Source organism: Bradyrhizobium sp. 1, assembly GCF_023073315.1.
Lineage (GTDB): Bacteria > Pseudomonadota > Alphaproteobacteria > Rhizobiales > Xanthobacteraceae > Bradyrhizobium.
Window position 1 is genome coordinate 297,688 of sequence record NZ_JADPJH010000018.1, and the last position, 55,969, is coordinate 353,656.

Genomic DNA, 55,969 nt, shown 5'->3' on the forward strand with positions numbered 1-55,969 from the left:
ACCATCCCGTGGTGCTGTCAGGTTGCCGCACCCTTTTCGCATCCGACCATTCGATCCGCATCGACGAGGCGACGGACGCCAAATCCGGACATCGCGCCTATATCAGCAAGCGGCCCGACGTCACCGTGATCGACATCAGCCTGCCCGATGTCTCCGGCTTCGAGCTGATGCGGAGGATCCGCAAGGACGATCCCGATGCCAAGATCATCATGTTCAGCATGAACGACGATCCGGCCTTCGTGGTGCGGGCGGTCGAACTCGGGGCGCAGGGTTACGTCTCCAAGGGTGACGATCCCAGGATCCTGCTGAAAGCGGTGCGCAAGGTGGTCGCAGGTGACAATTTTATCTCGCCGCAGCTCGCGGAAGCCGTGACGTTCTCCGGCGCTGCGATCAAGGCCAATCCGGCCTCGCAAATGACGCCGCGGGAGCTTGAAATTCTCCGCCTGCTCGGCCGGGGCGACAAGATCGTCGAGGTCGCCGAGGCGCTTGGCATCTCCTACAAGACCGTGGCTAACACCACCTCCCTGCTCAAGCAGAAGCTAGGGGCCAAGAACCACTCCGATCTGATCCGGATTGCGGTGGAAATCGGCATGAATTGACACCCCGGACGCCCAGGCACTGGCGGCCTGAGCACCGAACCGGCTGCTCCAGGATGCTGCCGGTTCGGTGGGGGCGGAGTGGTCTCGGCGTGCAGCCGGGCAATGCATGGACACCGCCGATACCATCCGCCGACACAATCGGCCGAGGCGGCAAACGTTCCTGAAACGGCTCAAGATGTCGGGAAAAAGTAGCATCGCAGGCGTGTTCCTCGCCCCGCTGCGTTGGCGAAAGCTGAAACGCATCGGGAAAAACAGGAACATCTTCCCCCCATCGTCGTTTTCGCCCTTGACGATTTCGTGACAGGCGACGAAAGCTTGGCTCGACAGTTTTAGCGGGCAAGCGCCCCGGACAAGCCAAACTGGTCTGCACACATCAACGACAGACCTTCCAAGAGAGGGCTGCGGCATCGCCGCAGCCTTTTTCGTTGGAGAGCTCCGGCCGCGAAGCGGTTTCCCGATGCCGCAAAACGCTTTATGGTGGCTGAAAGCCTCTGGCTGTTGACAAGTAGTTTCATAAAATCAAAGGCTTATGGGTCGAGCTTCGGCGCGGCCGGCCTTTGGAGGGCAGTTTGACTCGTTATATCTCGACCCGGGGCGAGGCCCCCGAACTTGGCTTCTGCGACGTGATGCTGACCGGGCTCGCCCGCGACGGCGGCCTGTATGTGCCGGCGACGTGGCCGCAGCTTTCGACTGAAGCCATCGCCGGCTTCTTCGGCCGCCCCTATTGGGAGGTCGCGGTCGACGTGATCCGTCCCTTCACCGGCGGCGAGATTTCGGACGCCGAGCTCGGCCGCATGGCCAACGAGGCCTATGCCACGTTCCGCCATCCGGCCGTGGTGCCGCTGCGCCAGTTGTCTCCGCACCAGTTCGTGCTGGAGCTGTTCCACGGCCCGACGCTCGCCTTCAAGGACGTGGCGATGCAGCTGATCTCCCGGCTGATGGACCATGTGCTGGCCAAGCGCGGCCAGCGCACCACCATCGTGGTCGCGACGTCAGGCGACACCGGCGGCGCCGCGGTCGATGCCTTTGCAGGGCTCGAGAACGTCGATCTCATCGTGCTGTTTCCGCACGGCCGCATCTCCGAAGTGCAGCGGCGAATGATGACGACGACGGGCGCGGCGAACGTTCATGCGCTCGCCATCGAAGGCAATTTCGACGACTGCCAGGCGCTCGTGAAGGGCATGTTCAACAACCATCGCTTCCGCGATGCGACCTCGCTGTCCGGCGTCAATTCCATCAACTGGGCCCGGATCGTCGCCCAGGTGGTCTACTATTTCACCTCCGCCGTTGCCGTCGGCGCGCCGGCGCGCGCCGTCGACTTCGTCGTGCCGACCGGCAATTTCGGCGATATCTTTGCCGGCTATGTCGCCAAGCGCATGGGTCTTCCGGTGCGGACGCTGCGTATCGCCGCCAACGTCAACGACATCCTCGCCCGCACGCTCAAGACCGGCATTTACGAGGTGCGCGAGGTGCATGCCACTGCGTCGCCGTCGATGGACATCCAGATTTCCTCGAATTTCGAGCGGCTGATGTTCGAGGCCGGCCGGCGCGATGCCGCCGGCGTGCGCCGTCTGATGGAGCAGCTCAAGCAGTCCGGGCGCTTCGTGCTGCCCGACGCAACGCTCGCCGCGATCCGCGAGGAGTTCGACGCAGGCCGTGCCGACGAGACCGAGACTGCGGCTGCGATCCGCGCCGCCTGGCGCGAGGCGGGCGAACTGGTCGATCCCCATACTGCGGTGGCGCTCGCTGTCGCCGACCGCGACACCACCGACACCACCGTGCCCAGCATCGTGCTCTCCACCGCCCATCCGGCCAAATTTCCCGATGCCGTCGACGCGGCCTGCGGCCAGCGGCCGCAACTGCCGGCCTGGCTCGATGGTCTCATGACCAAATCCGAACACATGAAGGTGATGAAGAACGATCAGGCCGAGGTCGAGCGGTTCGTGCTGTCGGTCAGCCGCGCCGCAAAACAGGGAGTTACCGGATGAGCGTCGAGATTTCCAAACTTGCCTCCGGCCTGACCGTCGTCACCGACAAGATGCCACATCTCGAGACCGCGTCGCTCGGCGTCTGGGCGGGCGTCGGCGGACGCGACGAGAAGCCGAACGAGCACGGCATTTCGCATCTGCTTGAACATATGGCGTTCAAGGGCACGACCAAGCGCACCTCGCGCGAGATCGTCGAGGAGATCGAGGCGGTCGGCGGCGATCTCAATGCCGGCACCTCGACCGAGACCACGTCCTATTACGCGCGGGTGCTGAAGGCCGACGTGCCGCTCGCGCTCGACGTGCTTGCCGATATCCTGGCCAATCCCGCTTTCGAGCCCGACGAGCTCGAGCGCGAGAAAAACGTCATCGTGCAGGAGATCGGTGCCGCGCAGGACACGCCCGACGACGTCGTGTTCGAGCATCTCAACGAGCTCTGCTATCCCGACCAGCCGATGGGCCGTTCGCTGCTCGGCACCGCCAAGACCTTGCGCGCTTTCAACCGCGACTCGCTGCGCGATTATCTGTCGACGCATTATCGCGGCCCCGACATGGTGGTGGCTGCGGCCGGCGCGGTCGATCACAAGCAGGTGGTCGCCGAGGTCGAGAATCGCTTTTCGAGTTTCGAGGGGACGCCGGGCCCGAAGCCGCAAGCCGCCATGTTCGGTAAGGGCGGTACCAAGGTGGTGCATCGCGAGCTCGAGCAGGCGCATCTGACGCTGGCGCTGGAGGGCGTGCCTCAGGGCGACCTGTCGCTGTTCTCGCTCCAGGTCTTCACCAACATCCTCGGCGGCGGAATGTCGTCGCGGCTGTTCCAGGAGGTCCGCGAGAAACGCGGCCTCTGCTACTCCATCTACTCGTTCCACGCGCCCTATACCGACACCGGTTTCTTCGGCCTCTACACCGGCACCGATCCGGCCGACGCGCCGGAGATGATGGAAGTCGTGGTCGACATCATGAATGACTCGGTGGAGACCCTGACCGAGGGTGAGATCGCGCGGGCCAAGGCGCAGATGAAGGCAGGCCTCCTGATGGCGCTGGAGAGCTGCTCGTCCCGCGCCGAGCAACTCGCCCGGCACGTGCTGGCCTATGGCCGGCCGCAGACGGTGGAGGAACTGGTGGCCCGGATCGACGCCGTCAGCGTCGAATCGACCCGGGATGCCGCGCGTGCACTGCTTTCGCGCAGCCGGCCTGCGGTTGTCGCATTAGGCAGTGGCAGGGGTCTGGACACGGCGGTGTCTTTTGCGGAAGGATTGACGCGGGCACGTGCCAAGGCGCGGCTGCATTAGGAGCCGCGCACGGGCTGATCTGCCCCGGGAAGCATCACCATGGCCCTCTTTCGCCTGCCATCCAGTGGACCTGCCGCCCTCGCGCCGCGCGGCAACGGGCTGTTGCTGCGCGCGCCGCAGATGTCGGACTTTCTGCAATGGGCGCATTTGCGCGAGGCCAGCCGCGATTATTTGACGCCCTGGGAGCCGATCTGGCCGTCGGACGACCTCACCCGGTCCGGCTTCCGCCGCCGGCTGCGCCGCTATTCCGAGGACATCGCCGCGGACCGCTCCTATCCCTTCCTGGTCTTCCGCGAGCTCGATGGCGCCATGGTCGGCGGCATCACGCTGGCCAATGTCCGCCGCGGCATCGTCCAGGCCGGCACCATCGGCTATTGGGTTGGCAAGCCCCATGCCCAGCGCGGCTACATGACGGCGGCGCTCCGGGTGCTGCTGCCGACGCTGTTCGGCGAGCTCAACCTGCACCGGGTCGAGGCCGCCTGCATCCCCACCAATGCGCCTTCGATCCGGGTGCTGGAGAAGTGCGGCTTCTCCCGCGAGGGGCTCGCGCGCCGCTATCTCTGCATCAACGGGGTCTGGCAGGACCATTTGCTGTTCGGCCTGCTGCACGAGGATTTCCGCGGCTGAGCCCGTTCATTCATGTGGCCAAAGTCTCGTCGTGCCGCCTTGCTTGCTGCCTTGGGTTCGCCGATTTTGACGATATAACGCGCATGCCCCGGCGATCGGCCGGACAATTGTCATGGAGTACGGGCGTTGAGAGTGCAGGAGCTTCGGTCATCGCGGAATGCGTTGTGGCGTGGGACGGGGATCGCGCTGGCGGCGTCACTTGCGCTCGCCTCCGTCTCGCCGGTGGCGGCCCAGTCGTTGACCGACCGCTTCAAGGGCCTGTTCGGCGGCAAGTCCGACGAACCGGCCCAGCCCAAGCCGCCGCCTGCGCCCGGGCAGCCGGCCGAGGACGACCTCGACTGCCCACAGGTCACGGTGCGCGCGGGGGCCTCGACCTACGCGGTTGGCGCCACCGGCAAGCCGGCCGTCGGCAATGAGATCCGCTTCCAGGCCTCGATCACCAAGATGGCGCGTGAATGCGCCCGCAGCGCCGAGGGCATCACGGCCCGGGTCGGCATCCAGGGTCGCGTCATCGCCGGTCCCGCCGGTGCGCCTGCCACCGTCGAGGTGCCCTTGCGTATCGCCGTGGTGCACGGCGGTGTCGGCGAGAAGGTGATCGCCTCGAAGGCCTACCGGACCACGGTCGAGATGTCGGAGGGCGGCAGCGTTCCCTTCACCTTCGTCGCCGAGGATCTGTCCTATCCGGTGCCCTCGGCCAAGGATGCCGATTCCTACGTCTTCTATGTCGGCTTCGACCCGCAGGCGCTCGCGCCGGAGCCGAAGGCAAAGCCGAAGAAGAAGTAACGGCGGTCTCGTGCCCCGGACGCGGCGCAGCGCGTAGCGGTGCGACGCAGAGCCGGGGCCCAGACACTGCGAGCGGCATGGGTCCCGGCTCTGCGGAGCAGCGTTGCACGCTGCGCCGCGTCCGGGACAAGAGAGTTCTTCAGGTCAAACAAAATAGCCGGCGCTCATCGCGCCGGCTTTTTGATGGGTGAAGGCGAAATCCCTCAGTTCAGCTTCTGCCGGACCTCGGTGATGCCCTTGGCGAGCAGATCGTCGGCGACCTGGCCCCTGACCGACTGCGACAGGATCGTGGAGGCGGCCTGGACGGCGGCTTCCGCGGCTGCGGCGCGGACATCGGCGAGTGCCTGGGCCTCGGCGAGCGCGATCTTGCCCTCCGCGGTCTTGGTGCGGCGGGCGACGAAGTCTTCCATCTTCGCCTTGGCTTCGGTCGCGATGCGCTCGGCTTCGGACTTGGCGTTGGCGATGATGTCGGCAGCCTCGCGCTCGGCGGTGGCACTGCGCGCCTTGTAGTCGGCAAGCACCTTGGCCGCTTCCTGCTTGAGGCGCGTCGCGTCGTCGAGCTCGGCCTTGATGCGGTCGGCGCGATGGTCGAGCGCAACCATCACCTTCTTGAAGACCCCGAGATAGCCGAACACGACCATCAGGATCACGAAGGCGATGGCGACCCAGGTTTCAGGATCAAAGAACATATCGACTAACCCTTCAAGGACGCATCAACGGCGGCGCTGACCGACGTCGCATCCGGAACGACGCCCGTGAGTTGCTGCACGATTGAGCCGGCTGCATCGGCCGCGATACCGCGGACGTTGCTCATGGCGGTCGCGCGCGTCGCGGCGATGGTCTTCTCCGCTTCGGCGAGCTTGGCCGCCAGCTGCTCTTCCAGAGTCTTGCGCTCGGCGTCCGTCTGCGCGTTCGCCTTGTCGCGGGATTCGTTGCCGATCGCCTGCGCCCGCGAGCGCGCCGAAGCGAGCTCGCCTTCATAAGCCTTCAGCGCCGCGTCGGACTGGTCCCTCAGCGTCTGCGCCTCGGTGAGGTCGCCCTCGATCTTGTTCTGACGCGCCTCGATCGCACCGCCGACCTTCGGCAGAGCGAGCTTGGACACGATCACATAAAGCACGACGAAGAAGATCGCGAGCGACACCAGCTGCGAAGCATAGGTGCTGCTCTCGAACGGCGGAAAACCGCCACCGTGACCGCCTTCGGCCTCGGTGTGGGCGCCCGCCGCCGGACCTTTCGCCCCGCCATGACTCTCAGCCATGGAGTTCTCCTGTTGCTGTCATGCGCGCCGCTTCGGTTGAAGCGGCGCGAAAAGTCGTCCTCAGAGCGGAACGAACAGCAGCAGCAGCGCGATCAGCAGCGAGAAAATGCCGAGCGCTTCGGTCACGGCGAAGCCGAAAATCAGGTTGCCGAACTGGCCCTGAGCAGCCGACGGGTTGCGAACGGCTGCGGCGAGGTAGTTACCGAAGATCACGCCCACGCCGACGCCCGCGCCGCCCATGCCGATGCATGCGATGCCCGCGCCGATAAGTTTTGCTGCTGCCGGATCCATTTTAGACTCCTTGGAAGAAAGATTGGGTTTTGGGTGGAAATTCCCCGGACCGCTTAGTGTCCCGGATGAATGGCGTCGTTGAGGTAGATGCAGGTCAGGATCGCGAACACATAGGCCTGCAGGAACGCGACCAGAATCTCGAGCGCGTACAGCGCGACCGTGAGCGCCAGCGGCAGCACGCCGCCGACCCAGCCAAGGGCGCCGAGCGAGAAGCCGAGCATGGCGACGAAGCCCGCGAACACCTTCAGCGCGATGTGGCCGGCCAGCATGTTGGCGAACAGACGGACGCTGTGGGAGACCGGCCGCAGGAAGAACGACAGGATTTCGATGAACATCACCAGCGGCAGGATGTAGCCGGGGACGCCGTGGGGCACGAAGATCGAGAAGAACTTCGTGCCGTTCTTGGCAACGCCGTAGATCAGGACGGTGAAGAAGACCAGGAGCGCAAGCGCCGCCGTCACGATCAGATGGCTCGAGATCGTGAAGGTGTAGGGAATAATGCCGACCAGGTTCGAGACGCAGATGAACATGAACAGCGAGAAGATCAGCGGGAAGAACTTCATGCCTTCCGAGCCGGCCGTCGAACGGATGGTCGAGGCCACGAACTCGTAGGAGATCTCGGCGACCGACTGAAGGCGCCCTGGAACCAGCTGTGTACCGCTGGCAAGCATCAGGAGCGAGATGATCGCCACCGCCACCAGCATGTAGAGCGATGAATTGGTGAAAGCGATCGTGTGATTGCCGATATGGCCGATCGTGAAGAGAGGCTCGATGTTGAACTGGTGGATCGGATCGATTTTCATCAGCGCGGCATCTCTTGGTCTGCCGGCTAGCCGGCGTGTCTCGGTCTTCCGGCCGGGCCGGCTCGCACCGGCGAAGCCTGTGCGAAAATTCCTCTCCTGTTCGGATCGGCTTTAAGAACCACCGCGCCTGTTCTGACCCGCACCCGCCGTTCTCACCACATTCACCACGCCGGCCACGAAGCCAAGCAGCAGGAACACGATAAACCCGAAAGGCGACGTCGACAGCAAGCGGTCGAAACCCCAGCCAATCCCCGCCCCGACAACGACCCCGGCGACCAACTCGGAGGATAACCGGAATCCAAGCGCCATCGCCGAAGCTCTGGCCGCTCTGTCTTCACCGTCACCTGCGGGTTGCTCGGTCTTGATGTGGCGGCCGCGAAGTTCGGACAACCGCTGATCAAGACTTCCGAGCCGTTCGGAAAGCGCAGCTTCCTCGGGCGATCTATCGCGATCTCCATTCCCGCCGTGTCCCGTGTCTTGAGCCATGCCACGAAGACCAGAAACGCCGCGGTTGAATGGAAATTACGCCCGCCACCCTCAAAAGCCGCGCGGACCATACTGATGGCCTATAATCAAGTCAAGCCAAGTCACGATTGCGTCTCTTTCTGTTATCTATCTGATTTATTTGACGATATTGGCGTGTGCGGCAACGCTGCTCACAGCGTGACGCCGCACCGCAGCAGCTGTGCTCATGATCGGCGGATGCGGCCGCCATTTCGCCGCGCTGCCGGGATCAAACGGGCCGCCGGGATCGTTGGTTTCAGGGCCGTGTTTTTGGCGGCGGCTGGCTTTGCCGAGGTGTAGAATTACGGATGTGCCACCGGCGCGTCGTGGCGGAGAGTGTGATGAGACCAGCGAATTCATCCACAGCATCGTGGTTTGCGGCAGCGGCGCTTGCCGCGGTGATGGCTGTCGGTGGCGGCCTCGTCGCCGCGCAATCCGCGCCCGACAGTGAAAACGGCCGCTACAGCATGACGCCCATCCCCGAGGGCGTGCTGCGGCTCGACACCCGCACCGGCACGGTATCGACCTGCAGCAGGAACGGCACCGGCTGGGCCTGCTACGCGGTGCCCGACGAACGCACCGCGCTCGATGCCGAGATCGGCCGGCTCCAGGCTGAAGTCGAGAAACTGAAGGGACAGCTCGCGGCAGGGCCGACAGTGTCGGGCAAGATCGACGACGCGCTGCCGAAATCCGACCCGCTGAAGAAGGCGGAGCCGCAAGCACGAGAACCAAAGGTCGCCGAGGGCGACCGCAAGCTCGAGATACCGCTGCCCAGCGACCAGGACATGGACCGTGTGATGTCGTTCCTGGAGAAAGCCTGGCGTCGGCTGATCGACATGGCCAACCGCGTGCAGAAGGACGTGTCGGGGAAGATTTGAGGATCCCGCCGCGCTATCCAGGCTGCGACCAATCGAGGCCTTTCATGACATCAGCGAAATCCGTCACCCGCTCGGCACCGTCGTCAGTGCAGGCCACCACGATCGCATCGTCGCTGCTGACTGTGCAGACGCCGGGCCGCGGCTTCACCGATCTCACCAGCGAAGCCGCAAAGTTCATTGCCGAGGTTCACGCCCGCGACGGCGCGTTGACGTTGTTCATCCGTCACACCTCGGCGTCGCTGACGATCCAGGAAAACGCCGACCCTTCCGTTTTAGTCGATCTCACCACCGCGCTCGCACGACTCGCGCCTGAGAATGCCGGGTGGACGCATGATACCGAAGGACCGGACGACATGCCCGCGCACATCAAGTCGATGCTGACGCAGACCTCGCTGCAGGTCCCGGTCCTGAACGGCAGGCTCGCGCTCGGCACCTGGCAGGCGATCTATCTGATCGAGCATCGCGCGCGCCCGCACCGGCGCGAGTTGGTGTTGCAATTCATCGGCAGCAATCAGTAAGGCGCCAAAAGCAAAACCGGCCGCGGAGTGATCCGCGGCCGGTTGCAGAGACGCGTTGCGAAGCGATCAGGTCTTGGTGATGTCGACGTCCTTGGTCTCGGGAACGAAGATCAGGCCGACGATGAAGGTCATCGACGCGATCGCAATCGGGTACCAGAGACCTGCGTAGATGTTGCCCGTGGCGGCCACCAGCGCGACCGCAATCGGCGGCAGCAGACCACCGAACCAGCCGTTGCCGATGTGGTAGGGCAGCGACATCGAGGTGTAACGGATCCGCGTCGGGAACAGCTCCACGAGAGCCGCCGCGATCGGGCCGTACACCATGGTCACGAGGATCGCGAGGTAGGTCAGGACGAGGATCAGCAGCGGCATGTTGATCGCTGCCGGATCGGCGCCCTTGATCGGGTAGCCTGCTTCACCGACCGCCGCCGTCACGGCGCCGGTGAATGCGGTGCGCGCGGCCGCGAAGGCCTTGGGATCGGCGCCGGAGCCGTTCACGGAATCGAACGACTTGTTGCCGACGACGACCTTGGCCAGGCTGCCCGGCGCGCCGGGCTCCAGCTTGAAGTTCACCGACGATGCGATCAGCGCGTTGCGGGCGACGTCGCAGGAGCTGGTGAACACCCGGCCACCGACCGGGTCGAACAGCACGTTGCAGTCCTTCGGGTCGGCGACGACCGACACCGGCGCATTGGCCAGTGCCTTTTCGAGCGCCGGGTTGGCGGCCGTCGTCAGCATGCTGAAGGCGAAATGATAGGTCAGGGCGCCGAGCAAGCAGCCGGCCAGGATGATCGGCTTGCGGCCGATCTTGTCCGAGAGCCAGCCGAAGAACAGAAAGCCGACGGTCGCAATCGCAAGCGCGATGATGAGCGCGATGTCAGCCGAGTTCGCCGGAACCTTGAGCGTATTGACGAGGAAGACGCGTGCGTAGAACTGCCCGCCGTACCAGATCACGGCCTGACCCGCGGTGAGGCCGAACAGGGCGATCAGCGCGTATTTTCCGTTCTGCCAGTTGCCGAAGGATTCCGACAGAGGGGCCTTGGAGCCCTTGCCTTCGTCCTTCATCTTCTGGAACAGCGGCGATTCGGACAGCTGCATGCGGATCCAGATCGAGATGCCGAGCAGCACGATCGAGAGCAGATAGGGATAGCGCCAGCCGCCCGAGAGGCCCGAATCGGCGAATGCTTCGGGGCTCATGCTGTTGCGGACGATGTAGACCACGAGCAGCGACATGAACAAGCCGATCGTCGCGGTGGTCTGAATCCAGGCCGTGTAGAAGCCGCGACGCCCCTGCGGTGCATGCTCGGCCACATAGGTTGCCGCGCCACCGTACTCGCCGCCGAGGGCGAGACCTTGCAGAAGACGCAGGCCGATGAGGATGGTCGGGGCCAGCCAGCCGATCGTCTGGTAGCCCGGCGTCAAGCCGACCAGGAAGGTCGACATGCCCATGATGGTGATGGTGACGAGGAAGGTGTATTTGCGGCCGACGAGATCGCCGACCCGGCCGAACACCAGCGCGCCGAGGGGGCGAACCAGGAAGCCCGCCGAGAACGTCAGCAGCGCGAAGATGAACTGCGTGTTGGCGTCGAATGCGGAGTAGAACGCCTTGCCGATCTGGGCTGCGGTCCATCCGTACAGATAGAAATCATACCATTCGAACACGGTACCGAGTGAAGATGCGAAGATGACCTTCTTCTCTTCGCCGGTCATCCCCCGCGCCCCGACGCCGCCGGCGGCCGCTGCCATTGTCATAGTTCTCACTCCCCGAATATCGTTTCCTCGCGTCCCGGATGTCCGGAGCGTCCGGATCAACCTGGGTCTTGCCCGCAAGGTAACATCGGCGTGAAACTGGCCCCAATACGACTTTCGGCCTTGCGCACTGACGCGCAGCTGACGGCCCGGGGATCAGGCGCCGGTGCATGGCCGCGAAGGTTGCGGATTAACCCCTTTCCCGCAAAGGAATAATGTGCCTTGCATGCCACGGCCGCTCGGGGAAGAATTGACCCGCCGCGGATCGACTCGCCGGCCGGTCGCGAACGACAGCAAGAGAACGATGAGCGCTCCTTCGACCCATCTCGTCATTGCCGATGATCATCCCTTGTTCCGCGATGCGCTGCGGCAGGCGGTGGCGGGCGTCCTGCCTTCGGCGAGGATCGACGAGGCCGGATCGTTCGAGGATCTGACCAAGCTGCTGGAACAGACCTCCGACGTCGATCTGGTCCTGCTCGACCTCTCGATGCCCGGGATCTCCGGCTTTTCCGGCCTCATCTATCTGCGCGCGCAATATCCGGCGATCCCAGTGGTGATCGTTTCGGCCTCCGACGACAGCGCCACGATCCGCCGCTCGCTCGATTTCGGTGCTTCCGGTTTCATCCCAAAGCGATTCGGCGTCGAGACCTTGCGCGACGCCATCCTCAAGGTGATGGAGGGCGACGTCTGGGTTCCCGCCGACACCGACCTGTCGGCCGCCGCCGACCCCGACATGACCAAGCTGCGCGACCGCCTGGTGACGCTGACGCCGCAGCAGGTCCGGGTGCTGATGATGCTGTCGGAAGGGCTGCTCAACAAGCAGATCGCCTATGAGCTCGGTGTCTCCGAAGCAACCATCAAGGCGCACGTCTCGGCGATCCTGCAAAAGCTCGGCGTCGAGAGCCGGACGCAAGCCGTGATCGCCGCGGCGAAGATCGCCGGCGGCCAGTGGAAGCAGGGCACCCCGACGGGGTGAGCCAACCACCAGCGCTTGCGCTGCCCGCCGGGCAAAACACCCAAGCGACGGGTCAATCGGCGCGGCGTAAAATATTCCACTTTACCGAAATTCGGTTTTGGCGTATGTATCGCCCATCCCGGCTCATCCTTGAGGGGCGATCTCGTTGTCGTCTTGATTGCGAGCCGGGCTTGCGGTGGACGCGGCAGCGTCGGCACGAAACGGTGCGGGTAGGGCGGGTAGTCCCTGTGAGCTCGAAACCGCGTGCGGACGAGCGGCGCTGCTAGGCTTCGTCTCGTCTGTAAGTTTCCGGCCTCCGTCGACGGGGCTGGGAATACTGCGGCGACATGGCGGGCCGTGCGTACGGCAAAACCGTGTGGTCCTGGCCGTCGTTGCTACGGTCAAGCCTTCGCGAAGATGCGCGCGAGCCCAACCGGGCAGACGGCATCGTCAATTCGCGGGGCGAGGGAGGCCAAAGGGAAAGTTCGGCTCCCGGGAGAGCACGGCATAAGCCGTCCAACCATCGCGCAGGGAAGGCCGAGTGATTGGCGCCACCTGTATGCTGCTGTGCGGTTCTTTTGCGCTACATCTTCGCGCAGCGGACCGCGGGTGCGAGGTCAGCACCCGGCCTTCCCTGCGCCCTCTCGGCTTGAGAGGGTGAAGCGACCAGGCAAAGCTCGGGCGAATTGCGCCGCGAGAACGCAAAGGCGTGTCTGCAAGTTGAAGTGCGAATTGGAAGAGCGACGCTGCCGCTTACTCCGTCATTGCGAGCGCAGCGAAGCAATCCAGAATCCCTCCGCGGAAAGACTCTGGATTGCTTCGTCGCAAGGGCTCCTCGCAATGACGGCGTTGAGCGAACGCGCGCCCCACTCCGCTCTCGTGCCCCGGACGCAGCGCAGCGCTCCCCGGGCACGAGAGGCGCCGAGTCCGCGTTACAATGTCTGCAACAAAGCGATGGCGGTCCTGATATCCGCCGTCTCCGAACCCTCGACGAAGCCTTCGAGCGCCGACTGGAGCAATTGCGTCGCCTCCCCGCGATCGGCAATCAGCGTTGCGAGATCGATCGCGGCGCGAAGCTCCCAGGCTTTCGCGCCCGTGCGGCGGCTCAGCTCCAGCGCCTCCCTGAAGCAGCTCTCCGCTTCCTCGCTGTTCGGCTGCGGTTGCGACAGCAGCACCTTGCCCTTCATCCGCAGCAGCTCGGGCATGTACAAGCGGTCGCCACCCTGTTCGACCAGCCGGATCGCATCCGAGATCAGGTGTCTGCTCTGCTCGATTTGCCCGAGCGTGAGATGGCCTTGGACCAGCGCGAGGTGGAACGTGGTGGTGAGCAGTTCGTAGCCGGACTCGTGCAGCTCTTGCAGGCAGCTCCCGATGGTCTCGACGCCGCTCGCCGCGTCGCCGCGACGGATTGCGATCTCGCCTTTGACGCCCCTGCCCGCGGCGAGATAAGGCCCCATCGAGCGCGACCCGGCGTGAGCGATGAAGCGGTCGATGTTTGCGTCGGCGCTCGCGAGGTCCCCGCTCCAGAGGTCGATCGAAACCGCCCAGATCAGGGCGATGCAGAGCGTGATCGGATGATCCATCTGCGCAGCCTCAGCGACCGTCTGCTGCGCCAGCTGCCGTGCCTGCGCCGGCTGGCCTTGCAACCACAATTCGCGGGCCAGCGAGATGCCGGCGCGGTTGCGATGGTCGAAGCCATAGACCGTGCTGATGCGTTCCGTGCCGGGTCCGCGCCAGGCGGCCTCCAGCATCCGCATGGCATCGCGATGTTCGCCGCTGAGATGCAGCGAGACGCCGAGCAGCGACTGCGCCAGAGCGAGCGAAGCGGCATCGCCGAGCGTCCCGGCGACGACAAGACCCCGTTGCGCATAACCTAGCGCAGCCTCGAACTGACCGATCCGCTCGTGGAAGATGTGCATCCGGCCGAGCAGCTGGAGCTGGTTCGGTGCATCGCCAAGCCTGTCTGCAATTGCAAGGGACCGGGTCAGCGCACTGCGCGCCGCTTCGCTGCCGCCGCGCGTGAACATCAGCGTCAATCCGAGCGCGGCTTGCAGATGCATCTCTTCAGCGCTGCCGAGCGAGGCGGAATCGATCGCCAGCAGCGCCCGCTCGGACCAGCGCCGGCATTCGGTCAGCAGGGACATCGCCAGGAAAATGGGTGCGGCCGCAGCGGCAAGCGCGATGCCGCCGCCGACGTCACCGCCGCCGCCGAAACACCAGTCGAGGGCGGCGCGCACGTTGTGAAGCGCCGAGAAATGGATGGCCCGCTCGTCGGCGCTCGGCACCGTCGCCCATTTGGTTCCGGCCTGTTGCAGCCATCGCCGGTAGTAGGTGGCGTGACGCGCGGCGAGGGCCGATACGTCGTCCGCGATCCCGAGCAGATAGGCACGCGTGGTGTCGAGCAGACGGTAGCGCATCATCGCGCCAATGGGGCGCGGCGCGACCATCGACTTGGCGACGAGGCTGTCGATGGCCTCGAACAGAAGCGCGCGATCGACCTGTCCGTCGGGCACGACCTCGAGCGCGGCATCAATGGTGAAGTGGCCGACGAAAACCGAAAGCCTGCGCAGCACGAGGCGTTCGAGTTCGGACAGCAGGCCGTAGCTCCAATCCAGCGTGGCCTGCAACGTCTTCTGCCGCGGCGGCGCGGTCCGCTGCCCGTGCCAGAGCAGATTGAGCCGCTCGTCGAGCAGCGTTGCGGTCTGCTCCAGGCCATAGGCTTCGACGCGACCTGCGGCGAGCTCGATCGCAAGCGCCATGCCGTCGAGCTTGCGGCAGATTCTCGCGGCGATGGCGGCATTGAAATCATCGAGCGCGATCTGGGCGCCACCCGCGTTCGCGCGTTCGAGGAAGAGTTCGATGGCGGGGTAAGTCCGGGCGACCGCAGCTGTCAGTCCGGAATCATCGGGCGGAACGCCAAGCGGAGACAGGCGGTAGACCTGCTCGCCCTCGACACGCAGGGCTTCGCGGCTCGTCGCGAGGATGTGGACGTGTGGCGCGGCCTGAAAGATCTCCGCCGCGAGCGGGGCAGCCGCCGCAATCACATGCTCGCAATTATCCAGGATCAGCAGCATGCGCTTGGCTTGCAGATGCGCAAGCAGCGCAGGCATCGGATTGTCGGTCTGGGCCGGCAGCCCGAGCATCAGGAGCAGCGAGGTGATCACGAGATCGGGATCGCTGAGTGCGGCAAGATCAACGAAGTGCGCGGCCTCCGCAAACGTCGCCAGCAGGTCATGCGCAATCGCCACCGCCACGGCCGTCTTGCCGACGCCGCCCGGGCCGACGATCGTGACGAAGCGGGAGGTGATGAGCTTGTCCGATACGGTGGTGACCGCGTCGGCGCGTCCGACCATCCTCTGCAACCGGTTGGGGAGTTTGACGGGCGGCAACTCGGCCACCGCCGCGCGGTGCCGTTCTGGCTGAACCCCCGCTTGCGAGATCGGCGCCACGAAGCAATAGCCACGGCCCGACAGCGTCGTGATGTAGCGGGCGCCATCCTTGCCATCGCCGAGCGCCTTGCGCAGCGCTGCAATATGGAAGCGCAGATTGGCTTCCTCGACGGCCATGCCCGGCCAGACCAGCCCCATCAAATCCCATTTGCTGACGACCTGGTTCGGTCGCGACATCAGCGCGATCAGCGTATCGAAACTCTTGGCGCCCAGCGGCAGCACAATGCCGTCGCGCGTCACCAGCCGCTGATGCGGCGTCACGGTGAATGGTCCGAACGAAAGTGTCATTGCGGCAGGCCCGGCCGGCTCGGTCATCGCGCGAAATCTTTGCTCATTTCCAGAACCGGATAGCCAGCGCGCAGCGATCCTACAAGGCTTGCCTTGCAGCGGAATCAGGCCGCCCTTGCAGGCCACCCAACACGGTTCCCGGCGAGCTCACAACTTCTCACAACACCAAACGGGTATTCCGGCAAGGTCGCTGATAGTCAGTTGCGTGACCGCAAGGAGACTCTCATGAGCCAGACGGAAAAGCTGCTCTACACGGCCCGGACCCACACCTCCGGCGGGCGTCAGGATGGTATGTCGCGCAGCTCGGATGGCCGCCTCGACGTGCGGCTGTCGCCGCCCGGCAGCGCCGGCATCGGCACCAATCCCGAGCAATTGTTCGCGGCCGGTTGGTCCGCATGCTTCGAAGGCGCCATGGAGATCGCGGCCCGGAAACGAAAAATCGTGCTTCCGAGCAAAAGCGCGATCGAGGCGGAAATCGATCTCGTGCTCGACCAGGGCGCTTACGCGCTCAGGGCGCGCCTCAATGTCAGCCTGCCGGGCCTCGCGCGTGAGGTCGCCCGCGACATCGTCGATGAGGCGCACCAGACCTGCCCCTATTCCAACGCCGTTCGCGGCAACATCGACGTCACCGTCGATCTGATCTGACAACTTCGCCAACTATCAAGAAGGTATCCGACCATGACCCATATTATCGACCAGCATCGCCGCAAGTTTTTTGGGGTTGCCGCAGGAACCGTCGCCGTCGGCCTTGGCGTGTTCGCCCGCGCCGAAACGCAAGCGCCGCGATCCCAAGCCTCGAATGCGTCCTTCGGTCCGATCAAGCAGATCGACGCCGGCGTCCTCAATGTCGGCTACGCGGAAGCAGGTCCGTCGAACGGCCCCGTGGCGATCCTGCTGCACGGCTGGCCCTACGACATTCACGCCTTCGTCGACGTCGCGCCGATCCTGGCCAAGGCCGGCTATCGCGTGATCATCCCTCATCTGCGCGGCTACGGCACCACGCAGTTTCTCTCCAGCGAGACGCCGCGCAACGGCGAGCCCGCCGCAATGGCCGTCGACATCATCGCGCTGATGGACAAGCTCGAGATCAAGAAGGCGGTCGTTGCCGGCTTCGACTGGGGCGCGCGCACCGCCGACATCATCGCCGCGCTGTGGCCGGATCGTTGCCGCGCGCTGGTGTCGGTCAGCGGCTATCTGATCTCCAGCCAGGCTGCGGGCAACGCGCCGCTGCCACCGTCGGCCGAATTGCAATGGTGGTATCAGTTCTATTTTGCGACCGAGCGCGGCCGTGCCGGATACGAGAAGTACACGCACGATTTCGCAAAACTGATCTGGAAGCTGGCCTCGCCGCAATGGAAGTTCGATGACGCGACCTTTAACCGGAGCGCGGCCGCGCTGGACAACAAGGATCATGTCGCGATCACGATCCACAATTACCGCTGGCGGCTTGGGCTCGCGCAGGGCGAAGCGAAGTACGAGGAGATCGAAAGGAAGCTCGCGGCTGCTCCTGTCATCAGCGTCCCCTCGATCACGATGGAAGGCGACGCCAACGGTGCGCCGCATCCCGACCCCAGCGCCTATGCCAAGAGGTTCTCCGGCCGGTACGACTTTCGCCTGATCACCGGCGGCATCGGCCACAATCTGCCGCAGGAAGCACCGCAAGCCTTTGCCAAGGCCGTCATCGACGCCGACGGTGCGTGAGCGTTTATTCGATGCCTCGGTCCAGCGCGGCTGGACCGAGGATATATGCCTGGTCCCAGCATGAAGAAATTCCATGACGCCCATCGAACCTGAAATGAAAAAGAGCTCCTATGCCGCGGCCATCACGCTGACGGTGCTCCTTCTTGTCGTTCTCCTGACTTGCGTGCCCTATTTAGTCCCGATCGCTCTTGCCGAAGGACCGGCGCAAGGCAACACGGCAGACGACTCGCCGATCTTCGGCGTCACGATTCCGGCGGGCTACAAGCAGTGGGAGCTGATCGCGCCGGCCGAAGAGGCGACACCGCTTAACGAGCTTCGCGCGGTCGTCGGCAACCAGACGGCAATCGAAGCCTATCAGGCCGAAAAACTTCCGTTCCCCGACGGTACCATTCTGGTCAAGCGCGCCTGGAAGCGGAAACCCTCGCCGGACTTCGCATCCGCGACGATTCCCGGCGCCGCCACAACGGTCCAGGTGATGGTCAAGGATTCCAAAAAATACGCCTCCACCGGCGGCTGGGGCTTTGGCCGCTTCGTCGACGGCAAGCCGGTCGACGAGGCCCAGCACCGCACCTGCTTCGCCTGCCATGACGCCCACGCCAAGGGACACGATTACGTTTTCACCCGGCTCGCGCCCTGAGCCGCGCGAGCGTCCTACTCCGCCGCAACCATCTGCTGCGTGCGCCATTGTCCGAGCAGGGCGCGCAGCGAAGCCGGCTTCACTGGCTTGTTGAGGACTGCGATCTTCTCGTCGCGCGCAGCGACCTGTACGGCTGGGCTGCGATCGGCGGTGATGAGGATCGCAGGGATCGCGTCGCCGAAACGGCGGCGGATGTCGCGGATGGCGGCGATGCCGTTGCCGCGGTCGAGATGATAGTCCACCAAAAGTCCGGTGACGCGCTTGCCGGCGACCTCGATCGCGGCGATCGCGCCTTCGGGATCGGCGACCGCGATGACCTCGGCGCCCCAGGCCTTCAGGAGCGTGCGCATGCCGTCGAGGATCGCGGCATCGTTCTCGATACAGACGATCAGCGCGCCCGCGATCGGCGTGCGCGCCAGCGGCGTCGCGCTGGTGACGGCGGCGGTGAGCGTGATCGCCTTCGCCGTCGGCACCGTGACCGAGAAGACCGAGCCGCGGCTCGCATTGGCGTCGATGGCGATGCCGTGGTTGAGCACGCGCGCGAGACGCTCGACGATGGAGAGGCCGAGGCCGAGGCCGCGCGCGATGCGTGCGCCCTGCTCGAGACGGTGGAACTCCTTGAAGATCTCGCCGCGCTTGGCCGCCGGGATGCCGACGCCGGTGTCGTAGACGCAGATCTTGAGCGAGGGGCCTTGACGGCGGCAGCCGACCAGCACGCGGCCGCGCGGGGTGTATTTGATCGCGTTCGAGATCAGGTTCTGGAGCAGGCGTCGCAGCAGCAGGCGATCGGACTCGACCGGCAGCGAGCAGGGCACGAAGGCGAGCTCGAGGCCCTTGGCACGCGCGATCGGCGCGAACTCGATCTCCAGCGACCGCATCAGATCGGCCATCTTGAAGCTTGAGATGGAGGTCGTCATTGCGCCTGCATCGAGCCGTGAAATGTCGAGTAGCGCGCCGAGGATCTCCTCGATCGCCTGGAGCGATTCGTCGATGTTCTCGACCAGCCGGGTCTCCTCGCCGCTGTGCTGGCGCTCGACCAGGCTCGTGACATAGAGCCGCGCCGCGTTCAGCGGCTGGAGAATGTCGTGGCTCGCCGCTGCGAGGAACCGCGTCTTGGAGATGCTGGCGTCTTCCGCGGCGCTCTTGGCCAGCGCCAGCTCCGAGTTCAGCCGGGTCAGTTCCTCGGTGCGGTCGCGCACGCGCTTTTCCAGCGTCGCGTTGGCGCGCTCCAGCGCCTCCGCGGCCTCGAAGCTGGGCGTGACGTCGGTGAAGGTGATGACGAAGCCACCGCCGGGCATCCGGTTGGTCAAGGTCTCGATCACCATATGGCGTTCCGGCAGGCGCTCGAGATAAGGCTCGCTGTCGGTGGTGTAGGCGGCAAGCCGCCGCTCCAGCATGGCCTCGCGCTCGACCGGATCGGCGGGGTTGCTGACGTCCATGAATTCCAGGATTTCGCGAAGCGGCGTACCGAACTGGATGAAGTGCGGAGGAACGTTGAGGAGATCGCCGAACACCCGATTGGAACAGATCAGCTGCAGGTCGGCGTCGAACACCGCGATGCCCTGGCGCACATGATTGAGCGCGGTCTGGAGGATCTCGCGGTTGAAATGCAGCGCCGCGTGGGAATCGTCGAGCAGTTTCAGCGCGGCTTTCGCCGACACGGTCCGCTTGCGCAGCAGCAGCGACATCACGAGGCGTGAGGACGCCGCGCCGATCGAGGAGGCGATCAGGTGCTCGGCATGCTGCAACAGCTCGAAATCGGCAGGCGCTGCCGGCTCGATCCGCACATTGCGCCGGGCCGAGAAGGCCTCGAACGAATGACGGGCGCGGTCGGGCCCGAGATATTGCGCGACGGTAGTCTGGATGTCCTGCACCGTGACGGTGGTGCGCCAGCGGCGGAAGCTCGGGGAGATCGGCGCCAGTGTGTTGGGCACGAACAGATCGGCCTGCACCAGCTCGATGGACGATGGCTGCCGGGCCAGCGAGAGCAGCACATAGGTGAGGATGTTGAGCGACAGCGACCAGACCACGCCATGCATCAGCGGCGGCAAATCGGCGCCGAACAGCGCCTGCGGCCGCAGCGCTTCGATCCCGAGCGGACCGTGCTGGAGCAGCAGGATGCCCGCCGTCGACGAATCCATGAAGCTCGGAATGAACAGCGTGTAGAGCCACACCGCGAAGCCGACCAGCATGCCGCCGATCGCGCCGCGCGCGGTCGCGCGCCGCCACAGCAGCCCGCCGAAGAAGCTCGGCGCGAGCTGGGCGATCGCGGCAAAGGAGAGCAGGCCGATCGCCGCAAGCTGGGTGTTGCCGAGCGCGCGGTAGTAGAAATAGGCCATCACCATGATGGCGAAGATCGCGAGCCGGCGCGAGCGCAGCAGGAAGTCGCTGAAATCGGCGCCGCCGGTGCGTCCCTCCGGTCGTCGTTGCAGCACCAGCGGCACCACGAGGTCGTTCGACACCATGATGGAGAGCGCGACGCATTCGACGATCACCATCGCGGTCGCCGCCGACAGGCCGCCGACGAAGATGGCGACGCTGAGCAGGTCCGCGCCGCCCTCCATCGGCAGCGCCAGCACGTACATGTCAGGGTCGGCTGCGCCGAACGGGAAGCTGACGAGGCCGGCGAGCGCGATCGGAATCACGAACACATTGATGGCGACGAGATAGAGCGGGAACAGCCAGCGCGCGCGTCCGACCTCCGCATCGCTGGAATTTTCGACCACGCTGACGTGGAACTGGCGCGGCAGCAGCATGAACGCGCACAGCGACAGCAGCGTCATGGTGAGGAAATTGCCGATCGACGGCGAATAGTTGATGGCGCGCACCGCCTCCGGCGTCTTCATCGCGCGCTCGATCAATTCGTGCGGCGAGAACATCCAGAAGGTGACGAAGATGCCGGCGGCGAGGAAGGCAACCAGCTTGATGATGGATTCTGTCGCCACCGCCAGCATCAGGCCGTGCTGGTGCTCGGTGGCATCGGTCTGCCGCGTGCCGAACAGCACGGCGAAGGCGGCCATCGCCAGCGTCACCATTAGCGCCATGTCGCCCAGGATCGGGATGTGGGAGAACGCCTGGTCCTCGCTCAGGATGGTCGCGAGCGAGGAGGCGACCGCCTTGAGCTGGAGCGCGATGTAGGGCACCGAGCCGATGATCGCGATCAGCGCCACGGTAGCCGCCACCGCCTGGCTCTTGCCGTAGCGCGCGCCGATGAAGTCGGCGATCGAGGTGATGTTGTGGGCCTTGGCGAGCTGGATCACGCGGCGAAGCACGCCGGCGCCGAGCCCGATCATCAGGATCGGGCCGACATAGATCGCGAGGAAGTCGGTCGAGGTGCGGGTCGCAAAGCCGACCGAGCCGAAGAAGGTCCAGGACGTGCAGTAGATCGCCAGCGACAGCGGATAGATCAGCCCGGACGCGCGGCCGGCCTTGGCCTGCGAGCGGCGGTCGCCATGGCTCGCCACCAGGAACAGGAAGCCGATATAGCCGAAGGCGGCGGCGATCACGCCCCAGTCGTGCAGCATTGCGAGCGCGCTTCTCCCAGGGCGCCGGCAGCGCCCAGTCTCATTTTCCCGGCAAATCTAGCGCGTCGGGCGGGTATAGGCGACAGCGAAATGCCGTGCCAGGGGAGGAACCGGGGTTGTCGTTAAGCCGCAGGATGAGCTGCCCGCTCTCCCTCGCCCCGCTTGCGGCGAGAGGCGAAAACCCTACTCCGCCGCGAGCGACTTCTCGCGCAGCGGCAGACCGAGGCGGTCCCACACCTGCAACAGCGCCTCGGCGAGCTGATCGATCAGGCCGTCGTCGTGATAGGGCGAGGGCGTGATGCGTAGCCGTTCGGTGCCCTTGGCCACCGTCGGATAGTTGATCGGCTGGATGTAGATGCCGTGCTCTTCGAGCAGCATATCCGAGGCCTGCTTGCACTTCTCGGCATTGCCGATGAACAGCGGCACGATGTGGGTCTCGTTCGACATCACCGGCAGACCGGCGGCGTTGAGGATCGCCTTGACGCGGGCGGCGCGGTCCTGGTGACGCTCGCGCTCCCAGCTCGACGTCTTCAGATGCTTGATGGCGGCGGTCGCGGCCGAGCAGATCGCCGGCGGCAGCGCGGTGGTGAAGATGAAGCCCGGCGCGTAGGAGCGCACGGCGTCGATGATCTGGCCGTTGGCGGCGATGTAGCCGCCGAGGCAGCCGAACGCTTTCGCCAGCGTGCCTTCGAGAATGTCAATGCGATGCATGACGCCGTCACGCTCGGCGATGCCGCCGCCGCGCGGGCCGTACATGCCGACGGCGTGGACCTCGTCGACATAAGTCATTGCGCCGTACTTCTCGGCGAGATCGCAGATTTTTGCGAGCGGCGCGACGTCGCCGTCCATGGAATAGAGGCTCTCGCAGGCGATCAGCTTCGGCCGGTTCGGACCCGCCGCCTTCAGCAGCGCTTCGAGATCGGCGAGATCGTTGTGGCGGAACACTTGCCGCTCGCAGCCGGACTGGCGGATGCCCTCGATCATCGAATTGTGGTTGAGCTCGTCCGACAGGATCAGGCAGTTCGGAATGAGCTTTGCGATGGTTGCGATGCCGGTCTGGTTCGAGACATAGCCCGAGGTGAACAGCAGCGAGGCTTCCTTGCCATGGAGGTCGGCGAGCTCGGCTTCGAGCTGCACCAGCGGATGATGCGTGCCGGCGATGTTGCGGGTGCCGCCTGCGCCGGTGCCGACGCGCGTTGCGGTCTCGACCATCGCGCCGACCACCTTCGGGTGCTGGCCCATGCCGAGATAATCGTTGGAGCACCAGATCACGACGTCGCGCTTGCCGTTGGGCGAGTGCCAGAGCGCGTGCGGGAACCGGCCGGCAATGCGTTCGAGATCGGCGAACACGCGATAGCGCCGCTCGGTATGGAGACGATCGAGGGCGGAATTGAAAAACTGGCTGTAATCCATCGTCAAACCTGCAACGGAACTGACCAAAGGGCCGCATCTTCTTAGAGCTATTCCAGCTCTAATGTCTATGCGCTATCCCACATTTGGACCTGCGGGGCATTTGGGCAAAATGCCCTATCGTGCGATTTGAAACTTGATCCCGATCAAGTTCGCGCGAGATGCAATGTTGCTCTGCACCATCCGCTATCGGGGCGCGTCGGCATCACCCCGTAAGCGGGACGAGGCGAAGACAGAGCTCAACTCGTCCGGAACTGCAGCACGCCGTCCTTGGTCTCGGCCGTCAGCCGGCCCTCGACGATCATGTAGTTGACGTGGGCGACGAGCTCGCCGGCGGCAAAGCCCATCTGGTGCTCGTCCAGCACGTGCTTGTTGAACACGACCGGCACCAGGGCGCGCGAGGTCTGCGGCACCTCGCGGCAGGCTTCCGCGATCAGGCGGCAACGCTCCTCGTGGTGGTCGGCGAGCTGCTTGATACGGGTCTTGAGCCCGTAGAACGGCACGCCGTGGCCGGGCAGCACCAGCAGATCATAGGGCAGGGTGGTGGTGAGGCTCGCAAGCGAGGCCAGATATTCGCCGAGCGAGTTCTGGTCGGGCTCGACCGCCCACACGCTGACGTTCGGCGAGATCTTGCTCAGCACCTGATCGGCGGAGAGGAACAGCTTGTCGTCGGCGCAATACAGCATCACTTGGTCGAGCGCGTGGCCGCCGCCGGTGATCACCTTGAAGCGGCGCGCGCCGATCACGACCTCGTCGCCATGCGAGATGCGGTGGTAGGACGGCGGCAGCACCGACACCTGCTTGAGATAATCCTGGCCGCGGCCGAGCAGTTTTTCGGTGAGCGACTCGTCCATGCCGTGGCGGCGGAAGAACAGCCGCTGCGCGTTGCGACGCTCCTCAGTGCCGCGGTTCTGATGATAGACCGATTGCAGATATTCGACCTGCGACATCACCAGCGGGCAGTTGAACCGCTCGACGATCCACCCGGCGAGACCGACATGGTCGGGATGCGAGTGCGTGACGATCAGGCGCGTGATGTTGACGCCCTTCAGCGGCCCCTCGAACAGTTTTGTCCAGGCCTCGATCGTCTCCTCATTGCCGAAGCCGGCATCGACCATCGCATAGCCGTCGCCGTCGGCGAGCAGGTAGATGTTCACGTGGTTGAGGCGAAACGGCAATTTCAGCCGCGCCCACAACACGCCGGGGCGCACCTCGACGACCTCTTCGGGGCCGGGATGCTGTTCCCAGGGGTAGCGCAGCGCCTCGGCGGAGGACGGCACAGTGTCGGTTTTTGCGTTCATGCTATCGGCTTAAACCCAGCGCGGGCGGGGCGCCAGCCGAAAAAGGACGGGCCGTGGTCTCCGCATGGCCGTCATACCGGAGCGCTTTTTCCGTGGCCGAGCCCAAGGGGCGGCGTCCTTACGCCGCCCGCATGTTGTTGAGGAACGCATCGATCTCCCCGCGCAGCATGTCGGCCTCGCGGCGCAGCGCATCGGAGGCGCCCAGTACTTCGCTGGCTGCGGCGCCGGCTTCGGCGGAAGCCGTGGAGACGCCGACGATGTTGCTGGAGACCTCGCTGGTGCCGCCGGCCGCGTGCTGGATGTTGCGGGCGATCTCGCGGGTCGCCGCGCCCTGTTCCTCGACCGCGGCCGCGATCGTCGTGGTGACGTTGTCGATCTCGCCGATGATCCGCCCGATGCCCTGGATGGCGCCGACCGCCGAGGTCGTGACCGATTGCATGCTGGCGATCTGGGTACGGATCTCTTCCGTTGCTTTCGCAGTCTGGCTCGCGAGGCTCTTCACCTCGGACGCGACCACGGCGAAGCCGCGGCCGGCCTCGCCGGCGCGCGCCGCTTCGATGGTTGCGTTGAGCGCGAGCAGATTGGTCTGCGACGCAATCGTCTGGATCAGGTCGACGACGACGCTGATGCGGCTCGCGCTGTCGGCGAGGCTCTGCACCGTGGTGTCGGTGGCACCGGCCTCCTCGACAGCCTTCTTTGCGATTGCGGCCGAGGTGACGACCTGCTTGCTGATCTCCTCGATCGAGGACGACAGCTGCTCGGTGCCTGATGACACGGTCTGCACGTTGACCGAGGTCTCCTCGGCGGCGGAGGCGACCGCGTTCACCAGCGCGTTGGATTGGTCTGCGGTGGTCGACATGCTCTGCGCCGTCGACTGCATCGAATTGGCGGACTGCGCGAGATTGTCGAGTGCGTTGCGCACCGTGCCCTCGAACTCTGCAATCTTCGACTCCATGCGCGCGGCACGCTCGGCCTTGGCGGCGCGGTCCTTGTCCTGCTCGCTCGACATCGCGCGGGACTCGATCATGCTCTCGCGGAACACTTGCAGCGTGTTCGCCATCACCGAGATCTCGTCATTATGGTTCTTGGAGCGGTAGATCTCGGTTTCGAGATCGCCGTTCGCGAGCAGCTGCATCGATCCTTGCAGCGCGCCGATCCGGCGCAGGATGTTGCGGCCGACATAGAGCCAGACGAACAGCGCCGAGCCGACCAGCATCAGCGCGCCCAGCGCCAGCATCGCGGTCGTCGCGAGCGAAATCTCCTGACGCGCCTGGAAGGTCGACGCATTGGTCTCCTTCTGCACACCGTCGACGAGTTGCTGCACGCTGATGCCGAGGCCGACATTGAGCTTGCGCGTCTCGTCCAGGATGGTCTGGCCGTAGTCGAGGGCGTCGAGCTCCTTCTGGCGGATCTTGAACACGCCAGTCTTGCCCTCGCCGAAGGCGAACAGCTTTTGCACGGCGTCGCGCATCGCTTGCATCGAGGGAACCTTCGGCAGGTCCTCGAGATTCGACTTGACGCGGTCGCGCGTCGCCTTGAATTCCTTCTCGATCACCTCCAGCGTGTCGCTGTTGTTGGCCGAAAGCGCCGCCATCATGTCGGCGGCCATCAGATTGCCGTTGGCGGAGACCATCGAGATCTGGGCGACGGTGCGGGCAGCTTCAGTGGCATCGTCAGCGGACACGTCCGCTGCGCCCAGGATCGCGTTCAGGCGTGTCTGCGCATCCAGCATCGCGGGGCCCGCGGCGCCTACGAAGGCGAGCTGGGCCTTGCGCAACGCTTCATATTGCTTGTCGTGCAGCGCGCCGGTTTCGAGCCGTTCGCGAGCCGCCGAGACCAGGCTCTGCGTGGCTTCGTCGATGCTCTTGGCGGTGTCGCGCAGCGCGGTCGCGATCTGCTTGTCGGCGCCGAGCTCGATGATCTCGCCGAGCTTCGCCATGGCGAGCTGCTGGATGTCCTTCACGCTCTTGGTGCGTTCGTTCAGCGCCTCTTCGGACGGCGATGCGAGGAGGCCCGGGCCCTGCGCTGCGAGTGTTGCGCTCTGCGAAGCGAGCTGAAGGCTGGCGGAGAGGCGCGGAATGTCGCGCCCGCTCAGATCCATCATGGTCGCGCCGAGGTGGTTGAACACGAAGCCGGCGCCTGCCGCGATGACAAGGCCCATACCGGCGATCAATGCGAAGGCGGCGAACAGGCTGCCGCGCACGCCCCATTTCGGCATCTTGAAACGAGGCATGAAACGGCCAAGAAGACCACCAAGACGGATCGCCATCGAAATTCCCCCACGCATGATCTTTATGTTTTCGCGACGGAGTATCCTTGGTCCCGGTTAAAAAATCGCAAGTTGCACAATTGCTTGGTTGGTTCCGCAGAGCGAAAAATGAAAGGGCCGGCAGAGGTGCCGGCCCTTGATGGCGAAAGGGAATTTGGACGCGCGATCAGTAGCGCGCGACCGTCGAGTTGGCCCAGTTGAAGCGGTAGTTGACGCCCGCCTTGATGGTGTGGTCGTCGGTGGTGAAGTTGCCCGTGCCTGCCAGCGGACCGCCGGTGAAGTGCGCGTCGCCGAAATTGTAGTACTGGTACTCGGCCTTGGCCGACCAGTTCGGGGCGAACATGTACTCGACGCCGGCGCCGACGGTGTAGCCGTTGCGGTGATCGCCGGTGATGACGAAGGCGGTCGGCACGCCGCCGACAGTGACCTTCTCGTTGTTATCCGAATAGGCGTAGCCGCCCTTTACGTAGAGCAGGCCCGGACCCCAGGTGTAGCCAACGCGGCCGGTGATAGAGCCGAGGCCACGCTGGTCGTTGGTGTAGGCGATGCCGCCCGGAAACACCGCACCGACGCTGCCCGAGAGCCAGGAGTACTGGGCTTCGGCGCCGACCAGGAAATTCGGGTGGAACTGCCAGTCCGCACCGGCCTGCAAGCCGCCGAGGAAACGGCCGTTGCCGTTATTGCCGGTGGAGAGGCCGCTGAAATTGTTGTCGCTGGAGAACGCGCCACCGAGATGCGCACCGATGTAGAAGCCGGTCCAGTTGTAGATCGGCGCGGCGTAGGCCGGCGCGGGCGCCTTGTAGTAATTGCGGTTACCGAGATCGGCACCGATCGCCGGCACAGCCGTGCCCGCCATGAGCAGCGCAACAGTCGCAAACAGGATCTTCTTCATCGTCTTGAACTCCAACACTTAGGTCCCCGGCAGGCGCGCTTTCCGCGCCGCGCTGGTTTTGCAGATAGCTCGCTTTTGACGAAAATGCTGTCACATCCATGGCACAGCGGCAGCCAACCTAACTTATTGGGCTGTAAATGATTTTCGTGCTTAATGGCGGCTTAAGAAGTGGTGAAGGAAGGCTTAACTTCGCGAGCTTCGAGTAACTTGTGCGCGCGTCTCATTAACCAAGACGCCGCCGCGCTTCATCGCGCATCTGCTCGCGGAAGGCCGCACGCTTTGCCGGACGATCTTCCTCGCGCACGTCGTGACGGTCGAAGACGTCGAACTTCTCCATGATCGGATAGCGTTCGCTCGCCATCGCGAGCACGCATAGCACCTTGGTCGCAGATGGAGACGGACCGCTCACCTCCCAGCGCCGGATCGTGTCGGCGCCGCCCTTCTCCGGCAATCCGCACAGCCTCGCCATGTCGGCCGCTGTGAGCTTGCGCCCGAGGGCATCGGAGAGGTCGTTGCGGAGCTGCTTCAGTTCGGGGCCGGTCATGCTGCTTGTGTCCAGGGAAGTCACGGAAGGCGATGCCCTAGCGCTGATTCGGGTCCATCCGAAGGCAGGCTGTCCGCGGCAAATCTCACCCGTCGTGCCCCGCCAGAGCGACGCAATCAATCTCGACGTCGAACGGTCCTGGCCAAGACGGGACATGCACGAAGATACGTGCGGGTGTTTCGTCCCGGAAATAGCGGGCGTACACTTCGTTGAACACGGCGAAATGCGCGGGATCCGGCGTGCAATAGACATTGCACTTGATCACCTCCGCCAGCGACGAGCCCGCCGCCTCCAGGCAGCGCTGCATCTGGTCAAGCACGATCGCGGCCTGCCGCTCGAACGGCATTGGCCTGACGTCGCCCGTTTCAGGGTCGAACGGCGGCAGGCCGGACAGATAGACGAGGCCTTTAGCGACGACGACCGGATAGATCGGGCCTTTGCGGCGACGCTCCAGATAGGTCGATATCGGCTCCACGCGAATTCGTTTCATCCGGGTCCTCCTGGTTTGCGGAAGCCATGGTAGAGCGCCTGCGGTGTCCAATGGTTCGGCCGCCGCCAAACCATTGCCGTTGTCGCGCCAATGCGGTCGCGCTACGCTTTCTCCATGGTCGCAGCAGCAAATATGGTCGAGGTGGCGGCGCTGGTCGGCGATACCGCGCGGGCCACGATGCTGGCTGCGTTGATGGGCGGACAGGCGCTGACCGCAAGCGAGCTCGCCTCGCGCGCGCGAATATCGCGATCGACGGCAAGCGGACATCTCGGCAAGCTGGTCGGCGCGCGATTGCTCGCCGTGACGCAGAAGCGCCGTAACCGCTATTACCGTATCGCCTCACCTCTGGTTGCCAGGATGCTGGAAGGCATCAAAGCCGTCGCCGCGATCGAGGTTCCGCAGCGCCACCAGCCACGCTCGATCACCGATACCCGGCTTCGCTTCGCGCGCACCTGCTACGACCATCTGGCCGGCTATCTCGGCGTCGCCATTGCCGACGCCCTCGTTGGCAAAGGCCACATCGTCCTCACCGATGACGGCGGCGAGGTGACAGCTTCCGGGATGGACTTCCTCTCTGCGTTCGGCGCCGTGCCGGTGCCAAAATCCGGAAGCAGGCGAATCTTCTGCCGCCCCTGCCTCGACTGGAGCGAGCGCCGCTATCACATCGCCGGTCACGTCGGCGCGGAGATCCACCGGTGCTGTCTGGAGCGCGGCTGGCTGCGGCGGGACCGCGACACACGGATCGTGCGCATCACGCCGGCCGGACAAATCGGCCTCTGCAAGACATTCGGCGTCGACCTGAGCGGCAGTCGCGCTCCGGCACATTTGGGTCTGCACGGAGTTATGAACAGGAGGCCTATGGAAATCTGCTGACGAAGCAACAGATGGCACGACGGGACCCGTGAACTAAGGGATCAGCCATGACGACCTTCAAACTCGCGATTGCCGCACTCATCACTGCCGGGCTGTTCGCTGCGCCCTTCGCGGCTGAAGCGAAGAAGCACCGGTCGAGCCGCCATTATTACAGCACCAGCGTGATGGCACCGGCCTATGGCGGTGCCGGATCGCCGATAGTGCAGCCGAGGGCGTCTTACGGGTCGTCCGGGCAGACAGTCGGGACGGTCACCGCGCCATCGATCGGAACGTACAACTGGCCGTCGGTCGGCGTGACCAACTCGGTCCCGACCTGGAGCAATACCAACCCGCGGTGAGTAGCGGTTGCGCCGGCGATCAGCCTTCCGCGCGGCCCTTCTCGATCCCGAACACCAAGCAGGTCGTCGTCGCATGCGCGATCAGCCGGCCTTTCGCATCGATGATGCGCGCTTCAGGGATGCGGAAGAGCCAAAAGGCGGCCTCAGGCGCCCCTGCCGGTCTGTTGACCGAACACACAGCGCCATCCTGCCAGGCGCTCGGCTGGATGCTGGTTCATCCATTCGGCGAGCTGCGGCGCGCCCATCAGGCAGGACTGCATCGAAACGTTGGCAAAGTCCGAGGTGGTGACGATCTGCTCGTGGCAATTCCCCGGGGAGGCGAGGCTACAGAGCACTGCGATGATCTTGATCACGCCAGATTTCCCACGTCGCTGCCGGCAGCGCGACCGATCGTCGCCTTGTCCTGCTGCTCGTCGGCCGGATCAGACGGGAAAATGCTGTCATAGATCGCGCGCGCTTCCTGAATGAGGCGAAGACGCTCGCGCTCCGATTTCGAGACAAACTGAATAACCTGGCCCATGTCGGCCTCCAATGGATCGATGAACCCATCATGAGATGATGGTAATCATTCCATCAGGAGGTGGGGCGCCGACCTGTGTTTTTCAGCTGCGCGGATGGTCACGACGGATAAAAAGCCCGTGACTGCTGTTGCCGGAGGCGGAACGGAATACCGGAGCAGATGCGTCATCCTTAATACCGTCAGCCCGCGCTCGTTGTATCCCGGAACAAACGCGAACAGCTCGTCAAGGGCAGCGTAACGGAGTGTTGAGACACGCAGTATGGCCTTGCTGCGGCACATCTTCGTGCACGTGGCGTTGTCAGGTTGCTCAGTGCGTGAGCGGTTCGATAGGTGAACGGCCGAAGCAACTGAGGATCGCCCGAAAGGATGAGCCATGACAACAACGAGACGCCTCATTGCTGCACTTATCGCCGTGGGATTTGCGGCATCACCGCTCGCTGCAAACGCGCAGACGTCAACAACTGGTGCACAAACCAGCACGCACAGCACCCCGGGAGCGCCGGTACAGCAAGGCACGATTGGAAGTTCCGGCCAACGAGTCGGGACGACGACGGCACCGTCGATCGGGACGTCCACTCAGCCCTCGGTTGGCGTGACCAACTCGGTGCCCACCTGGAATAACACCAACCCGTCTTCCAAGTAGCAGTCCCGATTGCAGGTTTACGCTGCCGGAGCGCGTCCTTTGCGCCCCGGCACCGCGGCCAGCAGTTCGCGCGTGTAGGCATGCTCGGGCGCGGCGAACAGCTGGGCGGTCGGCTTGAGCTCGACGATGGCGCCGCGCTGCATCACCGCGATGCGGTCGCAGATTTGGGCGGCGACGCGCAGATCGTGGGTGATGAACAGCATCGAGAGGCCGAGGCGCGCCTTGAGGTCTTCGAGCAGCCTCAACACCTGCGCCTGCACGGAGACGTCGAGCGCGGAGACGGCTTCGTCGGCGACGATGATCTCCGGCTCGAGCGCGAGCGCGCGCGCAATGCCGATGCGCTGGCGTTGGCCGCCCGAGAATTCATGCGGATAGCGCTCCAGCGCGCCGGCATCGAGGCCGACCATCTTGAGGAGATCACGGGCGCGGTCGAATGCGACCTTCGGTGTGGTGCCGGCCGCGATCGGGCCATCGGCGATGATGTGGCCGACCTTGCGCCGCGGATTGAGCGAGGCGAACGGATCCTGAAAGATCATCTGGATGCGATGGCGCTCGGCGCGCAGCGCCCTGCCCGACAGAGAAGTGAGATCGGTTTCGCCGATCCGCACCGTGCCCCGGTCGGCTTCGATCAACCGCATCACGAGCCGTGCCACCGACGATTTGCCGGAGCCGGATTCGCCGACGAGCCCAAGCGTCTCGCCCTTGAGAATATTGAAATTGACCGCGCGTGCGGCATCGACGCGGCGGTCCTCGCGAAACCAGCCGCCCGAGGTGATGTAGGTCTTGTCCAGCCCGATCACCTCGACGGCCCTGGCCTGATCGTCGAGCGGCTCGCGCGCCGGCGGGTCCATCGACGGCACGGCGGCGAGCAGCGCCTTGGTGTAGTCGTGCTGCGGCGTGTTGAAGACGGCAGCAGAGGGGCCTTCCTCCACGACCTTGCCGTGCCGGAGCACCACGACCTGGTCGGCGATATCAGCGACCACGCCGAAATCATGGGTGATGAACATCACCGCCATGTTGCGGTTGCGCTGGAGGTTGCGGATCAGTTTGAGGATCTGTGCCTGCGTGGTGACGTCGAGCGCGGTGGTCGGCTCGTCCGCAACCAGGACCGCCGGTTCGAGCGCGAGCGCCATCGCGATCATGGCGCGCTGGCGCTGACCGCCGGACAGCTGATGCGGATAGGCGCGCACGATGCGCTCGGGGTCGGGCAGGCCGACCTCGCGCGCCAGCGCCAACGCTCTCGCGCGCCGCTCCTTCGGCGTGAGCAGGCCGTGGGCCTCGAACATCTCCGCCATCTGGTCGCCGATCCGCATCAACGGATTGAGCGCGGTCATCGGCTCCTGAAAAATCATCGCGAGCCGGCGCCCGCGCAGATCGCGCCAGGCATCGTCATCGAGCTTGAGCAGGTCGCGGCCTTCGAACTGGATCTCGCCGGAGGTGACGGAAACCGTATCGGGCAGAAGTCCCATCAGCGCATGCGCGCACATCGACTTGCCGGAGCCGGACTCGCCGACGACGCAGACGATCTTGCCGGGCCGCAAGTCCAGCGAAACGCCGTCCACAGCGAAGGGACGCTCGGCACCCTTGGGCAGCGCGATCCGCAGATTCTTGATCGAGACGGCGGGCGGGGCGGTCATCGTCAGCGGCCCTCCCGCGACAGGCGCGGATTGAGGGCGTCGTTGAGGCCTTCCCCGATCAGGTTGAGGCCGAGCACCGAGATCAGGATGGCGACGCCGGGAAACACCGTGATCCACCAAGCCTGGCGGATTACGGTGCGGCCGGCGCCGACCATGTAGCCCCAGGAAATCAAATTGGGATCGCCGAGGCCGAGGAAGGCCAGCGAGGATTCCAGCAGGATCGCGGTCGCGACCATCAGCGAAGCCAGCACGATCACCGGCGACAGTGCGTTGGGCAAAATCTCGCGCAGGATGATCCAGGTGTTGCTCTGGCCGGTCACGACGGCGGCCTGGACATATTCGCGCGTGCGCAGCGACAGCACCTCGCCGCGCACGAGGCGGGCGACCGGCGGCCAGCTCACCACCGCGATCGAGGCCACAATCGAATAGATCGAGGGCTGCAGGATCGCGACCAGCACGATCGCAAGCGCGAAGCTCGGAATGGTCTGGAAGAACTCGGTGAAGCGCATCAAGGCGTCGTCGACCCTGCCGCCGAAATAGCCGGCCATGGCGCCGATGGGAACGCCGACGACCAGCGCAACCAGCGTCGAGACGAGGCCGACCAGCAGCGAGACGCGTGCGCCAAAGATCATGCCGGCAAACACGTCGCGGCCGAGCGCGTCGGTGCCCAGTGGCACGGTCGAAAGCGTGAAGGGCGGCAGGAATGGCCGCTGCACCATGCGCCAGGGCGAATTCGGGAACAGCATCGGACCGAACACCGCGATCCCGATCGCGAAAACCAGGATCACGAGCCCGATGACGCCGCTCGGGCTGCGCAGCATCGATTTCCAGAACTGTTTCATGAGGCGAATTCGATGCGCGGGTCGACCAGGCGATAGACCAGGTCGGTGATGAGGTTGAAGATCAGGACCATGATCGAACAGGTCACGAAGACGCCGAGGAGCAGATTGTAGTCGCGCTGGAGCAGCGCGTCGTACATCAGACGCCCGATGCCGGGCCAGGCGAACACGGTCTCGGTGATGACCGCGCCGCCAATCAGCGTGCCGGCATGCACGCCGGCGAGTGTCACCACGGGTAGCAGCGCGTTGCGCAGCACGTGGCGGCGCTGGATCACGGCGTCGGAGAGACCTTTCGCCCGCGCCGTCTTGACGAAGTCGAGCCGCTTCACCTCCAGCATCGAGGCGCGCGTCATGCGGGTGTAGGTCGCCATGAAGAACAGGCCGAGCGTCATCGCCGGCATGATCAGGTGCGCGCCGACATCGGCCGCGTGGGCAAGACCGGTGAGGTTGGCGCCGACTGTCTCGTAGCCGAAGCTCGGCAGCCAATCCATGGTGACCGAGAACAGCAGGATGCCCATCAGTGCCACCCAGAAGATTGGCATGGCATAGAAGATCAGCGCGAAGACGGTGATGGCGGTGTCGAGAAACGTTCCGGCAAAGCGCGCGGCAAAGGTGCCGAAGAGAACGCCTGCTATCAGCGAGATCGCGAAGGCCGTCAGCGTCAGCAGCAATGTTGCCGGCAGCCGTTCGCCAATCAGCTTCGCGACCGGCGCCTGCTGGCGGAACGAGAAGCCGAGATCGAGGGTGACGACGCCCTTGACGTAGATGAAGAGCTGCTCGGGCAGCGGCTTGTCGAGGCCGAACTTTTCCCGGAGCTGCTTGACAAAGATCTGGTCACTGGCGCCGGCCTCGCCCGCCATCACAGCCGCGGGGTCGCCGGGCGCAAGCCGGATCAGGAAGAAGTTGAGGACGACGATCGCGAGCAGGACGATCACGCCCTTCACGACACGCTGGGCAACGAAGGAGAGCATCTAAAGAGTCATATCTTGTAGCGTGACCTCGAGCCACGGTGACGGTGCGCTCCCTCGCTCCGCTCTTGCGGGGAGAGGGTTGGGGTGAGGGGCCTCTCTCCAGGCGTGAGGTGGCCGTGAGACCTGTACCCCCTCACCCGGATCGCATCTGCGATGCGATCCGACCTCTCCCCGCACGCGGGGAGAGGTGAAGAGGGCGGGGCTCACTTGTCGAGCCATGCGTCCTTGAAGCCGTCATTGACCCCGATCCCCGTGGTGATCAGGTTCTTGACCTTGCAGCGCATAATGGTCGGGAATTGCAGCTCGAGCATCCAGGCCACCGGCACGTCCTCGACCAGGATCTTCTGCGCCTTCTCGTAGATCTCCTTGCGCTTGGAATCCGGGGTCGCAACCGCGCCATCGGCGAACAGCTTGTCGATCTCGGGATTGGAGTAACCCTCGACGTTGTTGAACACCTGGCCCTTGGCGATGGCGCTGGAGACGTAGTTGCGGCCGACGCCGAGCGCGGGATCGCCGTATTGGTAGAGATAGGTGAAGGCGATGTCGTAGTCCCAGTCACCGATCTTCTGGTTACCGCCGGCAACGTCGGTGGCGATGGTCTCGATGTTCATGCCGACGTCCATGAGGTTCTGCTTCACCGCTTCACCCCAGCGCTGCCAGGTCTCGCCGTAGGCGAGCGGCAGCAGGCGGATCTTCTCGCCCTTGTAGCCGGCTTCCTTCAGCAGTGCCTTGGCCTTGGCCGGATCGTACGGGTATTTCGGCACGTCGGCGGTGTAGTACTTGATGGTCGAGGCGGACGGGCCAGTCGCGACCTTGCCGAGCCCGTTCCAGATCACGTCCTTGGCGAAGTCGCGGTCGATCGCAAACATGATCGCCTGCCGCACCCGCTTGTCGGCGAGCGGACCCTGGCGGTTGTTGAGCCACAGCCAGGCCAGCGGCGAGAAGAACTCCCAGCCGGCGCCGGTGACGCAGGTGTCCTTGAGCTTGGACAGGCGCGGCACGTCAAAGTTCTCGACCGAGCCGCCGGGCAGCACATCGACCTTGCCGGTCTCATACGCCACCGAGCGTGCGGCGGCGTCGGGAATGATCTGCCAGTAGATTTCGTCGATATAGGGCTTGCCCTTCTCGTAATAGTTCGGGTTCTTGACCAGGCGGATGAACGAGCCCTTCTGCCATTCCTTGAACATGAAGGGGCCGGTGCCGACAGGCGCGTTGTTGTAGGCGTTGGTCTTCCAGTCGGTGCCTTCATAGAGATGCTTCGGCACCATCGGCATCGAGCCGACCTCGAAGATGCCGAGGAACGGGCCGAACGGCTGCTTCAGCGTGAACACCACGGTGTAGTCGTCGGGTGCCTCGACCTTGTCGACCTGCGCGAGGTTGTTACGTGCACGCGCGTGGGTCTGCTTCAGCATCTCGATCGAGAACAGCACGTCCGCGGCCGTGAAGGGCTTGCCGTCATGCCAGGTGACGCCCTTCCGGAGCTTGAAAGTGTAGGTCTTGGCGTCCTCGCTGACGCTCCAGCTCTCGGCGAGCTCCGGAAGCGGCTCGAGCTTGGGGCTGTAGCGCAGCAGGCCCTCGAAGATGTTGCCCGACACCATCTGGGTCGGACCATTCTGGATCTGCGCGAGCATCAGGCCGGGCGGCTCGGGCTGGATCACGGCGTTGATCACGCCCCCCATTTTCGGCTCTTGCGCCAGTGCCGAGGCCGTGAGGCCGCAAGCCAGGAGGAGTCCAAGCAACACTCGTTTTGACATGTCGTATCTTTCTCAAGCGAGACCAGCCGCAAACGCTTCGCACGTCATGGCGCGCGAAGCTACGGCCGTCCCATCCCAGTCCCCATCCGATATCGAGGCTCACATAGTCTCATTCGACGCCGCAAGATGAAAGTCTCGACAGTGTTCGCACAAAAAATGTACAGCGCGTCCTTTATCGGCTCTGTCATAAATGATCGGTCGGCCATTGACCGACTGGGGGCGACAGCGACACGACGTCGCGGCTCAGAAGCGATTCAGATGATGTCTCCGAACACCCCTCCACAATCTCGTCGGTCCGAACACTGGGTAGGGGAAAGTGGCCGCACGCCCTACCGCAATCCCGCCCGGCGGAATCCTTCCAGATAATGCGCGCGGTCTGCGTCGTTCGCCCACGGCAACTGCGTCGCAATCCAGTGCAGCGAGATGTTTGGCTGGGTGCGACGGAGCTCGGCCAGCGCCATCTCCGCCAGCGCGCCGTCACCGGTCATGCCGGCGGACACCGCGAGCACGCGGTAGGCGCCGGTGAGATCGCCGCGGTGACGGATCGCCTCGCGTGCGAGCGTGATGGCCTCGTCATAATGCCGCTCGGTGAAGCGCGCATAGCCGGCGATGCCGTAATAGATCGCGAGCGACGGATCGCGCGGCGAGAGCCGGATCGCCCTCTGTGCCGCGTCGAACGATTCCCGTGAGCGTCCGGCGTAGGACAGCGCGAGCGCGTAATAGCCCTGCGCCAGCGAGAAGTTCGGATTGAGCGCGAGCGCCTGCTCGAACTCGGACAGCGCGTCGGAAAGCCGCCGTGTCGAGAAGAAGACGCTGCCGAGGGCTGCGTGCGCCCAGGCATCCTCGTGGTCGTGGCGCACCGCGGCAAGCGCGGCGGCCTCCGCGATCGGCGCCGTCGTGGCGAGTTCCGCCCAGCCGAGATGCACGCCGAACATGTGGCTTGCCGCGAGCACCGACAGCGCCTGGCCGTAATTCGAATCGATGGCGATAGCGCGTTCGAGCAAGGCCTGCGCGGCCTGATGGTCCTGCCGCGTCACTCGCCAGTAATGCGACAGCGCGCGCATCAGCAGGTCCCAGGCATCCAGGCTCGCCGGAGGCTTCCGGTCGGCGCGAAAATTCTCCGCGGCATGGATCTGCGGTTCGATCGCGGCGACGATCGCGTTGGTGATGTCGTCCTGCACGGCGAAGACGTCGATCAGCTCGCGGTCGTAGCGCTCGGCCCAGAGATGGCTGCCGGTGGTAGCGTCGTTGAGCTGCGCGGTGATGCGCACGCGATTGTCCACCTTGCGCACGCTACCTTCGACGATGTAGCGGACGCCGAGCTCTTCGGCGATCTGCCTGATGTGAACCGCGCGTCCTTTGTAGGTGAAGGACGAGTTGCGGGCGATCACCATGAACCAGCGCTGCTTCGACAGCGCGGTGAGGATGTCCTCGCTGATCCCGTCGCCGAAATATTCCTGCGCGGGATCGCCGCTCATGTTCTCGAAGGCGAGCACGGCGATCGCCGGGCGGTCCGTCACCGTGCGCGCCAGGGCAGGGCTGGGTTCCGCCGGCGCAAGTGGCGTTGCCACACCTTCCCGGACGTCGCCGACGAAACGAAAGCCCTTGCGCGGGATGGTCTTGATCAGCCGCTGCGTCGCGCCGTCATCACCGAGCGCCTTTCGCACGGCGTTGATCCGGCTGTTCAGCGCGGAGTCCGAGACGATGCGGTCGCTCCAGATCTGGCTGATCAGGTCATCCTTGCTGACCACTCGGGCGCGCTGGGCGACGAGGTAGAGCAGGAGATCGAACACCTGCGGCTGCAGCGGCACGGCTGCGCCCCCGCAGGTGAGCTCCCGCAGGTCGCCGTCGAGTACGTTGTTTTCAAAGAGAAATCGCACGTTTCTGTCGTCTCAAGCAAAAATCAAAGTCGTCTCAGGCGAAAATCAACCGTCCGCGAAAGTCAGGGGACGTCCGTTCGGGCATGGTGGGAAGACCAAACGGTGTCGATGTCTCGGCACAACGGAGTATTCCATGTCCCAATTTGATCAACAGGTTCATTCCATCGGCCCGGGGGTTGCGGGCTCTCGCATTTTCAAGTTCATCGCCTTTCTGTACGGAATTGCGGCATATCTCGTGTTTTTCGTCACTATTCTCTATGCCATCGGCTTCGTCATGGGGCTGGTGGTGCCGAAGACCATCGACACCGGACCCGAAACGCCGACAGTTGAAGCGGTCATCATCAATCTTCTGCTCATGTCGTTGTTCGCCGTTCAGCACAGCGTGATGGCGCGCCAACAGTTCAAGGCGTGGTGGACGCAGTTCGTGCCCAAGCCGGTCGAGCGCTCGACCTACGTGCTGTTCGCGAGCCTGTCATTGCTGCTCCTGTTCTGGCAGTGGCGCCCGATGCCGACCGTCATATGGGATGTCGGAAATCCCGATCTTGCCGTGACGCTTGTCACGGTGTCGCTGGCGGGCTGGGTGCTGGTGTTCACCTCGACCTTCATCATCAATCACTTCGAGCTGTTCGGATTGCACCAGGTGGCCAACCATCTCGTCGGCAAGGAGGCGGCGCCGCCGCGCTTCAAGACGCCGCTGCTCTACAATTTCGTCCGTCATCCGATCTATCTCGGCTTCATCATCGCGTTCTGGGCGGCACCGGTCATGACCGCGGGCCATTTGCTGTTTGCGGCCGTGACCACGGCCTACATCTTCGTCGGCATCGCGCTGGAGGAGCACGACCTCGTCGATCTCTTCGGCGACGAATACCGGCAGTACAAACAACGGGTATCGATGCTTATTCCCTGGCGCCGGTCAGTTTAGTTCGCGCGTCTTTCCGTCGCGTCCACCGAAAGGAGGACGCGCGGCGGAACGCGAACGCGTAACTGATCTTGCCGGACTCCAGCCATCAAAATTGTCTCGGGGGAGAGTCCCCCTCACCCCGACGCTATCAGCGCGAGCGAAGCTCGTCGCGACCCCGCATCCGCGTTCGCCGAGTTATCGGCGAACAGAGGAGCGGGGAGAGGAATTTAACCTTCATCAACGGAGACGACCAAATGAAACACGTCGGAAATTGCTTCTGTGGCGCGGTCACCATCGAGGTCACGGGCGAGCCGGCGGCGATGGGCTATTGCCACTGCCGCTCCTGCCGCTCCTGGTCGGGCGGGCCGGTGAACGCCTTCAGCCTGTGGAAGCCTGAAGCGGTGCGCATCACCGAGGGCGGGCAGAACGTCGAGACCTTCGCAAAGACGCCGCTTAGCCAGCGCAAATATTGCAAGAAGTGCGGCGGCCATCTCATGACCAACCACCCGCCGCTCGATCTGATCGACGTCTTCACCGCCACCATTCCGACGCTCGCCTTCGCGCCCGGCGTCCACGTCAATTATTCCGAGACGGTGCTGCCGATGCGCGACGGCCTGCCCAAGCTGAAGGACTTTCCCGCCGAATTCGGCGGCAGCGGCGAGATGATGCAGGAGTAGAGTTTTCTTCGCCTCTCCCCGCTTGCGGGGAGAGGCCGGATTGCATCGAAGATGCAATCCGGGTGAGGGGGACTCTCCACGAGGCTCACTGTCGCAGCCTTCGCGGAGACCCCCCCCTCACCCCGCAAGCGGGGCGAGGGAGAAGTCCCTACCTCATCCCCGCGCGCCGAAAACCTTCGAGATAATGCTCGCGATCCTCGGCCCGCAGCATCGGCAGCTCACGCGTGAGCCAGGCGAGCGAGAGGCCGGGCTGGGTGCGGTGCAGGCCTTGCAGGGCGGATGTCGCGAGCTGAGCGTCACCCAGCATGCCGGCCGCGGCGGTCAACACGCGATGGGCGCCGACGAAATCGGCGCGCTGCCGCATCGATTCCCGCGCCAGCTGGATGGAGGCATCGTAATTGCGGCCGATGAACTGGGCATAGGCCGCCACCCCGCAATAGATCGCCGCGAGCGGATCGCGCGGGCTCAGCCGCAGCGCACGACGGGCGGCAGCATCGCCGTCCTGCCATCGTCCCGCGTAGCACAGCGTCACGCCGTAAAAGGCGTGCGCCATCGCAAAATTCGGATTGAGCCTCAAGGTCAGCTCGAACTCCGCCAGCGCATCGTCGAAGCGGCGGCGGAAGAGATAAGTATAGGCGAGGCCGTGATGAGCCCAGGCGTCGTCGCGATCGGCTTCCACCGCCGCAAGTGCTGCGCGTTCGGCGACCGGCACGGTCGCAGCCATGTCGGCCCAGCCCATATGCGCACCGAAGATATGACTGGTCGCGAGCAGGCCGAGCGCCTTGCCATAGGCGGGGTCGATCGTCGTCGCCTGTTCCAACAGCCCTTGCGCGGCGGCGTTGTCCTCGCGCGTGATGCGCCAGTAATGCGACAGCGCGCGCATCACGAGGTCCCAGGCGTCAAGGCTGCCCGGCGGCTTCTGCTGGGCGCGAAAGCTCTCGGCGGCGTAGAGCTGCGGCTCGATCGCGGCGACGATCGCTTCCGTGATCTCGTCCTGCACGGCAAAGATGTCGGCAAGTTCGCGGTCATAGCGCTCCGCCCAGAGATGGCTGCCGGTCGAGACGTCGTTGAGCTGCGCCGAGATGCGCACGCGATCGCCGCTCCGCCGCACGCTGCCTTCGAGCACGTAGCGTACGCCGAGCTCGCGCGCGACCTCGTGGATGTGCACGGCGCGGCCCTTGTAGACGAAGGAGGAGTTGCGCGCGACGACGAAGAACCAGCGCAGCTTCGACAGCGCGGTGATGATGTCCTCGCTGATGCCGTCGGAGAAATAGTCTTGCTCGCGGTCGCCGCTCATATTGGTGAAGGGCAGCACGGCGATCGCGGGCCTGTCGGGCAGCGCGAGCATCGTCTGCGGAGCCTGCGTCCCGCGGTTTCGATCGGGCGCGATCGCGGCGAGCTTGGTCTCGACATCGCCGACGAAGCGAAAGCCCTTGCGCGCGATGGTGCGGATCAGCGCCTGGTTCGCGCCATTGTCGCCGATCGCCTTGCGCGCCGCGTTGATCCGGCTGGTCAGGGTGGATTCGGAGACGCTGCGCCCGTGCCAGATCTTGTCGATCAGCTCGTCCTTGCTGACCACCCGGTCGCGGTTTTCCATGAGATGGACGACGAGGTCGAACACCTGCGGTTCCACGGAAACGGGAACCTGCTCGCGGCTCAGCTCGCGCCGGTCGGTATCGAGAAGGTGGTCCCGGAACATGAACTGCACGTCGAAAACTCAGACCTCACAACGACATCGGGCAATGATGAAATCAAAATGGACTTTTGCTCGAAGTCTGTGAGTCCACTGAGCGGTCGACCCGGTTCACCACGATCGCGTGATGGCAGCCATGCTGTTTTCGGATGGGAATACGACCTCGGAGAGTATGTGGCGGTTTGGATCAGATTGCGGCGGGCTCCTCACGTCATTGCGAGCGAAGCAATCCAGAATCGTTCCGCGGAGACAGTCTGGATTGCTTCGTCGCAGGAGCTCCTCGCAATGACGGCATTGGTTGTGTGGCCTCGCCCGAATGTCCATTGCCGAACAGCCCGCCCTGCGTAAGCTGCCCCCATACAAAACACCAACCATAAAGAAATGCCCATGCCCGCCTTTCCCGCCTCCACCACCGTGCTCGACTCCATCCTGTTCCGCGACGCCTTTGGCACGCCCGAGATGCGCGAGGTGTTTTCCGACATCGCACTGGTTGGCCGCTATGCGGAGGTCGAGGTGGCGCTGGCGAAGGCGGAGGCGACATGCGGCGTGATTCCGCGCGAGGCAGCCGACCAGATTGCGGCGCGGACCAATGTCGCTGCGCTCGATTTCGATCTGCTGCGGCAGGAGACCGACATCGTCGGCTATCCGATCCTGCCGCTTGTGCATCAGATGGTGAAGCAATGCGGCGAGGCCGGCCGCTACGTGCATTGGGGCGCGACCACGCAGGACATCATGGACACCGCTGTGGTCCTGCAACTGCGCGCCGCGCTGGAGATCGTCGAGCGCGACATCGCCGACTTGCGAAAAATCCTTGCAGACCTCTCCAGGCGTCATCGCGACACGCCGATGGCGGGCCGCACCCATCTCCAGCAGGCGCTGCCGGTGACGTTCGGCTACAAGACCGCGATCTGGCTCGCGATGTTCGACCGCCATGCCGAGCGTCTCGCGCAATTGAAGCCGCGTGTCCTGGTCGGGCAGTTCGCGGGCGCGGCGGGCACGCTGGCTTCGCTCGGCGACAAGGGCTTTGAGGTGCAGGAGGCGCTTTGCGCCGAGTTGAAGCTCGGTGTTCCCGCCTCGACTTGGCACGTTGCCCGCGACGGCTTTGCCGAGGCGGTGAACTTCCTCGCGCTCGTCACCGGCTCGCTCGGCAAGATCGCCCTCGACATCATGATCATGGCCTCGACCGAGTTCGCCGAGGTCTACGAGCCCTTCGTCAAGGGCCGCGGCGCCTCCTCGACCATGCCACAGAAGCGCAACCCGATCTCCTCGGAACTGATGCTCGCCGCGTCCAAGGCGGTGCGCCAGCATGCCGGGCTGATGCTGGATGCCATGGTGCAGGATTTCGAGCGCGCCACCGGGCCCTGGCACGCCGAATGGATGGCGATCCCGGAAAGCTTCGTGCTGACCGCCGGCGCGCTGCACCAAGCCAAGTTCGCGCTTGCCGGGCTCATCGTGGACGAAGCGAAGATGAACAACAATCTCGCCCTTAGCCGCGGCCTAATCGTGGCCGAAGCGGTCATGATGGGACTGGCGCCGCAGATCGGGCGCCAGGAGGCGCATGACGTGGTTTATGACGCCTGCCGCCAGGCCAACGACAACGGGATCAGCCTTGCCGATGCGCTGTCCGCCGATCCCAGGATATCCAGCCGCATCGACCGCGCAACAATCGAGGCGCTCACCTCACCGAAAAATTACCTCGGCCTTGCTCCCGCCATGGTCGACCGGGTGCTGAAATCGGCAACGCGTTGAAAACCAAGATACGTGAAACCCCGTATCTTTCACAGCCCCCAAGACGCTCGCACACTTGTGTCTCGCGATGCTAGACTTAGATTGAACGAGAGACTTTCGGCAAAGGACCCGGCATGACCGATCAACGCATCACCGCCACTTCCATCGATCCCGTGAAGCTCGACCGGTTGGCCGAAGTGGCGGTGAAGGTGGGACTGGGCTTGCGGCCGGGACAGGACCTTCTTCTGACGGCGCCAGCGATCGCATTGCCGCTGGTGCGGCGGATCGCTGCGCATGCCTACAAGGCCGGCGCCGGCATCGTGACGCCGATCCTCTCGGACGAGGAGATGACGCTGGCGCGCTACCGCCACGGCCACGACAACAGTTTCGATCGCGCCGCCAACTGGCTCTACGAGGGCATGGCCAAGGCATTTTCGGACAACACCGCGCGGCTCGCGATTGTCGGCGACAATCCGATGCTGTTGTCGGGCGAAGATGCTTCCAAGGTCGCGCGCGCCAGCAAGGCCAATTCCATTGCCTATCAGCCGGCGTTGGAAAAGATTGTCAATTTCGACACCAACTGGAACATCATTGCCTATCCGAGCGCAGCGTGGGCCAAGTTGGTGTTTCCCAACGATTCCGAAGACATTGCGATTGGCAAGCTCGCGGACGCGATCTTCGCCGCGTCCCGCGTCGATCGCGAGGACGCGCCGGCCAATTGGGCAAGCCACAATGCGGTGCTGCGCGAGCGTACCAACTGGCTCAACGGCCAGCGTTTCCGCGCGCTCCAGTACTCGGGACCGGGGACCGACCTCACCATCGGGCTTGCCGACGGTCACGAGTGGGAGGGCGGCGCCTCGCTGGCCAAGAACGGCATCAGCTGCAACGCCAACATCCCGACCGAAGAAGTGTTCACCACGCCGCATTGCCGCCGCGTCTACGGCCATGTCGTGAGCTCGAAGCCGCTGTCGTACCAGGGCACGCTGATCGACAACATCGCGGTGCGCTTCGAGGACGGCAAGATCGTCGACGCAAAAGCCTCTCGCGGCGCGGAGGTCCTGAACAAGGTACTCGACACCGACGAGGGCGCGCGTCGGCTCGGCGAAGTGGCGCTGGTGCCGCATTCCTCGCCGATCTCGCAGAGCGGGCTGCTGTTCTACAACACGCTGTTCGACGAGAACGCGGCGTCTCACATTGCGCTTGGCCAGTGCTACTCGAAGTGCTTCGTCAACGGCGCGCAGCTCACGCCGCAGCAAATCGCGGCGCAAGGCGGCAACCAGAGCCTGATCCATATCGACTGGATGATCGGCTCGGCCGAGACCGACATCGACGGCATCATGGCTGACGGCAGCAAGGTGCCGGTGTTCCGCAAGGGCGAGTGGGCGAAGTAGGATTTCGCCTCACGCCGCCGCGTTGCGCAGCATCGGGTGGTTGTCGATGCTGAAGCGGTTGAACAGCGTCGTGAACGGGCTGCCGTCGGTGGCCCGGACGATGGCGTCGGAAGCGGCCACGGCGTCGTAGAGCGCGCCGACTGGATCGCCTGCCTCGGGCAGGTCAAGTCTGCCACGGATTTCCTCGCGAGCCTCGTTGATGTCGTCCTCGTCGTCGAGTGTCGCCTCCAGCGCATTCGCCGCGCGCCGCATCTCCTGGAGATCGCCGCCGGTGGAGAATTTGAGGATGTCGAGCCAGTACGGGTGGGCAACGACGAGCTGGACGAACGCCTCGAAACTCTCCGCGATAATCCCGGCGCGGCCCTCCGATGAGACGTAGAGCACATTCCGCGACGGCAGCAGCACGAAGGCGCCGCCGGAGCGGTCACTGCCGATCTGCCGAGGGCTATCGACGCCGTCGATGGTGAACCAGCGCTCCTCGTCGGCTGCGAAGGTGACATCGAGGCTGCCGAGCCAGGCGACCACCTCGCCTTGGGCTGTCAGAACCTCTGGGGTGAGGGGCATCGGTCTGGCTCCTTCAATAGTCAAGTCCGCGCAATTTGTCGCACCCCGCAAAAGAAGGGTTCATGTGCGCGAATTCGCAGGGGAATCGTGACGTTAACCGCTTCGCACCTGCAACTTCCGGCTGATTGTCGGGGCCTGCGTAAGAAAGAATTAAAAACCGGCTACTAGCGTTCCAACATCTTTCGAAACAATTCGGGCCAAGACCCGACCAGTTATATTATATCCCCTGGGGAAGTAGATGTCGCGCGCATTGATTGAAATCGCTAGTTGCAATGTGGACCTCGAGCTGCGGCCGATCGAGCCGTCCTGGATCATCGAGGGCAACCCGGTGTCGCGCTCGCACATCCTGTCCACCAGCTCCGACGGCACAGCCTCGACCATCATCTGGCAGTGCACCGAAGGCCGCTTCAACTGGTACTACGACATCGACGAGACGATCATGATCATGGAAGGATCGATCGTGCTCGAAAGCGACGGCATGCCGCCGAAGCGCTACGGCCCCGGCGACGTCATCTTCTTCCGCGACGGCGCGCACGCCAAATGGCATGTCGAAGGCCACGTCAAGAAGATCGCCTTCTGCCGCAAGACCAATCCTGCCGTAATCGGCTTCATGATCCGTGTCGTCAACAAGCTCAAGCGGATGTTCGTCCCCGCCGGCGAGCGCCGTCCGGCCTCACTGCTGGGCGCCGGCTAGTCGTTTACAGGTTTCAAGAACGCTTCCCAGCGGCCACGACGAAGAGGGGTCGGGATCAACATCCCGGCCCCTCTTCTTGTCAGGACGGCAGATCGAGCCGGTAGAATTCGGTCGCAGTCTGCGAGAACAGCGCCGTCTTCTCGGTCTCGCTCAGGGGCGCCGCGATGCGCTTGAAGGCGTTGAAGATCACCTGGTAGCTGCATTGGCCCTTGTCCGGTGGGAAATTGCTCTCGAACATCGCGCGCTTCACCCCGAACGCTTCGATGCAGGTCTCGACATAGGGCCGCCACGCCGCGGCAAGCTCCTCGGAGGACGGGGGCCTCTCGCGCAGGTGGAAGTCATAGCCGAGCAGGCACATCGCGAGGCCGCCGAGCTTCACCACCACGTTCTCGCATTTCGCGATCTCCTGGATCGACGCGCGCCATTGCGGAAACACTTCTTCGCGTCGTCCGGCAAAGCGGCCGACGCCGGCCGGGCCGCCGCAATGGTCGAGCACGATTTTGGTGTCGGGGAAGGCGCGCGCGAGTTCGGTCAGTTCGCCGATCTGCGGATGAAATAGCCAGGCGTCGAAGCTGAGGTTCAGCGGCGCGAGGCAGGCAAAGCCTTTGCGGAAGGTCGGGTCCCGCAACAGGTCCTTCGGCCGGTTCGCATACATGCCGGCGACGGCGGGATCCTGGTCCCAGGCCGAGGAATGCCGGATGCCGCGGAAGCGGCCGTTGCCGGCCCCGATCTCGGCCTCAAGCACTGGCTTCGCCGCATCGCCCAGCAGCAGATTGGCGTGGCTGACGATGCCGGCGCAGATCGCAGCCTTGCCGTAACCGCCGCTTGCGCTCATCGCGGCGACGCCGTTGGCGAACTCGACCTCGCCGACGGGCCGGAACGCCTCAGGCCCGTGCGCGCGATACATCGAGCGGCAGTCGACATAGACGGTGGCGATGATGTTGTGGCCGGAAGCGATATCGGCCGCCATCTCCTCAATCAGGTAGCGGTGCCCGCGATTCCAGAGATGGTGATGGGGATCGACGATCGGCCGCGCCGGATCGATGACCTCCTCCTGATATTGCGCAAGCCAGTCCTCGCGCGGCTCGACGAATAGCCCGCTCGTATTGGCGGGCAGACTGCTTGCAGCCATCGGCGTTTGCTCCCTCTATATTTTTGTAGTGGGAGCCTAGCACCTCGTCCTTGCACGCAGCAGCGCGCGACGCGCAACCGCGCCCGTCACCGCGAGCACAGCGGATGCTGCCCTCAGGCCTTGCGCCGCTTCGCCCTCACATCGACCACAAGCCGCCAATCCGGCGCCGTAGCGGGCTTGACCTCGCCGAGCCAATGGAACGACTCGCCTGTAAGCTCGGTAAAACTCCAGCGCGTGAGCTCTCCGGCCTCGGTCGTGCCTTCCTGCACGATGTCCTCGCCACGCGGGCGGCCGATCTGTTGGCGGAACACGCTACGGCCGGGATCGAACCAGGAAATCCGCCACGCGGAAATCGTAGGGTCGTAGACCCGCAACGTCGTGCCGTACCAATTGCCGGCGATCGGAAAGGCCAGGCTGCCTGCGGGCCGGGGGATGATCCAGACGTCCTGCACGGCGCGTCCCTCCAGCACCCAGCCGAAATGGATTTCGCCTGATACGGTGTGTTTCGTCCCGTCGGGGCCGTGCGCGGTGATCTCGGCATCCCAGTCGCCAACAAAGCGGCCGTAAAGCTGGAGCGCCGCCGCGTGCTCGGGGTTCGGTCCGTCCGCGTGCAATAATCTCGCAAAGTCAGTCATCTCGATCTCCTGTTGCGAGGAGATCAGCACGAACGAAAGGCAGCCGACTTGGAGAAAATTGCGCGTCAGACGCCGTCGAGGATGATCACCGTTGGCTTCGTCGGCAACGCGTCCCGCGACATCCGGAACGAGCGCTCGCTACGCCGGTCGATCTCGAACTGCTGGCCGATGAGCCGCATGAATTCGTCGAGCGGAGTGGCGAAGCGGTGCATCGGCAGCACCACCGAAGCGCGCAGCCGCTTGGTGATCTCGGAGACACCGTCGAGCGACATGGTGTAGGTGCCATCGATCGGCACCATGACGATGTCGAGCCGCCCGATCTGGGCAAAGTGGCTGTCGTCGAGCTTGTGGTGGAGATGGCCGAGATGGCCGATGCAGAGGCCTGCGACCTCAAAGATGAAGATCGAATTGCCGTCGCGGATCATGTCGGTGCCGGAATCGTCGCCGAAATAACGGCGGATGTCGGTCGTGACGTTGCGGATGAAGGTATCGCCGATGCGCTCCGACACGATGGCAGGCTTGCCGTCCTCGCCCCAGCCATGCAGCACATGGGGAATGCGTTTGTCGGGAAATAGAGAGTAGTGCGTGCTGTGGGCCCGGTTCATGGTGGCGACGTCAGGCAGCCGTCCCACCTGGTAGGCGCCGCTATAGTCGGTCGCGATGCGCAAGCCCCCGGGCGTGTCGATAAAATAGGTGGAATGGCCGGCATAGGTGATCTGGACTTCGGCCGCCGCTGCCGCTTGCCGGTATGCCACTGGCATGGCGCGGGGCGCTGCATTCGCCATTGCCAGGCATTCGCTGCGCTGCGGCTGCTCCGCAAGGGCAGGTGTCAGCAGCCAACCGAAAAATGCAAAAGCCGTCAGCAATGTTCGAAACATGCAGAACAGTCCGCCGCTCATGGACGATCTGCGGAGTGTATCTACGAATTATCCTCGCGTCATGTGGTGCCGGCCAGCCGCGCCAATCCGCCGCTTGCCTCGATCAGTTTCACGGCCTTCTTGTCGAAGGACACAAAGGTATCGGCCCCAAGCCAGTTGCCTTCGTGGGCGATAACGCCATCGGCGAAATCGCCCCCGGCATCGAGAAGCGCCAATCCTGCTTCGGCCGTTGGCCGGTCGACGGCCGCATTGGAGGCATTGATCAAGTGCCGGATCGAAGCCGCGATATTCACAGCGGAAGTTTTGTAGCCTCGCGAGAGGACCCAGACCAATTCGCACAATGCGGAGATCGAGATGGCGACTACCTCTGCCTTCTTGAGAACGGATTCCGCCGCCTTGCTCTGTTCGGCATCGTCCCCGACCAGAACCCGTACCAGGACGTTGGTGTCGGGTGTTATCTTCATCGCTTGCCGGCCCAGCCGTCAGCAATGATCTCATTCATTTCTTCGATAGACAGCGATTGACCGTTCGTTTTTCCCTTTAGGAAGCCGAAGGCGTCCGAAATCTTTCCGGTGGGCTGAGCTGCTTTCACCTCAACTCGCCCTCCGGGGAGCTTCTCTATCGAGATCTTGTCGCCTGGATGCACACCGAGGTGCTCCAGGAGGTCTTTGCGCAGCGTAACCTGCCCCTTTGCCGTGACGGTGAGCGTACCCATGGGGGATCCTCAATCCTTGAGATCCTCGATAAGTAAGGCAATCCAGCCTTACTTTCAAGCAGAGCAAGCCGAGGCGAGGCGCCTCATTCCCGCCGCGGGCTGAATTTCCAGGTGATCGCAACGAGGGCCGCTGTAATCAGACTGCTGATGAGACCGGCGATCGGGAGGGCCAGCAGCAGCGCTGCGCTGGCGGCCCAGCCGATCGACGAGAAGGCTTCGGCAAAGGTCGCAAGCCGCGACGAAGTCTGGCGACGCCGGAACTGGCTGCGACGGGCCTGCACCCGGAACCAGAGCTGGATCGCGGTCGCGGAGGCCGCGCTGATGATCACAGCACCGGCGCTCACCGCGGCCTGGAACGGCGAGGCGAAGGCGAGCGCCGCGATCAGCGGGCAGAAGATGGCGGCGATCGCGATCAGCACCACCTCGATCTTGGCGCGGATGATCCCGGACGGCGTGAGTGGCGCGGTCGCGACCAGATCGGGCGCGTCCTCGCCCGAGATCGTCAGCCAGGCGAGCCCGCCGGCAAGCTGTCCCGCGGCCATCACGATGACGGGCGTGATCAGTGTCAGCGCCGCGGAACTGTCGGCAAAGCTGCGCCAGAGCAGCAGCGCCGGCGGCACCAGATAGAGCAGCTGCATCAGCGTCTGCGAGATCAGCCAGGGATCGCGCCACAGCAACATGAACTCCTTGCGCCGTAGCGCCTGTTGCCGCGACCCGCCACGGAACGGGCGCTCCTTCGCGCGCTTGCTGCCGGATTTGCCGTAGGCGGCGGCATCGATCGCGGTGTCGGCAAAACGGCCGGAGAACATCGCCATCACGCTGCCGAGCAGCACGAGTCCGAGGGCGAGGAGGAGCAACAGCGCTTCGCTGTCGCCCATCGTCGCCCGCGCCGGCCACCACCAGATGCTGTCGACGTCAGGAGCATGTTCGGCAAAGGTGCCGGAGGTCAGGATGGTGATGCGCGACAGTGTGCCGTAGGACATGATCGCGGCGACCTGGAGCGCGATCACAAAACCCGCGCCGATGATGGCGGCGAGGATCTGGGCGACGAAGCGTGTCCGCGCCGGGCCGATCAGGCGGAACAGCAGGATGGTGACCGCAATCGCGACCGCCGCGGCCGAGAGGCCCATTGCGACGACGACGCCGAACGCCGCAAGCCAGCGTGGCCCGCCGCCGATCACCAGCACGTCAATGAAGGGCGTCGAGAACAGCAGCGCCATCACCGTGACGGTGAGCGCGATCGCGGCAATGCGGACCGAGAACAGATTGGCGAGCCGCGCCGGCGAGGACATGATCAGGTCGAGATCGGCGCGGGCGTAAAACACCCGCGTCACCGATTCGATTGCCTGCGACAGCATCAAGGTCCAGGCGAGAAAGATCGTCGCCGAGATCACGATCAGCGAGGATTTGTCGAGCGGCAGTTGCAGATCGGCGAAGCGGCCGATCACCGCCCAGGCCGGCACGTGCAGCAGCGCTGCGAAGAACAGCAGGCCGATCATTGCGACGCGCGCTCGCTTGCGCCGTCCGCCGGTCATCATGGCGAACCATTCCCGCCAGGCGAGCCGAAGCTCGTGGCGCGCGAACCATGAGAGCGCGGTCGCCGAGGTCATGCGGCTTCCTGGAGCGTCACCAGCGCGATGAAGAGATCTTCCAGGCTGGTGTCGGCATGACCGTTCTGCTGGCGCAGTTCGGTCAGCGTGCCTTCGGCAACAAGGCGGCCCGAGGCGATCACGCCGATGCGGTCGGCCATGCGTTCGGCCACCTCCAGAATATGCGTGGTCATGATGACGGTGCAGCCGGCGCGGACGCGATCGCTCAGCAATCCCTTCACGTGGCGGGCGGAAACGGCGTCGAGGCCCGTCAGCGGTTCGTCGAGGATGATGAGGCGGGGATCGTGCACCAGTGCGCCGGCGAGAGCGACCTTCTGGCGCATGCCCTTCGAAAATCCCTCGCAGCGCTCGTGCCGGTGCGGCTCGAGCCCGAGCGAATTCAGAAGTTCCTGCGCGACCGGCTCCGAGACGGTTGGCGCAATGCCCCAGAGGCCGGCGACGAATTCGAGATATTCGAGCGGGGTGAGCTTGTCATAGATCATGGGCTCGTCGGAGACCCACGCCATCACCTGCTTGGCGGCAACGGGATCTTGGAGCGCATCGATGCCGAAGATCGAGACCGCGCCGGCATCAGGCCGCAACAGCCCCGCAACCATGCGCAAAGTGGTGGTCTTGCCGGCGCCGTTGGGGCCGACCAGCGCATAGAATTCGCCGGCGTGAATGGTGAGATCGAGGCTATCGACCGCCAAACGGTCAAAACGCTTCGTTAACCCTCGGACTTCGAGTGCCGAGTTGTCCGGCTTCATGACGGCCACACCTTGCGGTTTTGCATCGCTCGCGACCATGCCCCGAAGATGTTTCGGCACCGTGAATCGCGCTGCCGCAAATTCCGGCATCCGGGACCGACCAAAGGCAAGTCACCGTTTGTTGACAGCGCTTGACGGTTCAGGCTGAATTGGCGCCGGGACAAATGGAGCTAACGCGGCGAAACGACCGCGTAGCGACTGGACACAAGATGCGGCAAGGCGGTCACGAAGAACCGCTGGTTGTATCGGGAGGATGCGCGAGGATGCTGGATTTCGTTCAGCAGCTGGTCAGCGGTGTTGCGCTCGGCTGCGTCTACGGCTTGATCGCGCTCGGCTTCGTGCTCGTCTACAAGGCCACCGAGGTCGTCAATTTCGCCCAGGGCGATCTGATGATGCTGGGCGGCTTCTTCGCCTTCACCTTCATCGGCATGATGGGCCTGAACTACTGGATCGGCTTTGCCGCTGCGGTGGCGGCCATGGCGATGTTCGGCATGGTGGCGGAACGCGTGGTGGTGCGGCCGATCCTCGGCTATCCGCAATTCTCGATCATCATGGCCACGATCGGCCTCGGCTACTTCCTGCGCTCGGTCGCCGGCATGGTCTGGGGCACCGACGATTTCAAGATCGACACGCCGTTCAGCCAGGGCGTGCTGCGGATCGGCTCGCTGGTGCTGGCCCATGACAAGCTCTCGGTGATCGCGGCAACCGTCATCCTCTGCGCGCTGCTCTGGCTGTTCTTCAACAAGACCGCGCTCGGGACCGCAATGCGCGCCAGTTCCGAGAACATGCTGGCGGCCTATTACATGGGCATTCCGGTCAAGCGCGTGGTGTCGATCGTCTGGGCGATCAGCGCAGCAGTCGCGACCTGCGCCGGCGTGCTGCTGGCGCCGATCACCTTCATCCACTCCAATGTCGGTCTCGTGCTCGGCCTGAAGGCGTTTCCCGCCGCCGTGCTCGGCGGTTTCGGCTCGATCCCCGGCGCGGTGGTTGGCGGCGTCCTGATCGGGGTGATCGAGAGCATGGCCGGGTTCTATCTGGCCGAGGGCTGGAAGGACGTCGCGCCCTACATCGTGCTGCTCGCAGTGCTCTTGCTCAAGCCCGAAGGCCTGTTTGGCCTTCACGTTCGCAAGAAGGTCTGAACGCCATGCGCTTCCTGTTCAAGACCGACTATGAGGACGACATCAGGCTGTTTCCGCATTCGGGCTATTTCGTCTCCTACGGCATCCTGCTCGCGCTGCTGCTGATCGCGCCTTACGTGCTGTCCAGCTATCTGATGAGCCAGCTCGTCTTCGTCTGCATCTACGCGACCGTCGGCGTGGCGCTGCTGATCCTCACCGGCTTCACCGGTCAGGCCTCGCTCGGGCATGCGGCGTTTCTCGCGATCGGCGCCTACACGGCGGCGTACCTCCAGAAATATAACGTGCCGTTTCCGGTCTACTTCCTCGCCGCTGGGGCCCTGACCGGGCTGATCGGTGCGCTGGTCGGTTTTCCCGCACTACGACTGCAAGGCATCTATCTCGTCATCGCCACCATCTCCTTCGCCTTCATCGTCGAGGAGATCCTGGCGCGCTGGGAGAGCGTGACCAACGGTAATGAGGGCATGCGGGTCAAGGCGGTGTCGCTGCTCGGCGTCACGGTCTCGCGCGACAGCCCGACCTTCTATTTCCTCTGTCTGGCCGTGCTGGTGCTGACGATCGTCGGTACGCTCAATCTGTTGCGCTCGCCGACAGGGCGCGCCTTCGTCGCGATCCGCGACAGCGAGACCGCGGCGCGCAGCATGGGCATCAACGTCGCGCTCTACAAGGTCAAGTCCTTTGCGATCTCGGCGGCGATCACCGGCTTCGCCGGCGTGCTGTTCGCGCACAAGCTCTCCTTCATTTCGCCGGAGATGTTCACGCTGCAGCTCTCGATCGAGTTCATCATCGTGATCCTGATCGGCGGCACCTTCAGTCTGCACGGCGCGGTGCTGGGCGCGATCTTCATCGTGATGATCGACCCATTCCTGACCTACTTGAAGGACGACATGCCCGGCATCATTGCCGGCATTGCCGCGACATTCGGCGCCGGCTCGGCGACTGCGGGGAATGTGCAGTCCAAAGTCGCGGCCTTTGCCTCGCTCAACGGCCTGAAAGGAGCGATCTACGGCATCATCATCATGTTGTTCGTGCTGTTCGAGCCCCTTGGCATCTACGGCCGCTGGCTCAAGATAAAACTCTTCTTCCAGCTGTTCCCGCTTTACAAGCGCGCCACCTTCAAGCGGCAGAAGATCTACGTGAAGTCGGAGCGCAACCGGTGAGCTATTTTCGCGCCGAGAATTTGTCGCTGCATTTCGGGGGCCTCAAGGCCGTCGACGCGGTGTCGTTCGCGGTCGAGAAGGGCGAGATCCTCTCGATCATCGGGCCGAACGGCGCCGGAAAAAGCTCGATCTTCAATTTGATCTCGCGGATCTACCGGCCGACCTCGGGCCGCATCTTCTTCGAGGACCAGGACATCACCGAGCAGCCGCCCTACGACATCGCCAGGCTCGGCATCGCCCGCACCTTCCAGAACATCGAGCTGTTCGAGAATGCGACTGTGCTCTCAAATCTCCTGGTCGGCCGCCACCGGCACTCGACCACGCAGCTCTGGCAGGAATTGCTGTTCCTGCCGAGCGTGCGCGCTAACGAGAAGGTGCATCGCCGCCGCGTCGAGCAGGTGATCGAATTCCTCGATCTCGAACCCTATCGCGACAAGCTGATCTCGGGGTTGCCTTACGGCGTGCGCAAGGTGATCGAGCTCGCGCGGGCGCTGTGCTCGGAGCCAAAGTTGATCCTGCTCGACGAACCGTCATCCGGCCTCAATGTCGAGGAGACCAGCGACATGTCGTTCTGGATCCGCGACATGAAGAGCGAACTCGGCGTCACCGTGCTGATGGTCGAGCACGACATGTCGCTGGTGAACCGCGTCTCCGATCGCGTCATCGCGCTGAATTACGGCCGCGTTCTTGCGATGGGCTCGCCCGCCGAGGTGCAGCAGCACCCCGACGTCGTCGCCGCGTATCTGGGAGCGTAAGCCATGGATGCGACCGTGACGTCCGATGTCATCTTAAAACTCTCCAACATCGAGAGCTGTTACGGACCGATCATGGCGATTCGCGGCATCTCGCTGGAGGTGCCGCGCGGCCGCATCGTCACGCTGCTGGGCGCCAACGGCGCCGGCAAGACCACGGTGCTGAAGACGATCTCGGGTATTCTCGATCCGCAGAAGGGCGCGATCGAGTTCATGGGCAAGCCGATCCAGCGCATGGAGGCGGACAGGATCGTCCGGCTCGGCCTCAGCCATGTACCGGAGGGCCGCGAGGTGTTCCCGTTCCTCTCGGTGCGCGAGAATTTGATGATGGGGGCCTATCCGCGCAGGGACCGCGACGGCGTCGCGGAGGATCTGGAGCGCGTCTACGGCTATTTCCCACGATTGAAGGAGCGCATCAACCAGCCGGCCGGGCAGCTCTCCGGCGGCGAGCAGCAGATGCTCGCGATCGGCCGCGCGCTGATGAACCGGCCGACGCTGTTGCTGCTCGACGAGCCCTCGCTCGGCTTGTCGCCGATCCTGGTGAAGGAGATTTTCACGATCATCCGCCGCGTCAACGAGGAGCAGGGCATGTCGATCCTGCTGGTCGAGCAGAATGCGAAGGTGGCGCTGGAGACGGCGCATTACGGCTATGTGCTGGAGATCGGCCGGATCGTGATGAACGATACCTGCGACCGCTTGATGCATTCCCAGGATATCCAGGAATTCTACCTTGGCGCCAAGGAACAAGGCGCGCGAGGCGAGCGGCGCTGGAAAAAGAAGAAGACTTGGCGGTAAAGAAGAAGACTTGGCGGTGAAGTATCGTGGCGTTGAAGAAGAACTGGCGTTAAATGGACCAGCCCAGCCGCTAACATAGACCGCCGGCAAGGCAGGCAGCGGAGGGGAAAGCGACAAGGAGGGAATGCGCATGGCCCGACCGGCGGTGCTGACGGTCGCTGACACGATCGCGAAAAGCTTCTTGTGCGCCGCGGAGACGCGGGGCGACAGGCCGGCAATTCGCGAGAAGAAATTCGGCATCTGGCAGCCGACCAGCTGGCGCGAATGGCTGGAGATTTCGAAAGAGATCGCCTACGCACTTCGCGCGATCGGCCTCGCGCCCGGCGACGTCGTCTCCATCATTGCCAATGCCGTGCCCGAATGGGTCTACGCCGATATGGGCATATTGTGCGCCGGCGGCGTCTCCTCCGGAATCTATCCGACCGATTCGTCGTCCCAGGTCGAATATCTCGTCAACGATTCCCGGACGAAAGTGATCTTCGCCGAGGACGAGGAGCAGCTCGACAAGATCCTTGCCTGCCGCAGCCGCTGTCCTTCGCTGCGAAAGATCATCGTGTTCGACA

At 64.2% G+C, this 55,969-nt stretch carries 54 protein-coding genes (2 of these 54 running past the window's edge); 24 read left to right on the forward strand and 30 right to left on the reverse strand.

The genetic code is table 11. The features are described 5' to 3' along the window. The 5 genes from IVB29_RS13860 to IVB29_RS13880 form a co-directional block, all read left to right on the forward strand. A protein-coding gene (locus tag IVB29_RS13860; protein WP_008139927.1) for a response regulator transcription factor crosses the window boundary here: on the forward strand, window positions 1–599 show its 3' portion. Its footprint begins 46 nt before the window's first position; the window shows 599 of its 645 coding nt (coding positions 47–645); its start codon lies off the left edge, out of view; the stop codon is at window positions 597–599. A 569-nt stretch (window positions 600–1,168) separates the two neighbouring features. Then, window positions 1,169–2,587 carry a threonine synthase gene (gene thrC / locus IVB29_RS13865; protein WP_247503920.1) on the forward strand — a complete coding sequence of 473 codons (1,419 nt, stop codon included), beginning with the start codon at window positions 1,169–1,171 and terminating at the stop codon, window positions 2,585–2,587. Next, window positions 2,584–3,873: a pitrilysin family protein gene (locus IVB29_RS13870; RefSeq protein ID WP_247503921.1), complete on the forward strand. Its 1,290-nt coding sequence runs from the start codon at window positions 2,584–2,586 to the stop codon at window positions 3,871–3,873. The genes thrC and IVB29_RS13870 overlap by 4 nt, the downstream gene beginning before the upstream one ends. 39 nt (window positions 3,874–3,912) lie before the next feature. Then, window positions 3,913–4,500, forward strand: coding sequence for a GNAT family protein (locus IVB29_RS13875; RefSeq protein ID WP_247503922.1), 588 nt, complete (start codon window positions 3,913–3,915; stop codon window positions 4,498–4,500). 162 nt (window positions 4,501–4,662) lie between these two features. After that, window positions 4,663–5,283: a hypothetical protein gene (locus IVB29_RS13880; protein WP_247503923.1), complete on the forward strand. Its 621-nt coding sequence runs from the start codon at window positions 4,663–4,665 to the stop codon at window positions 5,281–5,283. A gap of 203 nt (window positions 5,284–5,486) precedes the next feature. Here the strand turns inward: IVB29_RS13880 and IVB29_RS13885 are convergent, their stop codons facing one another. The 5 genes from IVB29_RS13885 to IVB29_RS13905 all read right to left on the reverse strand — a co-directional run bounded on the left by IVB29_RS13885 (window position 5,487) and on the right by IVB29_RS13905 (window position 8,121). Then, window positions 5,487–5,972 carry an ATP F0F1 synthase subunit B gene (locus tag IVB29_RS13885; RefSeq protein ID WP_247503924.1) on the reverse strand — a complete coding sequence of 162 codons (486 nt, stop codon included), beginning with the start codon at window positions 5,970–5,972 and terminating at the stop codon, window positions 5,487–5,489. Window positions 5,973–5,977: 5 nt separating this feature from the next. Then, the gene (locus tag IVB29_RS13890; protein WP_247503925.1) at window positions 5,978–6,541 is read right to left on the reverse strand and encodes a F0F1 ATP synthase subunit B'; all 564 of its coding nucleotides are present in this window, start codon (window positions 6,539–6,541) and stop codon (window positions 5,978–5,980) included. A gap of 60 nt (window positions 6,542–6,601) precedes the next feature. Continuing rightward, window positions 6,602–6,832 (reverse strand): F0F1 ATP synthase subunit C, encoded by a 231-nt coding sequence (locus IVB29_RS13895; protein ID WP_007599451.1) that lies wholly within the window; start codon window positions 6,830–6,832, stop codon window positions 6,602–6,604. A gap of 53 nt (window positions 6,833–6,885) precedes the next feature. Next, window positions 6,886–7,635, reverse strand: coding sequence for a F0F1 ATP synthase subunit A (locus IVB29_RS13900; RefSeq protein ID WP_247503926.1), 750 nt, complete (start codon window positions 7,633–7,635; stop codon window positions 6,886–6,888). A gap of 111 nt (window positions 7,636–7,746) precedes the next feature. Continuing rightward, on the reverse strand, window positions 7,747–8,121 hold the full coding sequence (locus IVB29_RS13905) for an AtpZ/AtpI family protein (RefSeq protein ID WP_247503927.1): 375 nt from the start codon (window positions 8,119–8,121) through the stop codon (window positions 7,747–7,749). A gap of 75 nt (window positions 8,122–8,196) precedes the next feature. On the opposite strand from IVB29_RS13905, the gene IVB29_RS13910 reads away from it, so the two are divergent. The 3 genes from IVB29_RS13910 to IVB29_RS13920 are packed head-to-tail and all read left to right on the forward strand — an operon-like array spanning window position 8,197 to window position 9,535. Beyond that, window positions 8,197–8,439 (forward strand): hypothetical protein, encoded by a 243-nt coding sequence (locus IVB29_RS13910; RefSeq protein WP_247503928.1) that lies wholly within the window; start codon window positions 8,197–8,199, stop codon window positions 8,437–8,439. A gap of 41 nt (window positions 8,440–8,480) precedes the next feature. Then, the gene (locus tag IVB29_RS13915; RefSeq protein WP_247503929.1) at window positions 8,481–9,017 is read left to right on the forward strand and encodes a hypothetical protein; all 537 of its coding nucleotides are present in this window, start codon (window positions 8,481–8,483) and stop codon (window positions 9,015–9,017) included. A 44-nt stretch (window positions 9,018–9,061) separates the two neighbouring features. Next, window positions 9,062–9,535, forward strand: coding sequence for a secondary thiamine-phosphate synthase enzyme YjbQ (locus IVB29_RS13920; protein ID WP_247503930.1), 474 nt, complete (start codon window positions 9,062–9,064; stop codon window positions 9,533–9,535). 66 nt (window positions 9,536–9,601) lie between these two features. Here the strand turns inward: IVB29_RS13920 and IVB29_RS13925 are convergent, their stop codons facing one another. Further along, entirely contained in the window at window positions 9,602–11,287 is a 1,686-nt protein-coding gene (locus tag IVB29_RS13925) for an MFS transporter (protein ID WP_247503931.1), read from the reverse strand. 301 nt (window positions 11,288–11,588) lie between these two features. On the opposite strand from IVB29_RS13925, the gene IVB29_RS13930 reads away from it, so the two are divergent. Beyond that, complete coding sequence (locus tag IVB29_RS13930) at window positions 11,589–12,260, forward strand: response regulator transcription factor (RefSeq protein ID WP_247503932.1); 672 nt, start codon at window positions 11,589–11,591, stop codon at window positions 12,258–12,260. A 911-nt stretch (window positions 12,261–13,171) separates the two neighbouring features. Here IVB29_RS13930 and IVB29_RS13935 read toward each other — a convergent pair. Further along, entirely contained in the window at window positions 13,172–16,003 is a 2,832-nt protein-coding gene (locus tag IVB29_RS13935; RefSeq protein ID WP_247503933.1) for a winged helix-turn-helix domain-containing protein, read from the reverse strand. Window positions 16,004–16,201: 198 nt separating this feature from the next. Here IVB29_RS13935 and IVB29_RS13940 point away from each other — a divergent pair, with 198 nt between their 5' ends. From IVB29_RS13940 to IVB29_RS13950, 3 genes are all read left to right on the forward strand, one after another. Next, window positions 16,202–16,621 carry an organic hydroperoxide resistance protein gene (locus IVB29_RS13940; protein WP_247503934.1) on the forward strand — a complete coding sequence of 140 codons (420 nt, stop codon included), beginning with the start codon at window positions 16,202–16,204 and terminating at the stop codon, window positions 16,619–16,621. 33 nt (window positions 16,622–16,654) lie between these two features. Further along, entirely contained in the window at window positions 16,655–17,677 is a 1,023-nt protein-coding gene (locus IVB29_RS13945) for an alpha/beta hydrolase (protein WP_247503935.1), read from the forward strand. A 73-nt stretch (window positions 17,678–17,750) separates the two neighbouring features. Continuing rightward, window positions 17,751–18,314 (forward strand): cytochrome P460 family protein, encoded by a 564-nt coding sequence (locus IVB29_RS13950; RefSeq protein WP_247503936.1) that lies wholly within the window; start codon window positions 17,751–17,753, stop codon window positions 18,312–18,314. A gap of 14 nt (window positions 18,315–18,328) precedes the next feature. Here the strand turns inward: IVB29_RS13950 and IVB29_RS13955 are convergent, their stop codons facing one another. The 7 genes from IVB29_RS13955 to IVB29_RS13985 all read right to left on the reverse strand — a co-directional run bounded on the left by IVB29_RS13955 (window position 18,329) and on the right by IVB29_RS13985 (window position 28,744). Next, window positions 18,329–21,838 carry a PAS domain-containing hybrid sensor histidine kinase/response regulator gene (locus IVB29_RS13955; RefSeq protein ID WP_247503937.1) on the reverse strand — a complete coding sequence of 1,170 codons (3,510 nt, stop codon included), beginning with the start codon at window positions 21,836–21,838 and terminating at the stop codon, window positions 18,329–18,331. 183 nt (window positions 21,839–22,021) lie between these two features. Next, window positions 22,022–23,251 carry a 5-aminolevulinate synthase gene (gene hemA, locus IVB29_RS13960; RefSeq protein WP_247503938.1) on the reverse strand — a complete coding sequence of 410 codons (1,230 nt, stop codon included), beginning with the start codon at window positions 23,249–23,251 and terminating at the stop codon, window positions 22,022–22,024. Window positions 23,252–23,487: 236 nt separating this feature from the next. Next, window positions 23,488–24,549, reverse strand: a complete 1,062-nt coding sequence (locus IVB29_RS13965; RefSeq protein WP_247503939.1) for an MBL fold metallo-hydrolase — start codon at window positions 24,547–24,549, stop codon at window positions 23,488–23,490. A gap of 118 nt (window positions 24,550–24,667) precedes the next feature. After that, window positions 24,668–26,818 (reverse strand): methyl-accepting chemotaxis protein, encoded by a 2,151-nt coding sequence (locus IVB29_RS13970; RefSeq protein ID WP_247503940.1) that lies wholly within the window; start codon window positions 26,816–26,818, stop codon window positions 24,668–24,670. A gap of 166 nt (window positions 26,819–26,984) precedes the next feature. Further along, window positions 26,985–27,710, reverse strand: coding sequence for an outer membrane beta-barrel protein (locus IVB29_RS13975; RefSeq protein ID WP_247503941.1), 726 nt, complete (start codon window positions 27,708–27,710; stop codon window positions 26,985–26,987). 223 nt (window positions 27,711–27,933) lie between these two features. Next, entirely contained in the window at window positions 27,934–28,254 is a 321-nt protein-coding gene (locus IVB29_RS13980) for a hypothetical protein (protein ID WP_247503942.1), read from the reverse strand. A gap of 85 nt (window positions 28,255–28,339) precedes the next feature. Further along, on the reverse strand, window positions 28,340–28,744 hold the full coding sequence (locus IVB29_RS13985) for a RidA family protein (RefSeq protein ID WP_247503943.1): 405 nt from the start codon (window positions 28,742–28,744) through the stop codon (window positions 28,340–28,342). Window positions 28,745–28,858: 114 nt separating this feature from the next. Here IVB29_RS13985 and IVB29_RS13990 point away from each other — a divergent pair, with 114 nt between their 5' ends. Both IVB29_RS13990 and IVB29_RS13995 read left to right on the forward strand, forming a co-directional pair. Continuing rightward, on the forward strand, window positions 28,859–29,617 hold the full coding sequence (locus tag IVB29_RS13990) for a helix-turn-helix transcriptional regulator (protein WP_247503944.1): 759 nt from the start codon (window positions 28,859–28,861) through the stop codon (window positions 29,615–29,617). Window positions 29,618–29,664: 47 nt separating this feature from the next. Continuing rightward, a complete protein-coding gene (locus IVB29_RS13995; protein WP_247503945.1) occupies window positions 29,665–29,955 on the forward strand; it encodes a hypothetical protein in 291 nt (96 codons plus the stop codon). A gap of 143 nt (window positions 29,956–30,098) precedes the next feature. On the opposite strand, the gene IVB29_RS14000 is transcribed toward IVB29_RS13995, so the two are convergent. The 7 genes from IVB29_RS14000 to IVB29_RS14035 all read right to left on the reverse strand — a co-directional run bounded on the left by IVB29_RS14000 (window position 30,099) and on the right by IVB29_RS14035 (window position 38,199). Beyond that, on the reverse strand, window positions 30,099–30,308 hold the full coding sequence (locus IVB29_RS14000) for a hypothetical protein (RefSeq protein WP_247503946.1): 210 nt from the start codon (window positions 30,306–30,308) through the stop codon (window positions 30,099–30,101). Continuing rightward, a complete protein-coding gene (locus IVB29_RS14005; RefSeq protein WP_247503947.1) occupies window positions 30,305–30,475 on the reverse strand; it encodes a hypothetical protein in 171 nt (56 codons plus the stop codon). The genes IVB29_RS14000 and IVB29_RS14005 overlap by 4 nt, the downstream gene beginning before the upstream one ends. A gap of 660 nt (window positions 30,476–31,135) precedes the next feature. Further along, on the reverse strand, window positions 31,136–32,755 hold the full coding sequence (locus tag IVB29_RS14015) for an ABC transporter ATP-binding protein (protein WP_247503949.1): 1,620 nt from the start codon (window positions 32,753–32,755) through the stop codon (window positions 31,136–31,138). 2 nt (window positions 32,756–32,757) lie between these two features. Continuing rightward, complete coding sequence (locus IVB29_RS14020; RefSeq protein ID WP_247503950.1) at window positions 32,758–33,597, reverse strand: ABC transporter permease; 840 nt, start codon at window positions 33,595–33,597, stop codon at window positions 32,758–32,760. Further along, window positions 33,594–34,565: an ABC transporter permease gene (locus IVB29_RS14025; protein ID WP_247503951.1), complete on the reverse strand. Its 972-nt coding sequence runs from the start codon at window positions 34,563–34,565 to the stop codon at window positions 33,594–33,596. The genes IVB29_RS14020 and IVB29_RS14025 overlap by 4 nt, the downstream gene beginning before the upstream one ends. Before the next feature lie 203 nt (window positions 34,566–34,768). Beyond that, window positions 34,769–36,319, reverse strand: a complete 1,551-nt coding sequence (locus IVB29_RS14030; RefSeq protein WP_247503952.1) for an ABC transporter substrate-binding protein — start codon at window positions 36,317–36,319, stop codon at window positions 34,769–34,771. Window positions 36,320–36,648: 329 nt separating this feature from the next. Next, on the reverse strand, window positions 36,649–38,199 hold the full coding sequence (locus IVB29_RS14035; RefSeq protein WP_247503953.1) for a winged helix-turn-helix domain-containing protein: 1,551 nt from the start codon (window positions 38,197–38,199) through the stop codon (window positions 36,649–36,651). Window positions 38,200–38,332: 133 nt separating this feature from the next. Here IVB29_RS14035 and mddA point away from each other — a divergent pair, with 133 nt between their 5' ends. Both mddA and IVB29_RS14045 read left to right on the forward strand, forming a co-directional pair. Further along, window positions 38,333–39,121: a methanethiol S-methyltransferase gene (mddA, locus tag IVB29_RS14040; RefSeq protein ID WP_247503954.1), complete on the forward strand. Its 789-nt coding sequence runs from the start codon at window positions 38,333–38,335 to the stop codon at window positions 39,119–39,121. Window positions 39,122–39,354: 233 nt separating this feature from the next. Beyond that, window positions 39,355–39,777 carry a GFA family protein gene (locus IVB29_RS14045; RefSeq protein ID WP_247503955.1) on the forward strand — a complete coding sequence of 141 codons (423 nt, stop codon included), beginning with the start codon at window positions 39,355–39,357 and terminating at the stop codon, window positions 39,775–39,777. A 148-nt stretch (window positions 39,778–39,925) separates the two neighbouring features. On the opposite strand, the gene IVB29_RS14050 is transcribed toward IVB29_RS14045, so the two are convergent. Continuing rightward, window positions 39,926–41,485: a winged helix-turn-helix domain-containing protein gene (locus IVB29_RS14050; protein ID WP_247503956.1), complete on the reverse strand. Its 1,560-nt coding sequence runs from the start codon at window positions 41,483–41,485 to the stop codon at window positions 39,926–39,928. 372 nt (window positions 41,486–41,857) lie between these two features. Here IVB29_RS14050 and pcaB point away from each other — a divergent pair, with 372 nt between their 5' ends. Continuing rightward, complete coding sequence (pcaB, locus tag IVB29_RS14055; RefSeq protein ID WP_247503957.1) at window positions 41,858–43,219, forward strand: 3-carboxy-cis,cis-muconate cycloisomerase; 1,362 nt, start codon at window positions 41,858–41,860, stop codon at window positions 43,217–43,219. A 113-nt stretch (window positions 43,220–43,332) separates the two neighbouring features. Beyond that, the gene (locus IVB29_RS14060) at window positions 43,333–44,589 is read left to right on the forward strand and encodes an aminopeptidase (RefSeq protein WP_247503958.1); all 1,257 of its coding nucleotides are present in this window, start codon (window positions 43,333–43,335) and stop codon (window positions 44,587–44,589) included. 9 nt (window positions 44,590–44,598) lie between these two features. Here the strand turns inward: IVB29_RS14060 and IVB29_RS14065 are convergent, their stop codons facing one another. Continuing rightward, window positions 44,599–45,153: a hypothetical protein gene (locus IVB29_RS14065; protein WP_247503959.1), complete on the reverse strand. Its 555-nt coding sequence runs from the start codon at window positions 45,151–45,153 to the stop codon at window positions 44,599–44,601. Window positions 45,154–45,391: 238 nt separating this feature from the next. Between IVB29_RS14065 and IVB29_RS14070 the strand changes: the two genes are divergently transcribed. Next, a complete protein-coding gene (locus IVB29_RS14070; protein ID WP_247503960.1) occupies window positions 45,392–45,847 on the forward strand; it encodes a cupin domain-containing protein in 456 nt (151 codons plus the stop codon). 79 nt (window positions 45,848–45,926) lie between these two features. On the opposite strand, the gene IVB29_RS14075 is transcribed toward IVB29_RS14070, so the two are convergent. From IVB29_RS14075 to IVB29_RS14105, 7 genes are all read right to left on the reverse strand, one after another. Beyond that, a complete protein-coding gene (locus tag IVB29_RS14075; RefSeq protein ID WP_247503961.1) occupies window positions 45,927–46,979 on the reverse strand; it encodes an amidohydrolase family protein in 1,053 nt (350 codons plus the stop codon). Between the two features lie 113 nt (window positions 46,980–47,092). Beyond that, a complete protein-coding gene (locus IVB29_RS14080; RefSeq protein WP_247503962.1) occupies window positions 47,093–47,614 on the reverse strand; it encodes a hypothetical protein in 522 nt (173 codons plus the stop codon). Window positions 47,615–47,679: 65 nt separating this feature from the next. After that, window positions 47,680–48,492, reverse strand: a complete 813-nt coding sequence (locus tag IVB29_RS14085; RefSeq protein ID WP_247504312.1) for an MBL fold metallo-hydrolase — start codon at window positions 48,490–48,492, stop codon at window positions 47,680–47,682. A gap of 59 nt (window positions 48,493–48,551) precedes the next feature. Beyond that, window positions 48,552–48,956 carry a type II toxin-antitoxin system VapC family toxin gene (locus IVB29_RS14090; protein ID WP_247503963.1) on the reverse strand — a complete coding sequence of 135 codons (405 nt, stop codon included), beginning with the start codon at window positions 48,954–48,956 and terminating at the stop codon, window positions 48,552–48,554. Then, window positions 48,953–49,207 (reverse strand): AbrB/MazE/SpoVT family DNA-binding domain-containing protein, encoded by a 255-nt coding sequence (locus IVB29_RS14095; RefSeq protein WP_247503964.1) that lies wholly within the window; start codon window positions 49,205–49,207, stop codon window positions 48,953–48,955. Before IVB29_RS14095 ends, IVB29_RS14090 begins: the two co-directional genes overlap by 4 nt. Before the next feature lie 83 nt (window positions 49,208–49,290). Next, window positions 49,291–50,817 (reverse strand): permease, encoded by a 1,527-nt coding sequence (locus IVB29_RS14100; protein WP_247503965.1) that lies wholly within the window; start codon window positions 50,815–50,817, stop codon window positions 49,291–49,293. Beyond that, on the reverse strand, window positions 50,814–51,563 hold the full coding sequence (locus IVB29_RS14105; protein WP_247503966.1) for an ABC transporter ATP-binding protein: 750 nt from the start codon (window positions 51,561–51,563) through the stop codon (window positions 50,814–50,816). The genes IVB29_RS14100 and IVB29_RS14105 overlap by 4 nt, the downstream gene beginning before the upstream one ends. A gap of 263 nt (window positions 51,564–51,826) precedes the next feature. Here IVB29_RS14105 and IVB29_RS14110 point away from each other — a divergent pair, with 263 nt between their 5' ends. The 5 genes from IVB29_RS14110 to IVB29_RS14130 form a co-directional block, all read left to right on the forward strand. Further along, window positions 51,827–52,702 carry a branched-chain amino acid ABC transporter permease gene (locus IVB29_RS14110; protein WP_247503967.1) on the forward strand — a complete coding sequence of 292 codons (876 nt, stop codon included), beginning with the start codon at window positions 51,827–51,829 and terminating at the stop codon, window positions 52,700–52,702. Between the two features lie 5 nt (window positions 52,703–52,707). After that, on the forward strand, window positions 52,708–53,859 hold the full coding sequence (locus IVB29_RS14115; protein ID WP_247503968.1) for a branched-chain amino acid ABC transporter permease: 1,152 nt from the start codon (window positions 52,708–52,710) through the stop codon (window positions 53,857–53,859). Beyond that, a complete protein-coding gene (locus IVB29_RS14120; protein WP_247503969.1) occupies window positions 53,856–54,614 on the forward strand; it encodes an ABC transporter ATP-binding protein in 759 nt (252 codons plus the stop codon). The genes IVB29_RS14115 and IVB29_RS14120 overlap by 4 nt, the downstream gene beginning before the upstream one ends. Window positions 54,615–54,617: 3 nt before the next feature. Then, a complete protein-coding gene (locus IVB29_RS14125) occupies window positions 54,618–55,406 on the forward strand; it encodes an ABC transporter ATP-binding protein (RefSeq protein WP_247503970.1) in 789 nt (262 codons plus the stop codon). Window positions 55,407–55,536: 130 nt separating this feature from the next. Next, a protein-coding gene (locus IVB29_RS14130) for an AMP-dependent synthetase/ligase (RefSeq protein WP_247503971.1) crosses the window boundary here: on the forward strand, window positions 55,537–55,969 show its 5' portion. Its footprint extends 1,406 nt past the window's final position; the window shows 433 of its 1,839 coding nt (coding positions 1–433); the start codon lies at window positions 55,537–55,539; its stop codon lies beyond the right edge, outside the window.

Excerpts from the sequence above, each read along its gene's own strand:
- IVB29_RS13975 (WP_247503941.1), bottom strand. The coding sequence starts at position 27,710 with ATGAAGAAGATCCTGTTTGCGACTGTTGCGCTGCTCATGGCGGGCACG.
- IVB29_RS13950 (WP_247503936.1), top strand. The coding sequence starts at position 17,751 with ATGACGCCCATCGAACCTGAAATGAAAAAGAGCTCCTATGCCGCGGCC.
- IVB29_RS14005 (WP_247503947.1), bottom strand. The coding sequence starts at position 30,475 with ATGGGCCAGGTTATTCAGTTTGTCTCGAAATCGGAGCGCGAGCGTCTT.
- IVB29_RS14080 (WP_247503962.1), bottom strand. The coding sequence starts at position 47,614 with ATGACTGACTTTGCGAGATTATTGCACGCGGACGGACCGAACCCCGAG.
- IVB29_RS13930 (WP_247503932.1), top strand. The coding sequence starts at position 11,589 with ATGAGCGCTCCTTCGACCCATCTCGTCATTGCCGATGATCATCCCTTG.
- IVB29_RS14125 (WP_247503970.1), top strand. The coding sequence starts at position 54,618 with ATGGATGCGACCGTGACGTCCGATGTCATCTTAAAACTCTCCAACATC.
- IVB29_RS13925 (WP_247503931.1), bottom strand. The coding sequence starts at position 11,287 with ATGACAATGGCAGCGGCCGCCGGCGGCGTCGGGGCGCGGGGGATGACC.
- IVB29_RS13885 (WP_247503924.1), bottom strand. The coding sequence starts at position 5,972 with ATGTTCTTTGATCCTGAAACCTGGGTCGCCATCGCCTTCGTGATCCTG.
- IVB29_RS13890 (WP_247503925.1), bottom strand. The coding sequence starts at position 6,541 with ATGGCTGAGAGTCATGGCGGGGCGAAAGGTCCGGCGGCGGGCGCCCAC.
- IVB29_RS13870 (WP_247503921.1), top strand. The coding sequence starts at position 2,584 with ATGAGCGTCGAGATTTCCAAACTTGCCTCCGGCCTGACCGTCGTCACC.
- IVB29_RS14085 (WP_247504312.1), bottom strand. The coding sequence starts at position 48,492 with ATGTTTCGAACATTGCTGACGGCTTTTGCATTTTTCGGTTGGCTGCTG.
- IVB29_RS14060 (WP_247503958.1), top strand. The coding sequence starts at position 43,333 with ATGACCGATCAACGCATCACCGCCACTTCCATCGATCCCGTGAAGCTC.
- IVB29_RS14015 (WP_247503949.1), bottom strand. The coding sequence starts at position 32,755 with ATGACCGCCCCGCCCGCCGTCTCGATCAAGAATCTGCGGATCGCGCTG.
- IVB29_RS13955 (WP_247503937.1), bottom strand. The coding sequence starts at position 21,838 with ATGCTGCACGACTGGGGCGTGATCGCCGCCGCCTTCGGCTATATCGGC.
- IVB29_RS14115 (WP_247503968.1), top strand. The coding sequence starts at position 52,708 with ATGCGCTTCCTGTTCAAGACCGACTATGAGGACGACATCAGGCTGTTT.
- IVB29_RS13980 (WP_247503942.1), bottom strand. The coding sequence starts at position 28,254 with ATGACCGGCCCCGAACTGAAGCAGCTCCGCAACGACCTCTCCGATGCC.
- IVB29_RS14045 (WP_247503955.1), top strand. The coding sequence starts at position 39,355 with ATGAAACACGTCGGAAATTGCTTCTGTGGCGCGGTCACCATCGAGGTC.
- IVB29_RS13965 (WP_247503939.1), bottom strand. The coding sequence starts at position 24,549 with ATGAACGCAAAAACCGACACTGTGCCGTCCTCCGCCGAGGCGCTGCGC.
- IVB29_RS13875 (WP_247503922.1), top strand. The coding sequence starts at position 3,913 with ATGGCCCTCTTTCGCCTGCCATCCAGTGGACCTGCCGCCCTCGCGCCG.
- IVB29_RS13905 (WP_247503927.1), bottom strand. The coding sequence starts at position 8,121 with ATGGCTCAAGACACGGGACACGGCGGGAATGGAGATCGCGATAGATCG.
- IVB29_RS13940 (WP_247503934.1), top strand. The coding sequence starts at position 16,202 with ATGAGCCAGACGGAAAAGCTGCTCTACACGGCCCGGACCCACACCTCC.
- IVB29_RS13995 (WP_247503945.1), top strand. The coding sequence starts at position 29,665 with ATGACGACCTTCAAACTCGCGATTGCCGCACTCATCACTGCCGGGCTG.
- IVB29_RS14070 (WP_247503960.1), top strand. The coding sequence starts at position 45,392 with ATGTCGCGCGCATTGATTGAAATCGCTAGTTGCAATGTGGACCTCGAG.
- IVB29_RS13920 (WP_247503930.1), top strand. The coding sequence starts at position 9,062 with ATGACATCAGCGAAATCCGTCACCCGCTCGGCACCGTCGTCAGTGCAG.
- IVB29_RS13895 (WP_007599451.1), bottom strand. The coding sequence starts at position 6,832 with ATGGATCCGGCAGCAGCAAAACTTATCGGCGCGGGCATCGCATGCATC.
- IVB29_RS13910 (WP_247503928.1), top strand. The coding sequence starts at position 8,197 with ATGGCCTATAATCAAGTCAAGCCAAGTCACGATTGCGTCTCTTTCTGT.
- hemA (WP_247503938.1), bottom strand. The coding sequence starts at position 23,251 with ATGGATTACAGCCAGTTTTTCAATTCCGCCCTCGATCGTCTCCATACC.
- IVB29_RS14025 (WP_247503951.1), bottom strand. The coding sequence starts at position 34,565 with ATGCTCTCCTTCGTTGCCCAGCGTGTCGTGAAGGGCGTGATCGTCCTG.
- IVB29_RS13945 (WP_247503935.1), top strand. The coding sequence starts at position 16,655 with ATGACCCATATTATCGACCAGCATCGCCGCAAGTTTTTTGGGGTTGCC.
- IVB29_RS14065 (WP_247503959.1), bottom strand. The coding sequence starts at position 45,153 with ATGCCCCTCACCCCAGAGGTTCTGACAGCCCAAGGCGAGGTGGTCGCC.
- IVB29_RS13900 (WP_247503926.1), bottom strand. The coding sequence starts at position 7,635 with ATGAAAATCGATCCGATCCACCAGTTCAACATCGAGCCTCTCTTCACG.
- IVB29_RS14105 (WP_247503966.1), bottom strand. The coding sequence starts at position 51,563 with ATGAAGCCGGACAACTCGGCACTCGAAGTCCGAGGGTTAACGAAGCGT.
- pcaB (WP_247503957.1), top strand. The coding sequence starts at position 41,858 with ATGCCCGCCTTTCCCGCCTCCACCACCGTGCTCGACTCCATCCTGTTC.
- IVB29_RS14030 (WP_247503952.1), bottom strand. The coding sequence starts at position 36,319 with ATGTCAAAACGAGTGTTGCTTGGACTCCTCCTGGCTTGCGGCCTCACG.
- IVB29_RS13970 (WP_247503940.1), bottom strand. The coding sequence starts at position 26,818 with ATGGCGATCCGTCTTGGTGGTCTTCTTGGCCGTTTCATGCCTCGTTTC.
- mddA (WP_247503954.1), top strand. The coding sequence starts at position 38,333 with ATGTCCCAATTTGATCAACAGGTTCATTCCATCGGCCCGGGGGTTGCG.
- IVB29_RS14020 (WP_247503950.1), bottom strand. The coding sequence starts at position 33,597 with ATGAAACAGTTCTGGAAATCGATGCTGCGCAGCCCGAGCGGCGTCATC.
- IVB29_RS13915 (WP_247503929.1), top strand. The coding sequence starts at position 8,481 with ATGAGACCAGCGAATTCATCCACAGCATCGTGGTTTGCGGCAGCGGCG.
- IVB29_RS14075 (WP_247503961.1), bottom strand. The coding sequence starts at position 46,979 with ATGGCTGCAAGCAGTCTGCCCGCCAATACGAGCGGGCTATTCGTCGAG.
- IVB29_RS14090 (WP_247503963.1), bottom strand. The coding sequence starts at position 48,956 with ATGAAGATAACACCCGACACCAACGTCCTGGTACGGGTTCTGGTCGGG.
- IVB29_RS13990 (WP_247503944.1), top strand. The coding sequence starts at position 28,859 with ATGGTCGCAGCAGCAAATATGGTCGAGGTGGCGGCGCTGGTCGGCGAT.
- IVB29_RS13935 (WP_247503933.1), bottom strand. The coding sequence starts at position 16,003 with ATGACCGAGCCGGCCGGGCCTGCCGCAATGACACTTTCGTTCGGACCA.
- IVB29_RS14110 (WP_247503967.1), top strand. The coding sequence starts at position 51,827 with ATGCTGGATTTCGTTCAGCAGCTGGTCAGCGGTGTTGCGCTCGGCTGC.
- IVB29_RS14100 (WP_247503965.1), bottom strand. The coding sequence starts at position 50,817 with ATGACCTCGGCGACCGCGCTCTCATGGTTCGCGCGCCACGAGCTTCGG.
- IVB29_RS13985 (WP_247503943.1), bottom strand. The coding sequence starts at position 28,744 with ATGAAACGAATTCGCGTGGAGCCGATATCGACCTATCTGGAGCGTCGC.
- IVB29_RS14095 (WP_247503964.1), bottom strand. The coding sequence starts at position 49,207 with ATGGGTACGCTCACCGTCACGGCAAAGGGGCAGGTTACGCTGCGCAAA.